Source organism: Bradyrhizobium sp. NBAIM01, assembly GCF_020194115.1.
GTDB lineage: Bacteria > Pseudomonadota > Alphaproteobacteria > Rhizobiales > Xanthobacteraceae > Bradyrhizobium > Bradyrhizobium yuanmingense.
The window spans coordinates 340035-396310 of sequence record NZ_JADYVU010000004.1 but is presented as its reverse complement, the minus strand read 5'-3'; the positions used below and the strand labels follow the sequence as shown (position 1 = coordinate 396310).

At 63.5% G+C, this 56276-nt stretch carries 53 protein-coding genes and 1 tRNA gene (2 of these 54 cut by a window edge); 26 read left to right on the top strand and 28 right to left on the bottom strand.

Annotated features, from left to right (window positions below):
* The 4 genes from I6F31_RS17070 to trxB form a co-directional block, all read right to left on the bottom strand.
* Nucleotides 1-1557 carry the 5' portion of a toll/interleukin-1 receptor domain-containing protein gene (locus tag I6F31_RS17070; RefSeq protein WP_225185764.1) on the bottom strand. The gene continues 1131 nt to the left of window position 1, outside the view, so the window shows 1557 of its 2688 coding nt (coding positions 1-1557); its start codon is at nt 1555-1557; its stop codon lies beyond the left edge, outside the window.
* A gap of 278 nt (nt 1558-1835) precedes the next feature.
* Nucleotides 1836-2744 (bottom strand): 4-hydroxy-tetrahydrodipicolinate synthase, encoded by a 909-nt coding sequence (gene dapA / locus I6F31_RS17065; protein ID WP_225185763.1) that lies wholly within the window; start codon nt 2742-2744, stop codon nt 1836-1838.
* A 447-nt stretch (nt 2745-3191) separates the two neighbouring features.
* On the bottom strand, nt 3192-4115 hold the full coding sequence (locus I6F31_RS17060; RefSeq protein WP_025032176.1) for a LysR family transcriptional regulator: 924 nt from the start codon (nt 4113-4115) through the stop codon (nt 3192-3194).
* 4 nt (nt 4116-4119) lie between these two features.
* Nucleotides 4120-5085: a thioredoxin-disulfide reductase gene (trxB, locus tag I6F31_RS17055; protein WP_036009535.1), complete on the bottom strand. Its 966-nt coding sequence runs from the start codon at nt 5083-5085 to the stop codon at nt 4120-4122.
* Between the two features lie 265 nt (nt 5086-5350).
* Between trxB and I6F31_RS17050 the strand changes: the two genes are divergently transcribed.
* A complete protein-coding gene (locus tag I6F31_RS17050) occupies nt 5351-5830 on the top strand; it encodes an Lrp/AsnC family transcriptional regulator (RefSeq protein WP_008135853.1) in 480 nt (159 codons plus the stop codon).
* A gap of 239 nt (nt 5831-6069) precedes the next feature.
* Here I6F31_RS17050 and greA read toward each other — a convergent pair whose 3' ends face one another.
* From greA to I6F31_RS17035, 3 genes are all read right to left on the bottom strand, one after another.
* On the bottom strand, nt 6070-6543 hold the full coding sequence (gene greA, locus I6F31_RS17045) for a transcription elongation factor GreA (RefSeq protein WP_036009537.1): 474 nt from the start codon (nt 6541-6543) through the stop codon (nt 6070-6072).
* Between the two features lie 213 nt (nt 6544-6756).
* A complete protein-coding gene (carB, locus tag I6F31_RS17040; protein ID WP_225185762.1) occupies nt 6757-10221 on the bottom strand; it encodes a carbamoyl-phosphate synthase large subunit in 3465 nt (1154 codons plus the stop codon).
* A 433-nt stretch (nt 10222-10654) separates the two neighbouring features.
* Nucleotides 10655-11356: a class I SAM-dependent methyltransferase gene (locus I6F31_RS17035; protein WP_225185761.1), complete on the bottom strand. Its 702-nt coding sequence runs from the start codon at nt 11354-11356 to the stop codon at nt 10655-10657.
* Between the two features lie 105 nt (nt 11357-11461).
* Here I6F31_RS17035 and I6F31_RS17030 point away from each other — a divergent pair, with 105 nt between their 5' ends.
* Nucleotides 11462-11986 (top strand): DNA starvation/stationary phase protection protein, encoded by a 525-nt coding sequence (locus I6F31_RS17030; protein WP_036009542.1) that lies wholly within the window; start codon nt 11462-11464, stop codon nt 11984-11986.
* Nucleotides 11987-12128: 142 nt separating this feature from the next.
* On the opposite strand, the gene I6F31_RS17025 is transcribed toward I6F31_RS17030, so the two are convergent.
* Together I6F31_RS17025 and carA are read right to left on the bottom strand one after the other, a co-directional pair.
* Nucleotides 12129-12650 (bottom strand): cupin domain-containing protein, encoded by a 522-nt coding sequence (locus I6F31_RS17025; RefSeq protein WP_225185760.1) that lies wholly within the window; start codon nt 12648-12650, stop codon nt 12129-12131.
* A gap of 248 nt (nt 12651-12898) precedes the next feature.
* Nucleotides 12899-14089 (bottom strand): glutamine-hydrolyzing carbamoyl-phosphate synthase small subunit, encoded by a 1191-nt coding sequence (gene carA, locus I6F31_RS17020; RefSeq protein ID WP_225185759.1) that lies wholly within the window; start codon nt 14087-14089, stop codon nt 12899-12901.
* A 146-nt stretch (nt 14090-14235) separates the two neighbouring features.
* On the opposite strand from carA, the gene I6F31_RS17015 reads away from it, so the two are divergent.
* From I6F31_RS17015 to I6F31_RS16985, 7 genes are all read left to right on the top strand, one after another.
* Nucleotides 14236-14964, top strand: a complete 729-nt coding sequence (locus tag I6F31_RS17015) for an alpha/beta hydrolase (protein WP_225185758.1) — start codon at nt 14236-14238, stop codon at nt 14962-14964.
* 31 nt (nt 14965-14995) lie between these two features.
* Nucleotides 14996-15451, top strand: a complete 456-nt coding sequence (locus I6F31_RS17010) for a GatB/YqeY domain-containing protein (protein WP_225185835.1) — start codon at nt 14996-14998, stop codon at nt 15449-15451.
* A 227-nt stretch (nt 15452-15678) separates the two neighbouring features.
* Complete coding sequence (locus tag I6F31_RS17005; protein WP_225185757.1) at nt 15679-16815, top strand: epoxide hydrolase family protein; 1137 nt, start codon at nt 15679-15681, stop codon at nt 16813-16815.
* A 186-nt stretch (nt 16816-17001) separates the two neighbouring features.
* Nucleotides 17002-18612: an acyl-CoA synthetase gene (locus tag I6F31_RS17000; protein WP_225185756.1), complete on the top strand. Its 1611-nt coding sequence runs from the start codon at nt 17002-17004 to the stop codon at nt 18610-18612.
* Between the two features lie 26 nt (nt 18613-18638).
* Complete coding sequence (locus tag I6F31_RS16995; protein WP_225185755.1) at nt 18639-19106, top strand: MarR family transcriptional regulator; 468 nt, start codon at nt 18639-18641, stop codon at nt 19104-19106.
* 84 nt (nt 19107-19190) lie between these two features.
* Nucleotides 19191-19559, top strand: coding sequence for a nuclear transport factor 2 family protein (locus I6F31_RS16990; RefSeq protein WP_225185754.1), 369 nt, complete (start codon nt 19191-19193; stop codon nt 19557-19559).
* Between the two features lie 2 nt (nt 19560-19561).
* A complete protein-coding gene (locus I6F31_RS16985; RefSeq protein WP_225185753.1) occupies nt 19562-20005 on the top strand; it encodes a hypothetical protein in 444 nt (147 codons plus the stop codon).
* A gap of 1 nt (nt 20006) precedes the next feature.
* Here I6F31_RS16985 and I6F31_RS16980 read toward each other — a convergent pair whose 3' ends face one another.
* The gene (locus tag I6F31_RS16980; protein WP_225185752.1) at nt 20007-22229 is read right to left on the bottom strand and encodes an ATP-binding protein; all 2223 of its coding nucleotides are present in this window, start codon (nt 22227-22229) and stop codon (nt 20007-20009) included.
* A gap of 240 nt (nt 22230-22469) precedes the next feature.
* On the opposite strand from I6F31_RS16980, the gene I6F31_RS16975 reads away from it, so the two are divergent.
* Complete coding sequence (locus tag I6F31_RS16975) at nt 22470-23240, top strand: DUF2189 domain-containing protein (protein WP_225185751.1); 771 nt, start codon at nt 22470-22472, stop codon at nt 23238-23240.
* A gap of 172 nt (nt 23241-23412) precedes the next feature.
* Here the strand turns inward: I6F31_RS16975 and I6F31_RS16970 are convergent, their stop codons facing one another.
* Together I6F31_RS16970 and I6F31_RS16965 are read right to left on the bottom strand one after the other, a co-directional pair.
* Nucleotides 23413-23925: an SRPBCC family protein gene (locus I6F31_RS16970; RefSeq protein ID WP_036009564.1), complete on the bottom strand. Its 513-nt coding sequence runs from the start codon at nt 23923-23925 to the stop codon at nt 23413-23415.
* A 28-nt stretch (nt 23926-23953) separates the two neighbouring features.
* Nucleotides 23954-24268, bottom strand: a complete 315-nt coding sequence (locus tag I6F31_RS16965; RefSeq protein WP_036040181.1) for a helix-turn-helix domain-containing protein — start codon at nt 24266-24268, stop codon at nt 23954-23956.
* Nucleotides 24269-24393: 125 nt separating this feature from the next.
* Here I6F31_RS16965 and I6F31_RS16960 point away from each other — a divergent pair, with 125 nt between their 5' ends.
* Complete coding sequence (locus I6F31_RS16960; protein ID WP_081494564.1) at nt 24394-25014, top strand: LysE family translocator; 621 nt, start codon at nt 24394-24396, stop codon at nt 25012-25014.
* 4 nt (nt 25015-25018) lie between these two features.
* On the opposite strand, the gene I6F31_RS16955 is transcribed toward I6F31_RS16960, so the two are convergent.
* On the bottom strand, nt 25019-25822 hold the full coding sequence (locus I6F31_RS16955; protein WP_225185750.1) for an N-formylglutamate amidohydrolase: 804 nt from the start codon (nt 25820-25822) through the stop codon (nt 25019-25021).
* Nucleotides 25823-25898: 76 nt separating this feature from the next.
* Between I6F31_RS16955 and I6F31_RS16950 the strand changes: the two genes are divergently transcribed.
* Nucleotides 25899-26297 carry a gamma-glutamylcyclotransferase family protein gene (locus I6F31_RS16950; RefSeq protein WP_225148054.1) on the top strand — a complete coding sequence of 133 codons (399 nt, stop codon included), beginning with the start codon at nt 25899-25901 and terminating at the stop codon, nt 26295-26297.
* 56 nt (nt 26298-26353) lie between these two features.
* Here the strand turns inward: I6F31_RS16950 and I6F31_RS16945 are convergent, their stop codons facing one another.
* Nucleotides 26354-26917 (bottom strand): chlorite dismutase family protein, encoded by a 564-nt coding sequence (locus I6F31_RS16945; protein ID WP_057027835.1) that lies wholly within the window; start codon nt 26915-26917, stop codon nt 26354-26356.
* A 253-nt stretch (nt 26918-27170) separates the two neighbouring features.
* Between I6F31_RS16945 and dnaG the strand changes: the two genes are divergently transcribed.
* The gene (dnaG, locus tag I6F31_RS16940) at nt 27171-29171 is read left to right on the top strand and encodes a DNA primase (protein ID WP_225148052.1); all 2001 of its coding nucleotides are present in this window, start codon (nt 27171-27173) and stop codon (nt 29169-29171) included.
* A 375-nt stretch (nt 29172-29546) separates the two neighbouring features.
* Nucleotides 29547-31682, top strand: coding sequence for an RNA polymerase sigma factor RpoD (gene rpoD, locus I6F31_RS16935; RefSeq protein WP_036009578.1), 2136 nt, complete (start codon nt 29547-29549; stop codon nt 31680-31682).
* Between the two features lie 398 nt (nt 31683-32080).
* On the opposite strand, the gene I6F31_RS16930 is transcribed toward rpoD, so the two are convergent.
* The 4 genes from I6F31_RS16930 to I6F31_RS36380 form a co-directional block, all read right to left on the bottom strand.
* Complete coding sequence (locus I6F31_RS16930; protein WP_225144326.1) at nt 32081-33082, bottom strand: transporter; 1002 nt, start codon at nt 33080-33082, stop codon at nt 32081-32083.
* Between the two features lie 236 nt (nt 33083-33318).
* Nucleotides 33319-34749, bottom strand: a complete 1431-nt coding sequence (locus I6F31_RS16925; RefSeq protein ID WP_036030373.1) for a DUF1254 domain-containing protein — start codon at nt 34747-34749, stop codon at nt 33319-33321.
* A gap of 81 nt (nt 34750-34830) precedes the next feature.
* Nucleotides 34831-35499, bottom strand: a complete 669-nt coding sequence (locus tag I6F31_RS16920) for a hypothetical protein (RefSeq protein ID WP_225144267.1) — start codon at nt 35497-35499, stop codon at nt 34831-34833.
* Between the two features lie 145 nt (nt 35500-35644).
* Entirely contained in the window at nt 35645-35902 is a 258-nt protein-coding gene (locus I6F31_RS36380) for an AraC family transcriptional regulator (RefSeq protein ID WP_244429400.1), read from the bottom strand.
* Between the two features lie 424 nt (nt 35903-36326).
* Here I6F31_RS36380 and I6F31_RS16910 point away from each other — a divergent pair, with 424 nt between their 5' ends.
* A complete protein-coding gene (locus tag I6F31_RS16910) occupies nt 36327-37328 on the top strand; it encodes an AraC family transcriptional regulator (protein ID WP_074448034.1) in 1002 nt (333 codons plus the stop codon).
* 393 nt (nt 37329-37721) lie between these two features.
* Nucleotides 37722-38099 carry a DCC1-like thiol-disulfide oxidoreductase family protein gene (locus I6F31_RS16905; protein ID WP_225148051.1) on the top strand — a complete coding sequence of 126 codons (378 nt, stop codon included), beginning with the start codon at nt 37722-37724 and terminating at the stop codon, nt 38097-38099.
* Nucleotides 38100-38117: 18 nt separating this feature from the next.
* Here the strand turns inward: I6F31_RS16905 and I6F31_RS16900 are convergent, their stop codons facing one another.
* From I6F31_RS16900 to I6F31_RS16890, 3 genes are all read right to left on the bottom strand, one after another.
* Nucleotides 38118-38354, bottom strand: coding sequence for a hypothetical protein (locus I6F31_RS16900; protein ID WP_036009587.1), 237 nt, complete (start codon nt 38352-38354; stop codon nt 38118-38120).
* A 512-nt stretch (nt 38355-38866) separates the two neighbouring features.
* Entirely contained in the window at nt 38867-39205 is a 339-nt protein-coding gene (locus I6F31_RS16895; protein WP_225148050.1) for a hypothetical protein, read from the bottom strand.
* 16 nt (nt 39206-39221) lie between these two features.
* The gene (locus I6F31_RS16890; RefSeq protein ID WP_036009591.1) at nt 39222-39728 is read right to left on the bottom strand and encodes a hypothetical protein; all 507 of its coding nucleotides are present in this window, start codon (nt 39726-39728) and stop codon (nt 39222-39224) included.
* Nucleotides 39729-39874: 146 nt separating this feature from the next.
* Here I6F31_RS16890 and I6F31_RS16885 point away from each other — a divergent pair, with 146 nt between their 5' ends.
* The gene (locus I6F31_RS16885) at nt 39875-40681 is read left to right on the top strand and encodes a lytic murein transglycosylase (RefSeq protein ID WP_225114062.1); all 807 of its coding nucleotides are present in this window, start codon (nt 39875-39877) and stop codon (nt 40679-40681) included.
* Nucleotides 40682-40827: 146 nt separating this feature from the next.
* Here the strand turns inward: I6F31_RS16885 and I6F31_RS16880 are convergent, their stop codons facing one another.
* Nucleotides 40828-41664: an SDR family NAD(P)-dependent oxidoreductase gene (locus I6F31_RS16880; protein WP_225185749.1), complete on the bottom strand. Its 837-nt coding sequence runs from the start codon at nt 41662-41664 to the stop codon at nt 40828-40830.
* A gap of 121 nt (nt 41665-41785) precedes the next feature.
* Between I6F31_RS16880 and I6F31_RS16875 the strand changes: the two genes are divergently transcribed.
* The 4 genes from I6F31_RS16875 to I6F31_RS16860 all read left to right on the top strand — a co-directional run bounded on the left by I6F31_RS16875 (nt 41786) and on the right by I6F31_RS16860 (nt 45323).
* Nucleotides 41786-42160, top strand: a complete 375-nt coding sequence (locus tag I6F31_RS16875; protein WP_036044151.1) for a response regulator — start codon at nt 41786-41788, stop codon at nt 42158-42160.
* A gap of 44 nt (nt 42161-42204) precedes the next feature.
* Nucleotides 42205-42816, top strand: coding sequence for a LysE family translocator (locus I6F31_RS16870; RefSeq protein ID WP_025032144.1), 612 nt, complete (start codon nt 42205-42207; stop codon nt 42814-42816).
* 647 nt (nt 42817-43463) lie between these two features.
* Nucleotides 43464-44663, top strand: coding sequence for a GGDEF domain-containing protein (locus tag I6F31_RS16865; RefSeq protein ID WP_036009598.1), 1200 nt, complete (start codon nt 43464-43466; stop codon nt 44661-44663).
* Nucleotides 44664-44696: 33 nt separating this feature from the next.
* The gene (locus I6F31_RS16860; RefSeq protein ID WP_036009600.1) at nt 44697-45323 is read left to right on the top strand and encodes an N-acetylmuramoyl-L-alanine amidase; all 627 of its coding nucleotides are present in this window, start codon (nt 44697-44699) and stop codon (nt 45321-45323) included.
* A gap of 121 nt (nt 45324-45444) precedes the next feature.
* Here I6F31_RS16860 and rpoH read toward each other — a convergent pair whose 3' ends face one another.
* Both rpoH and I6F31_RS16850 read right to left on the bottom strand, forming a co-directional pair.
* Entirely contained in the window at nt 45445-46344 is a 900-nt protein-coding gene (rpoH, locus tag I6F31_RS16855) for an RNA polymerase sigma factor RpoH (protein WP_036009602.1), read from the bottom strand.
* 218 nt (nt 46345-46562) lie between these two features.
* Nucleotides 46563-47570 (bottom strand): RluA family pseudouridine synthase, encoded by a 1008-nt coding sequence (locus I6F31_RS16850; RefSeq protein ID WP_036009604.1) that lies wholly within the window; start codon nt 47568-47570, stop codon nt 46563-46565.
* Here I6F31_RS16850 and I6F31_RS16845 point away from each other — a divergent pair.
* From I6F31_RS16845 to I6F31_RS16835, 3 genes are all read left to right on the top strand, one after another.
* Entirely contained in the window at nt 47569-47913 is a 345-nt protein-coding gene (locus I6F31_RS16845) for a hypothetical protein (protein ID WP_036009606.1), read from the top strand. The genes I6F31_RS16850 and I6F31_RS16845 overlap by 2 nt on opposite strands.
* 57 nt (nt 47914-47970) lie before the next feature.
* A tRNA-Glu gene (locus I6F31_RS16840) sits at nt 47971-48045 on the top strand.
* A gap of 117 nt (nt 48046-48162) precedes the next feature.
* On the top strand, nt 48163-49980 hold the full coding sequence (locus I6F31_RS16835; RefSeq protein ID WP_051056987.1) for an NERD domain-containing protein/DEAD/DEAH box helicase: 1818 nt from the start codon (nt 48163-48165) through the stop codon (nt 49978-49980).
* A 321-nt stretch (nt 49981-50301) separates the two neighbouring features.
* On the opposite strand, the gene I6F31_RS16830 is transcribed toward I6F31_RS16835, so the two are convergent.
* The 4 genes from I6F31_RS16830 to I6F31_RS16815 form a co-directional block, all read right to left on the bottom strand.
* Entirely contained in the window at nt 50302-50721 is a 420-nt protein-coding gene (locus tag I6F31_RS16830; RefSeq protein WP_036009620.1) for a CBS domain-containing protein, read from the bottom strand.
* 182 nt (nt 50722-50903) lie between these two features.
* Nucleotides 50904-51374: a YbaK/EbsC family protein gene (locus I6F31_RS16825; protein WP_036009608.1), complete on the bottom strand. Its 471-nt coding sequence runs from the start codon at nt 51372-51374 to the stop codon at nt 50904-50906.
* Nucleotides 51375-51563: 189 nt separating this feature from the next.
* Nucleotides 51564-52547 (bottom strand): alpha/beta fold hydrolase, encoded by a 984-nt coding sequence (locus I6F31_RS16820; RefSeq protein ID WP_051056989.1) that lies wholly within the window; start codon nt 52545-52547, stop codon nt 51564-51566.
* Between the two features lie 32 nt (nt 52548-52579).
* The gene (locus I6F31_RS16815; RefSeq protein WP_051056991.1) at nt 52580-52972 is read right to left on the bottom strand and encodes a hypothetical protein; all 393 of its coding nucleotides are present in this window, start codon (nt 52970-52972) and stop codon (nt 52580-52582) included.
* Between the two features lie 911 nt (nt 52973-53883).
* Between I6F31_RS16815 and I6F31_RS16810 the strand changes: the two genes are divergently transcribed.
* Both I6F31_RS16810 and I6F31_RS16805 read left to right on the top strand, forming a co-directional pair.
* Nucleotides 53884-55374 (top strand): amidohydrolase family protein, encoded by a 1491-nt coding sequence (locus tag I6F31_RS16810; protein WP_036009609.1) that lies wholly within the window; start codon nt 53884-53886, stop codon nt 55372-55374.
* Nucleotides 55375-55377: 3 nt separating this feature from the next.
* Nucleotides 55378-56276: the 5' portion of a GTP-binding protein gene (locus tag I6F31_RS16805; protein ID WP_036009611.1), read on the top strand. It continues 31 nt past the right edge of the window; the window shows 899 of its 930 coding nt (coding positions 1-899); the start codon lies at nt 55378-55380; its stop codon lies beyond the right edge, outside the window.

Genomic DNA, 56276 nt, shown 5'->3' with positions numbered 1-56276 from the left:
CAGAAATTTAACCACATAACGAGCGCACAAGAAGAACCACAAATACTCCTCTCGAAACCGGAGTTGGTTGCCCTCTTGCTGGAGAAACAGGCCCACCGTGTTCTTTCGGAGCGCATCGGGAGCAGACAAGTACTGCGTCTCGAAAACAGTTAGGCAATCGATAAACGAGGCACTCGATAGGCACGGAGACTCGGTTTCCGCGTAGGCTTTGTACGCGACGAGCGAAAGGAAATTGCGGATCTCGTCGAATGATTTCACGCTCACGCCGGCTTGACCAAGCCTGTTCCCGATCAAGATGTCGTAGCATGCGGCGAAAGAGGAGAAACTTATGTCTGATGCCGACAGAGAGTCGATGAACTGCAGAAAGGTTGCAGCTGTGTGTGGCGCCTTCTCCAGGCCCGTTTGCTCGAATACAAGCTGGATTTTTTCAAAGACTGAAAGCACGTGATTGTCAGCAGGACTCTGATGATCCGGCAATCCGATGGATTCCCATTTCTCCACAAGCTGGAGCAATTTCGCATCTGTAATTGGATTTATTAGAAGAACTACCGGATTTGGCAGTGCATTTGACGTGAATAAAACGCTAGGAGCGTTAGAGAAGGATACAATTACGCAACTGTGGTACTTGTCGCAAATTGTCTTGACGATTTGTTCTTTAATGCGATCGGGGAGTGTGCAGTCGTCAAAATCATCTATGAAGATTCGAAATTTGTTGAGCGGGAATGGCGCTGCTTCGAATTGCTCGTTTCGGGCGAGGTTGATTAGCCTTTCGATGTCGCGGTTTCTAATTTGCTTTCCACTAAGGAGGATGGCTGGGTTTGCAGTCTCAGCAAGCAGCACGTGCAACTGCTTCAGGATTACACTCTTCCCAGAGCGGTCTATTCCCGTAAGGAGCACGGCCTTTTCAGTGGCGCAGATCTCAGCTAAGCGCGTGAAGGTTGAGACCTGCTCTTTATTGGTTTCAGAGTAAACATCGGGATCGACCAGGATCTTTCGCTCGTCAAACTTTGCCAGCGACGGATGGCGAACAAAATCCACGAGGAAGAGATTGTCATGATACCCCAAGACTACCTTAGGGGGCTCGAGTTTTTTTTTAAGCTCACGGATCACCGCCTTGATTCCGTCGATCACCTGAAGCCAGGCTCTGTCACGTTGTTGAACATCGGCGCGCGAAACAGCGCCCTCGGTCACCGGAATGCCGTCCCGTGGTAGCGCATTGAACTTACGGAGTCCGCCCACGTCCCAGTCGCACGCCCGCACAATAACCGGAATGATCTCGGCATCTCCTGCAGCGCGACGGTTTACTGCCGCTTGGTATTCCTTCTGAAAACAGTAGTCCGACTGGATGAAATGAGGGCTAATCAAGAATACGAACAAGTCGGCGGAATGCAGATTCTCATCGATCTCGTCATCCAGCAGTCCTCCAGCAGGAATGCGCCGGTCGTGCCACACGTCGACATGACCGCCCCGCTTTAAGGCCGAAAAGTGAGTGATAAGTTCGTCCTTTAACCATTCATCGGCATGGCTGTACGACAGAAAAATCTTCAACGCGGTCATTTCGTTCTCTATGGAGGGATTGGACGGCGATCCCACAACCAGAGGGTCCGGAATAACCGACTCAGACAACCTGTAGAGTATACCGAAGCTTATTCCCCACGTGGACTCGCGTGTAGTCTTATGCACCGTTGTAGCGCAGGGGAGAGTGGAGGAAATAACCTCGCTAGATAGGACACTGCCGGGACATCGAAATGTCATGTGATTGATTTTACAGAAAAAATGCATATTCACCTTCTCCCACAAGGGGAGAAGGAAGAGCAGCGTGCACGGAGAGAAAACTACGCCGCGATCGTCATCCGTCGCTCGATCTCGCGATCGATCGTTGCCGCGAGTTCGCTGCTCACTTCCACCATCGGCAGGCGCACCTCCGGGCTGTCGATCAGGCCGGATCGCCACAGCCAGTACTTCGCCGGCGCGGGGCTCGGCTCGGCGAACAACAGCCGCGTCAGCTCGGCGACCTCGTGCCAGCGCGCCAGCGCCGCATCGTGGTTGCCGCGCTTGTGCTCGCTATAGATTGCCGCAAACGTTGCGGTCTCGACATGGGCAGAGAGCACGATGCCGCCGTCAGCGCCGTCACTGAGCGCCTCGAAATAATTGGCGTCCTCGCCGGTGAGCACGCGAAAGCCCTTCGGCCGGTCGCGCAAGAGCGCGATCGATTGCTCACGGCTCGCGCCGCAATCCTTCAGGCCGACGATGTTCTTGTGCTCGGCAAGGCGCAGCATGGTCTGGTTGGTGATGTTGACGGCGCAGCGATAGGGAATGTTGTAGAGCGCGATCGGCCATGCGGCGTGGTCGGCGAGCGTCTCGAAATGCGCCAGCAGGCCGCGCTGCGACGGCCGCACATAATAGGGACTGGCGATCAGGTAACCGTCGATCGGCCAGTCCGCGGTCTCGTCGAGGCGCTCTTGCAGACGCGAGGTGTCCGCGCCCGACAGTCCGAGGCAGATCGGCAAGTTGCGGCCGGCGGTCGCCATCTCCTCGCGCACCACGGCGACGAGACGTTCGAGCTCGGCCGCGCGCAGTGTCATGCCTTCACCGGAGGTCGCGCCCAGGATGAGGCCGTCGATGCCGTGCGCGCAATAGTGCCGGGTCAGCCGCCGCAGCGACCTCTCGTCCAGCGCGCCGTCCTGGAACGGCGTCACCAGCGGCAACCACAGCCCGTGCAATTGGTCTCGTAGTCCGGTCATGTTTCCATCTCCTTCTCGGGAAAAATGCCTGAGACGGAGGGCACATGAAAAAAACCCCGTCCAGGCGGCGGGGTTTTCGGGATTGGCTCGCGATGACGAAGTCAGCTTAGCGCGCGCAATATTCCGAGGCCCCGGGATGGGGGCCTTTTTTCGAAACGATTGCGCACGACTTCGTGATCATGGGCGAATGATGCGGGGTATGCGCGGAACTGTCAACACACGCGGAGAGCGAAGCACATTTTGACGAAAAAAAGCCGGACCCGAGGGCCCGGCTTAGGTATTGGCCACGTGAGGCCGACACAATCACCTTCCAAGAGGGATTACTGAACTCCCGCGCCACTGGAGGAGGGGGACAAATGCGCAACGCGAAGGCTCAGCGTGCAAACATTATGGGCTTGCCGAGTGCCTTGCAGCAACAGCCGAGGCCGCATGTCAGTCATGCGGAAATCAGGACGGCCAGCGTTGCGCCTTGCTCACCACGAAGTCACGGAACACCTGCACGCGCGCGACCGTCTTCAACTCCTCGGGATAGACGAAGTAGGTGTCGAGCTGGATCGAGTCCGACTCGCCGAACAGCTGCACGAGCTTGCTCTGCTCTTCGACCAGGTAATCGGGCAGGGCGGCGATGCCGAGGCCCTGCGCGCAGGCGCGCACGAGACCGAGGATGTTGTTGACCTTGAAATAGGCTTCGCGCGGACCCGAGCCGTTGCGCCCGGCTTCGATCAGCCAGTTGCGGTTTTGCAGGTGCGGCGCGAAGTTGCCGTCCGAGAGCGTGATGATGCGGTGGGAGTCGAGCTCCTCCAGCGTGCGCGGCGTGCCGAAGCGCTTGATGTATTCCGGCGAGCAATAGGCGTGGAAGCCCATCGCGAACAGCTTGCGCTGGATGAGATCCGGCTGCGTCGGCTTGCGGGTGCGGATCGCGACGTCAGCCTCGCGCATCGACAGATCGAGCTCCTCGTCGGTGACGATCAGCGAGATGCGGATCTCCGGATAGAGCGCGGTGAACTCGCCGAGCCGCGGGATCAGCCAGTTGATGCCGACGCCGGGCGTGGTGGTGATCTTGAGATCGCCGCTCGGCCGCTCGCGGCTGTCGGTCAGCTTGGCGCGCGCCGCCTGCAGCTGCATGAACACGTCATGCGCCGTGCGGAACAACAGGTCGCCCTGCTCGGTAAGGATCAGGCCGCGGGCGTGGCGGTGGAACAGCGAGACCGAGAGCTCCTGCTCCAGCGCCGAGACCTGGCGCGACACCGCCGATTGCGACAGGCCGAGCTGCTCGCCCGCATGCGTGAAGCTGCCCGCTTCCGCCGCGGCGTGAAACACCTTCAGCTTGTCCCAGTCCATATCCGTAAATCCGTCGCGTGTTCGGGGCATGATTCTATTCCGCTGCCGCGCGCTCGCTGGCGCGAAGGGCCAAGAAACGTTCGGCTTCGAGTGCGGCCATGCAGCCGAGGCCGGCGGCCGTCACGGCCTGGCGATAGGTTTCGTCGGCGACGTCGCCGGCGGCGAATAGGCCGGGCACCGAGGTCGCGGTCGAGTTCGGGGCGACCTCGATATAGCCGGAGGGTTTCAGCTTGACCTGATCCTTGACCAGCTCGGTCGCGGGCGCATGCCCGATGGCGATGAAGATGCCGTCGGCCTTGACGTCCGTGAGCGCGCCGGTCTTGACGTTCTTGAGCCGGACATGGGTGACCTTGTTGGGGTTCTCGGTGCCGCAGATCTCGTCGACGGCGGCGTCCCAGATCACCTTGATCTTCGGGTGCTTGAACAGGCGCTCCTGCAGGATGCGCTCGGCCCGGAAATGATCGCGACGATGTACGATCGTGACCTGCGAGGCATGGTTGGTGAGGTACAGTGCTTCCTCGACCGCGGTGTTACCGCCGCCGACCACGATCACCTCCTTGCCACGGTAGAAGAAGCCGTCGCAGGTGGCGCAGGCCGACACGCCGCCGCCCTGGAACTTGGCTTCCGACGGCAGCCCGAGCCAGCGCGCCTGCGCGCCGGTGGCCAGGATCACGGTCTCGGCGAGATAGACGTCGCCAGAATCGCAGGTGAGGCGGAACGGCCGCTGCGCCGTCTCCAGCTTGGTCACCAGGTCGGAGACGATCTTGGTGCCGACATGGACCGCCTGCTTCTCCATCTGCTCCATCAGCCAGGGGCCCTGGATCACGTCGGCGAAGCCTGGATAGTTCTCGACGTCGGTCGTGATGGTGAGCTGGCCGCCGGGCTGGATGCCTTGGATCAGGATCGGCTCAAGCATCGCGCGCGCGGCGTAGATCGCGGCGGTGTAGCCAGCCGGGCCGGAGCCGATGATGACGACCTTTGCATGAACAGGAGCGGACATTTCGATGGACGCCTTTCACGGGGGATTTGCAGCGCGGGCGCGGAATGTGCCGGGAGGCCTAGCGGAGGCGCTGAAATATCAGAGCTAATCTAAGCAATCTGGCGAGCCATGCAAGAATTGCATTCCCTATCGGCGGATTTTTCCAACAGGGAACAAAAGTCGATTGCGCTGCACGCGCAATAAAATTGCGCCGGCGGTGCGTATTGGGCTATGAGGATTTCGACAAATCACCCATACCGCCGCAAAGGCCAGGAGTTCCAATCACGTGTCGCGGAACCTAGACGAGATCGACCTGAAAATTCTCACCGAGATTCAGGCCGACGGTCGAATCACCAATGTCGAGCTGGCCAAGCGCGTCGGCATCTCGCCGCCCCCCTGTCTGCGCCGCGTCCGGGCGCTGGAGGAGGAGGGTTACATCCACGGCTATCGCGGCCTCCTGGACGCACGCAAGCTGGGCTTCGACGTCACCGTTTTCGCCGCCGTGCACCTGTCCAGCCAGGCCGAAGCGGATTTGCGCGCGTTCGAGGAGTTCGTCCGCGCCGAGCCCCTGGTGCGGGAATGCTGGATGCTGTCCGGCGAGGTCGATTTCATCCTGAAATGCGTCGCACCCGACATGGCGACTTTCCAGGATTTCGTCACGCATCTGACGGCGGCACCGCATGTCCGCAACGTGCGCACGTCATTGGTGCTGCACAATTCGAAGTACGAGGCGGCCGTGCCGCTCGAGGTGAAGGGACGACGGTAGGGTCTTCTCCCTCTCCCCGTTCTTACGGGGAGAGGTGAAGACCAGTCCACGGTCCTCTCCGTCATTGCGAGCGGAGCGAAGCAATCCAGTGTCTTTCCGCAGAGGCAGTCTGGATTGCTTCGCTCCGCTCGCAATGACGTGTGGTGAGAACGTGTGTCCGCCACAACTCCAGCAACACGCCAAAAAGGCCGCGCACTGCGCGGCCTTTTCGAAACGTCAGCAGACGCAGCGGCAAGTCCTTACCGCCACTCCACCTTGGTGATCTCATACGCCTTGGCGCCGCCCGGCGTGTTGACCTCGACCGTGGCGCCCTTCTTCTTGCCGATCAATGCGCGCGCGAGCGGCGAGGTGATCGAGATCCGTCCCTTCTTGGCGTCCGCCTCGACCTCGCCGACGATCTGCCACACCGTCTTCTTCTCGGTGTCCTCATCGACCAGCGTCACGGTGGCGCCGAACTTGATGGTATCGCCGGAGAGCTTGGAGATGTCGATGATGTCGGCGCGCGCGAGCTTGTCCTCGAGCTCGGCGATGCGACCCTCATTGTGCGACTGCTCTTCCTTCGCGGCATGATATTCCGCGTTCTCCGACAGGTCTCCGTGCGAGCGCGCCTCCGCGATATGCTCGATGATCCGCGGACGGTCCACGGACTGGCGCTGCTTCAATTCTTCCCCGAGCGCGACAAAGCCGGCCTGGGTCATCGGAACCTTTTCCATCGTCTCTCTCGTCCTTCGATCGTGCGCCCCAGAATGCGGATGGGCGCCGCAACCTTGATTCGTCAGTCCTCCAGAGCCCAAAGATGGGCTGCCGGACCTTGACAGATATGGGCTTTAGCGCCGGAACAGAACCAACACCTGGCCGGATCGGTTCCTCCGGCCATTGTGGCTTCATTGCCAACCACTTAGCGGAAGCTTCGCTGCCGCTAGCGATCAGGTTTCCGAAAAGTAGCTCTGCAGGGTACGAACCTCAAGGTCCCCACCCAAATAGGCGCGGATGCCCTGCGCGGCCGCCACGGCCCCGGAAAGAGTGGTGTAATATGGCACTTTATGCAAGAGGGCCGCGCGCCGCAGCGAGCGGCTGTCGGCCAGCGCCTGCGGGCCTTCGGTGGTGTTGAAGACGAGCTGGACGTCGCCATTGGTGATGGCATCGACGATGTGCGGCCGCCCTTCCAGCACCTTGTTCACCTTCTCGGTCGGGATGCCTTGATCGGTCAGGAAGCGCGCCGTGCCCGAGGTCGCCAGCACCTTGAAGCCGAGCGAATGCAATTCGCGCACGGCATCCGCGATGCGCGTCTTGTCGCTTTCGCGCACCGAGACGAACACAGTGCCCTTACGCGGCACCCGCGTGCCGCCGCCGAGCTGACTCTTGGCGAAGGCGACCGCAAACGAGCGGTCGATTCCCATGACCTCGCCGGTCGAGCGCATCTCGGGGCCGAGCACAGTGTCGACGCCGGGGAAGCGTGCGAACGGGAAGACCGATTCCTTGACGCCGACGTGCTTGAGCGCCGCCTTCTTCAGCTTGAAATCGGCAAGCTTCTCGCCGGCCATGATGCGCGCGGCGATCTTGGCGACCGGCGTCCCGACCACCTTGGCGACGAACGGCACGGTGCGCGAGGCACGCGGATTGACCTCGAGCACGTAGATCTCGCCGTCCTTGATGGCGTATTGCACGTTCATCAGGCCAATGACGTCGAGGCCGAGCGCGAGCTCGCGGGTCTGCCGCTCCAGCTCCTCGATCATTTCCGCATCGAGCGAGTGCGGCGGCAGCGAGCAGGCGCTGTCGCCGGAATGGATGCCGGCTTCCTCGATGTGCTCCATGATGCCGACGATGAAGGTGTCCTTGCCGTCGCACAGGCAGTCGACGTCGATTTCCGTGGCATCCGACAGATAGCGGTCGAACAGCAGCGGGTTCTTGCCGAGCACGGTGTTGATCTGGCCGGTCTTGTCGTTCGGATAGCGCGCCTTGACGTCGGCCGGCACCAGCTCCGGCAGCGTGCCGAGCAGATAATCATTGAGCTGGTTCTCCTCGCGGATGATCTGCATCGCGCGGCCGCCGAGCACGTAGGACGGGCGCACCACCAGCGGCAGGCCGAGATCGGCGGAGACGAGGCGGGCCTGCTCGACCGAATAGGCGATGCCGTTCTTCGGTTGCTTGAGGCGCAGCTTGTCGAGCACGCGCTTGAAGCGGTCGCGGTCCTCGGCGAGGTCGATGGCGTCGGGTGAGGTGCCGAGAATCGGCACTTCGGCGGCTTCCAGCGCACGCGCCAGCTTCAGCGGGGTCTGGCCGCCGAACTGCACGATCACGCCGTGCAGGGTGCCGTTGCTGCGCTCCTTGGCGATGATCTCCAGCACGTCCTCGGCGGTGAGCGGCTCGAAATAGAGCCGGTCGGCGGTGTCGTAGTCGGTCGACACCGTCTCCGGATTGCAGTTGACCATGATGGATTCGTAGCCGGCGTCATGCAGCGCGAAGCAGGCGTGACAGCAGCAATAGTCGAACTCGATGCCCTGGCCGATGCGATTGGGACCGCCGCCGAGAATGATGACCTTCTTTTTGTCGGACGGCGCGCTCTCGTCCGCGGGCAGGCCGGCGAACGGCGCCTCATAGGTCGAGTACATGTAGGCGGTCGGCGAGGCGAACTCGGCCGCGCAGGTGTCGATGCGCTTGTACACCGGGTGGACGCCGAGCGCGTGGCGCTTCGCCTTGACTTCGGCCTCCGTCGTCTCGGCCAGCACGGCGAGCCGCGCGTCGGAGAAGCCCATGGCCTTCAGCGTGCGCATGCCGAAGGCGTTGCCAGGCAGGCCGTTCTTCCTGACCTTCTCCTCCATCTCGACGATGCCACGCATCTCGGCGAGGAACCACGGATCGATCTTGCAGGAGTTGAAGATGTCCTCGTTCGACCAGCCGAGCCGCATGGCCTGGGCGACCTGGAGGATGCGGTTCGGCGTCGGAGTGCCGAGCGCGGCGCGGATCGCGTTCTTGTCGTCGTCGCGGCCGAGGCCCTCGATCTCGATCTCGTCGAGGCCGGTCAATCCCGTCTCGAGCCCGCGCAGCGCCTTTTGCAGGCTTTCCTGGAAGGTGCGGCCGATCGCCATGACCTCGCCGACCGATTTCATCGAGGTGGTCAGCGTGGTCGAGGCGCCCGGGAATTTCTCGAAGGCAAAACGCGGCACCTTGGTGACGACGTAGTCGATGGTCGGCTCGAATGACGCCGGCGTGGCACCGCCGGTGATGTCATTGGCGATCTCGTCGAGCGTGTAGCCGACCGCGAGCTTGGCGGCGACCTTGGCGATCGGAAAGCCGGTGGCTTTCGAGGCCAGCGCGGAGGAGCGCGACACGCGCGGATTCATCTCGATGACGACCATGCGGCCGTCTTCGGGATTGACGCCGAACTGAACGTTGGAGCCGCCGGTCTCGACCCCGATCTCGCGCAGCACCGCCAGCGAGGCGTCGCGCATGATCTGGTATTCCTTGTCGGTCAGCGTCAGCGCCGGCGCGACCGTGATGGAATCGCCGGTGTGCACGCCCATCGGATCGAGGTTCTCGATCGAGCAGACGATGATGCAATTGTCTTTCTTGTCGCGCACCACCTCCATCTCGTACTCTTTCCAGCCGAGCACGGACTCCTCGATCAGCACTTCGTTGGTGGGAGACGCGTCAAGGCCGCGCTCGATGATGTCGAGGAACTCTTCCTTGTTGTAGGCGATGCCGCCGCCGGTCCCACCCATCGTGAAGGAGGGGCGGATGATCGCGGGCAGGCCGATCTCGGACAGCGCCATCATGGCCTGGCCGAAGGCGTATTCCTGGTAGCGCTTGCGACGCTCGCTCTCGCCGAGCGTCCATTGCCGGTCGAGCTCTTCGAGCGCGGCGCCCGACAGCTTCTCGCGTTCGGCCTGGTACTTCTCGCGGAACGACTTCTTCAGCTCGGAGGCGTTGGCGAGCCGAGACTTCGGCGTCTCGAGCCCGATCTTGGTCATGGCCTCGCGGAAGAGCTGGCGGTCTTCCGCCTTGTCGATGGCATCGGCGGTGGCGCCGATCATCTCGACGTCGAACTTCTCCAGCGTGCCCTGGCGGCGCAGCGACAGCGCGCAGTTCAGCGCGGTCTGGCCGCCCATGGTCGGCAGCAGCGCGAAGCCGCCGGGGACGACTTGACGTTCCTTCTCGATGATCTTGGCGACGATCTCGGGCGTGATCGGCTCGATATAGGTCGCATCCGCCAATTCCGGGTCGGTCATGATGGTGGCCGGGTTGGAATTGACGAGGACGATGCGATAGCCCTCTTCCTTCAGCGTCTTCACCGCCTGCGTGCCCGAATAGTCGAACTCGCAGGCCTGGCCGATCACGATGGGACCGGCGCCGATGATCAGGATGGTCGAGATGTCGGTTCGTTTGGGCATCACCGCTCACGGGCTGGGATCTGGGCACAAAAAAAGGGCGCGCTTGCCGCGCGTCCCCATTTGGCGAGAGCGCGGGGTCTCCCTCGCGCGCGGGTGGGTCTTAAACCAGTTTTTGGAGCGGCGAAACCCCGAAAAACGCCCATCAACCGCCAATTTTCAGGGGTTTGGGGAGGGGGCAGCTGCCGCGATCGTCGGGGCAGGCAGTCCGTCTACGCTTCCTCTACGCTCCAGCTACGCCGGACACGCTTCGCCCCTACGGGTCTTGCGTGGCTGCGCCACGCGTAGCCCCACAGGAGCGAAGCGTGGAGACCCGGCCTGGATTTGAACCAGGATGAAGAGCGATGCACCGCCCCCGCGTAGACATTTCCGCCACCGGGCCATCAGGATTATTCCCGATCGGCGTGCGCCAGGCCACCTCAGCTGATCGTTATGCTTAACGGACCAGAGGCGGCCTCGCGATGAAGGTCATGCGCCAGCGGTTGTGCCCGATATTGCTGTGGGCGCGCTGGACCGCGAAGCCCGCCGCCTTCAGCTTGGCCGTGATCTCGTCCTCGCTGTAGCGCTGCAGTCCGATCTTCGAGCGCAGCTGGCGATAATCCGACAGCGCGGTGCTGATCAGCCCGATCAGCGCGTCCTTCAGAAATCCGTGACGCAGGCCGAACCCGAGCAGCGCCATCACATCCCTGACCATGCCGGCATTGGGCTGTAGAATGTCGCCCAGCACCAGCTTGCCGGAGGGTTTCAGGATGCGGCGGGTGTTCAATAGCGCCGCATCGAGCTCGTCCGGCGTCATGTATTGTGCGACCGAGTTCATCACGACGAGATCGATCGACTGATCCTGCATCTTGCGGACGTCCTCGAGCGAGCGGACGCGGATCTTGGTGTTTGGGGCAAACCGCGCGATCAGCCGGCCGCGCACGCCCGGCGCGGGCTCGGCCAGGATCAGCATGCCGCAGGCGGCCGCCACCTGGCTCGCCGACAGCGCTTCGCCGCAGGCATAGTCCAGCACCGTCGCATCGGGCGAGGGGATGTAGCCGATGATGTCCCGCGCAATGATCTGGAAGTGCAAGTCGCGATGCAGCTTGCTGACATAGATCGTATGCGTTGAGTCGTAATAATCGATCCAATCGTCCATTGGTATCCCGCCCAGGGGTTCCTATCTAGGAACCGCGCTGCCCACCTTGCGTTAGGGGTGCGGCGGCGCGCCGTCAATGTCCGCGTCCTAACAGGAAGGTCTCCCGTGAGCAAAACCAACAACAAGGTCTCGCCCGAACTCGATACCCCCACGGATCTGTCGCCCGACGGGGTCAAGAAAGTCTCTGAGGCGCTCAACGTGCTTCTGGCCGACGCGTTCGCGCTTTATCTGAAGACCAAGAATTTCCACTGGCACATCAGCGGGCGCCACTTCCGCGATTACCATCTGCTGCTCGACGAGCAGTCCGACCAGATCTTCGCCACCACCGACCAGCTCGCCGAGCGCGTCCGCAAGATCGGCGGCACCACGCTGAAGTCGATCGGCCAGGTCGCAAAGCTCCAGACCATCAAGGACAACAACGAGGACTACGTTCCGCCGCGCGAGATGCTGCGCGAGCTGATGCAGGACAACAAGCACGTCGCAGCCGCGATGCGCAAGGCGCACGACGTCTGCGACGAGGCCGGCGACGTCGCCAGCGCCAGCATTTTGGAGAACTTCATCGACGAGACCGAGCGGCGGACCTGGTTCCTGTTTGAAGCGACGAGGCAGGAGGGCGGCAACGAGGCGTAACGGGATGCGTAGGGTGGGTTAGCCTCGCAGAAGCGCGAAGCGCATCTGCAAGGCGTAACCCACCACCACTGTCTCTGTCCGCGGAAACAGAAGAGGTGGGTTACGCCTTTGGCTAACCCACCCAACTGCACGACGCGTGTGGCTACCGCCACAGCCGAATCAGCGCGCCGTCCTTCCCCGTCACGGGATCAGCCGGCGGCAGCGCCACTTGCGGAATCGTCTTCAGCGCTTTCGCATGGTTCTCCGGCGTTGCGCGCGTGATCTCCATTTTTGCGCCTGGCGGATAGGCGCCGATCACGCAAAAATCATCGCTCGCCTTGATGCATTGATGTCCGGTGCCGGCGGGCAGGATCGCAACGTCGCCGGCCTTGATCTGAAGCTCCTGGCCGTGATCGCCGCCGAAACGCACGCGGGCGCTGCCGCGCGCGACGCCGAGCACCTCATGCACCGTCGCATGATAGTGCAGATAATCGTAGACGCCGTTGCGCCACGTCCCGCCCCAGCCGTTCGCTTCGAACAGATTCTCGATGGTCTCTTCCGGGCGCTTTGGGTCGAGCTTCACCGCGCCCTGGTAGACCAGGAACGGAAGGATGTTGTTCGGCACGAGCCCGTCATCCTCGAACACGATGGCGAGCGGCTCGGCCTTGTCGCGGACGACGGACATGGCATTGCTCCTGCACGAGAATAGCAGGCATCAACCAAGCGCGTGCGGCGACGTTCCTCGTTCCACCGTCATTCCGGGGCGACGCGTAGCGTCGAGCTATGATGCGCAATTGCGCATCAGAGAATCCATCGCGCTGCAGAGTCTGTTGCCAGATGGATTCCGGGTTCGCGCTATGCGCGCCCCGGAATGACGAAAAAGCCCGGGCTCGCCCAGGCTTTTGTCGTGAGGTATTCGGGGGAGACTGCGCCTTACGCCCGCTTCCTCTGCCGCATCAGATCGGCAAAGCGCTGGAACAGGTAGTGCGAGTCGCGCGGGCCGGGTGAGGCTTCGGGGTGATATTGCACCGAGAACACCGGCTTGCCGTCGAGCTGGATGCCGCAGTTGGACCCATCAAACAAGGAAATGTGGGTCTGCGTCGCGCCCTTCGGCAGCGTCGTCTCGTCCACCGCAAAGCCGTGGTTCATCGAGGTGATCTCGACCTTCCCGGTGGTCTCGTCCTTCACCGGGTGATTGGCCCCGTGATGACCTTGATGCATCTTCTTCGTCTTGGCGCCGACGGCAAGGCCCAGCATCTGGTGGCCGAGGCAGATGCCGAAGGTCGGCGTGCCCGACTTGATCACGTCGCGGATCACGGGCACGGCATATTTGCCGGTCGCAGCCGGATCGCCGGGGCCGTTGGACAGGAACACGCCGTCCGGCTTCAGCGCCAGGATGTCTTCGGACGAGGTCGTCGCCGGCACCACCGTCACCTTGCAGCCGACGCCGGCGAGCAGGCGCAGGATGTTGCGCTTGATGCCGTAGTCGATGGCGACGACGTTGAACTCGGGCTTGTCCTGGCGACCGAAGCCCTTCTCCCAGGCCCAGGGTGTCTCGTCCCAGGTGAAGCGTTGGCCGCTCGTCACCATCGGCACGAGGTCCATGCCTTCGAGCCCCGGCCACTCGCGCGCCTCCTCCTTGAGGCCGTGCAGGTCGAACTCGCCAGACTTCGCGTGCGCGATCACGGCGTTGGGCATGCCCTTGGAGCGGATCAGCGCCGTCAGCGCGCGGGTGTCGATGCCGGAGAGACCGATGATGCCGCGCGCCTTGAGCCAGGCGTCGAGATGCTTGGTGGCGCGATAGTTCGAGGGATCGGTGATCGCGGTGCGCAGGATCACGCCGCGCGCGCCGGGCGTCGCGGCCATGTTCACCGTCTCGATGTCGTCCTCGTTGGTGCCGACATTGCCGATATGCGGGAAGGTGAAGGTGATGAGCTGGCCGGCATAGGAGGGATCGGTCAGGATTTCCTCGTAGCCGGTCATCGCGGTGTTGAAGCAGACCTCGCCGACGGCGTGGCCCTCGGCGCCGAGACCAAAGCCCTCCAGCACCGTGCCGTCGGCAAGCACGAGGAGCGCGGTCGGTTTGTGGTCCGGCCAGGCGGGATCGTTGTCATGTTGTGTCATGAGCCCGCTTCATAAGCCCCCCGCGTCTGCGCGTCAAAGCGGGAGAGGGCCGATTCACATGCGTTTTTGCATATTTGACAGGCCTCCTCGCACCCTTAAGCTCCGCCGCACAATTTCCGGCAATTTCCTGGGCTTGCGAGGCAATAATGGACCAGACCACCCCCATTGTGCTGGTTCCGGGGCTGGCGTCCTCGGCGCGGATCTATGCGCCCGTGATCCCTGCGCTCTGGCGTTTCGGCCCGGTGACGGTCGCCAACCATATCCGCGACGACAGCATGGCGGCGATCGCCCGCCGCATCCTCGCCGAGGCGCCGCCGCGCTTCGCCCTCGCCGGCCATTCCATGGGTGGCTACATCGCCTTCGAGATCATGCGCCAGGCCAACGAGCGCGTGACAAAGCTCGCGCTGATCAACACGCAGGCGCGGCCCGACACGCCGGAGGCCACCGCGCGTCGCCGTGCCCAGATGGAGCGCGCCAGGCGCGGCGAGCTGCGCGCCGTGCGCGAGGAGAGTTTTCCGGAGCTCGTGCATCAGTCGCGGCGCGACGATGCCGGGATTCTCGAGCTCGTGCATGCGCAGGACGAGGACGTCGGCGTCGAAGGGTATCTGCGGCAGCAGACCGCGATCATCGCACGAGCGGATTCGCGCCCCTTGCTGGCGACGATCACATGCCCGACGCTGGTGCTGACGGGCGATGCCGACAACACCATCCCCAACGCCTTCTCCAAGGAGATGGCCGAGGGGATCGCCGGCGCGAAGCTCGTGATCCTCGATCGCTGTGGGCATCTGCCGCAAGCCGAACAGCCGGAGGCGACGGTGCGGGCGCTCACCGAATGGCTGGAGAGCCAGGTTGTGCGACGGCCGCAAAGGGCCTAGATCAAGCCTCTATATCGAAGGGATCACGATCATGCTGCGCGACGACATCAACAATGCGGTCAAGGAGGCCATGAAGGCCAAGGACGAGCGCAAGCTGTCCACGCTGCGCATGGTCAACTCCACCATCAAGAACGCCGACATCGACGCGCGCGGCAGCGGCAAGCCACCGCTGTCGGACGCCGACATCCTCGCGGTGCTGCAGAAGATGATCAAGCAGCGTCAGGAGGCGGTCGAGCTCTACGACAAGGGCGGCCGCGCCGAGCTTGCCGCGCAGGAGCGCGAGGAGATCGCGGTGATCTCGGCGTATCTGCCGAAGCAGATGTCCGAGGACGACGTGAAGAAGGCGATTGCGGATGCGATCGCCGAGACGGGTGCGGGCGGCATGAAGGACATGGGCAAGGTGATCGCCGTGCTGCGCGCGAAATACGCGGGGCAAATGGATTTTGGTAAGGCCAGCGGTTTGGTGAAGGCCGCGCTGTCGGGCTAGGGTCCTTACCCTCCCCTGGAGGGGGAGGGTCGATCGCGCGTAGCGCGAGCGGGGTGGGGTGATCTCTCCACTTGGGCACCGTTTCCGCGGAAACACTGTCACCCCACCTCGGTTCGCATGCCGCTTCGCTCTATGCGAACCGATCCTCCCCCTCCAGGGGAGGATGGGCACCTTTGATGCGGCATCAGTTCGGTCTACTCTGCCCACAAGAAGAACAAGGGGGCACGATGACCGCCATCAATCCATTTCGCATCGCCATCGGCGACGACGTCCTCGCCGACCTGAAGTCACGCCTCGCCCGCACGCGCTGGCCCGATGCCGAACTGGTCGACGACTGGAGCCAGGGCGCGCCGCTGAAATGGATCCAGGAGATCTGCACCTATTGGGCCAACGAGTATGACTGGCGCTCGCGCGAGGCAAAACTCAATCGCTTCGCGCAGTTCAGCACGGAGATCGACGGGCTCGACATCCACTTCATTCATGCGCGCGCGAAGGAGCCGTCGGCGCTTCCGTTGATCATCACCCACGGCTGGCCCGGCTCCATCGTCGAGTTCCAGAAGGTGATCGCGCCGCTCACCGATCCCGCCGCGCATGGCGGCAATCCCGCCGACGCCTTTCACGTGATCTGCCCCTCGCTGCCGGGCTTCGGCTTCTCGGGCAAGCCAGGGACCACCGGCTGGGGCGTCGATCGCATCGCCGCGACCTGGGCCAAGCTGATGGACCGTCTCGGCTACGCGCGCTACGGCACCCAAGGCGGCGACTGGGGCTCGGCGGTGACGACCTCGCTCGGCGCGCAGGACGCTCAGCATTGCGCCGGCATCCACATCACGCTCGCCTTCAACGCGGCGCCGAAGGTGGAGGGTGAGCCGACGGCAGAGGAGAAGCGGGCACTCGCTGGCCTCAAGCATTATGTCGATTTCGATTCCGGCTATTCCAAGCAGCAATCGACGCGGCCGCAGACGCTTGGCTATGGCCTGACGGATTCGCCGAGCGGGCAGGCGGCCTGGATCCTGGAAAAGTTCTGGGCCTGGACGGACTGCAACGGCCACCCCGAGAACATCTTCAGCAGGGACGAGCTGCTCGACAATGTCATGCTCTATTGGGCGACCCAGACGGCGACCTCGTCGGCGCGGCTCTATTGGGAGAGCTTTGGCAAGCGCCGCACCACGCCGGTGGTGAAGGTGCCGACGGGCGTCGCGGTGTTTCCGAAGGAGATCATCACGCCGGTGCGGCGCTGGATGGAGCCGAACTTCCATGCCATCACGCATTGGAGCGAGATGGAGAAGGGCGGCCACTTCGCGGCCTTCGAGCAGCCGGAGCTGTTCGTGCAGGATGTCAGGAAGTTCTTCGCGACGGTGCGGTGAGCGGCTGTCATTCCGAGGCGAGGCGTCAGCGTCGAACCCGGAATCCATCAGGCGGCGTTTCCTGGGGCCCGATGGATTCCGGGCTCGCCCTGCGGGCGCCCCGGAATGACGTCGCGGGGCTTGTCCCGTGCGTGCGCCGCCCTAGACTGCACAAGAACAACAAGACCTCCGGGAAACGCCAAGCCCATGCTGACCGAAGCCGCAACCTACGACGAACTCGTCCGCAATTTCCGTTGGGACATCCCTGCGCGCTTCAACATCGCGGAGGCGTGCTGCGATCGCCATGCCGACGGCACCGGCCGGCTGGCGCTGATCTATGTCGACGACATCGGCGCCACCAGCCGCACCACCTTCGACGAGATCGCGGAGATGTCGCGCCGTTTCGCCAATGTGCTGAAGGTGGACGGGCTGGTGCGGGGCGACCGAGTGGCGGTGTTCCTGTCGCAGTCGCTGGAATTGCCGATCGTGCATATGGCGGCGTTTCGCTCGGGCCTGATCTCGATCCCGCTGTTCGCCCTGTTCGGCGAGGACGCGCTGGAATTCCGTCTGTCGAATTCGCAAGCCAGGGCGATCGTCACCGACGAAGCCGGCTGGGAAAAGCTGGCGAAGATTCGCGACCGCCTGCCGGAGCTGAGGGCCGTCTACATCGTTGGCGCGCGCGTGCCCGCCGGCACCAAATCGTTCTGGGATGCGGTGAAAGCCGCTTCGCCGGACTTCGCGCGCGCGGACACTTCAGCCGACGATCCCGCCCTGATCATCTACACCTCGGGCACGACGGGTAACCCGAAGGGCGCGCTGCATGCGCATCGCGTCGTGCTCGGCCATCTGCCCAATGTGGAGATGTGTCACAATTTCCTACCCAGGCCCGGCGATCTCATGTGGACGCCGGCGGATTGGGCCTGGATCGGCGGGCTCATCAACGGCTTGCTCGCGTTCTGGTACCACGGCATTCCCCTGGTCGGCCATCGCGCGCGAAAATTCGAGCCGCAAGCGGCGATGCATATGATGGCCGATCTTTCCGTTCGCAACGTCTTCCTGCCGCCGACGGCCCTGAAGCTGATGCGGCAGGCCGGCGTGAAGCATTCCGGCGTCAAGCTGCGCAGCATCTTCACCGGCGGCGAATCGCTCGGCGGTGAATTGCTCGGCTGGGTGCGCGAGACGTTTGGTGTCGACGCGCATGAGGTGTTCGGCCAGACCGAGTGCAATCTCGTGATCGGCAGCAACGCGAACCTGTTTCCGATCCGCCCGGGTGCGATGGGCAAGGCGACGCCGGGCTTCGATGTCCGCATCGTCAACGACAAGGGCGAGGAATTGCCGCGGGGTCAGCGCGGCATCATCGGTGTGCGCCAGCCGTGCCCCGTCACCATGCTCGAATATTGGCGCAATCCGGAGGCGACCGCTAAGAAATATGCCGGCGAATTCCTGCTCACCGGCGATCTCGGCGTGCAGGACGAGGACGGCTATTTCTGGTACGTCAGTCGTGAGGACGACGTCATCACCACCGCCGGCTATCGCGTCGGCCCATCCGAGATCGAGCACACGCTGATGAAACATCCGTCGGTGGCCATGGCCGCCGTGGTCGGCATTCCCGATCCGATCCGCACTGAATCGATCAAGGCCTGGATCGTGCTGCGTCCGGGCTTTACCGGCAACGACGCGCTGGCGCGCGAGATCCAGGACTTCGTCAAGGTGCAGCTCGCCGCGCACGAATATCCGCGCTTCGTCGAATTCACGGAGACGCTGCCGATGACGGCGACGGGCAAGGTGCTGCGCCGCGAGCTGCGGGCCAAGGGCTGACTTCTTACAAGGGCTGGCTTCCGACCATGGCAAAGACGTCTCAAGCCGCGGGGCTTCACCGCGCCTCGCTTGCAAAGCTGCACGAGCTCGATACGGCGCTGGAACTCATGTACTACGGCTGGCGCGGCATGACGCTTGAGGCCGACGCTTATCTGGCCAAGCAGGGCCTGTCGCGTCCGCACCATCGCATCCTCTACGTGGTGGCACGCCGGCCCGACATCGCCATCGGCGCGCTGATCGAGATACTCGGCATTTCGAAGCAGGCCCTCAACCGTCCGCTCAATCTGCTGCTGCAGCGCAAGCTCCTGACCTCAAAGCGCGCGCCGGAGCAGCACCGCTCGAAATTGCTGCGCCTGACGGAAGCGGGGCGGCGCATCGAGCAACGCGCCTCGGACCACGAGCGCCAGGTCCTGCGCGAGGCGTTCGCGCGCGCCGGGGCGAGCGGTGCAGCGGGATGGATCGGCGTGATGGAGGCGATCGCCGACAACAACTGACCGAAATCTCAAGTCAACATAGTTGACATGAGGAGCGCGCTTTGCCACCTTCCTGGCTCACAAGCCGAAGGGAGGATCCGTGTCGTGAGCGGACAGGCAATGGACCGCGCGGCCGCCGCAAGCTTCGTCGCGGCATGGTGCGCGAACTGGTGCAAAGTGGACATCGACGCGGTCGTCGCCCATTTCGCCGACGATGCGCAGATGCGCAGCCCTCTCGCGCTCACCCTGACGGGGTCTCCGACCGTTACCGGCGCCGAGGACATTCGCGCCTACTGGCGGAAAGCCTACGGCCACATCGAAAGCGCCGACCTAAAGATCCTGGACTGGAGCTGGGACGAGGCGATCGCGCGACTGACGGTGTGGTGGCAATTGGGCGATACGCGCGCCAGCGAATTCATGGACTTCGACGATGCGGGCCGTGTGGTGCGCAGCGAAGCCTTCTACGGGAAATGACCATGCGATTTTCGGATATCGTCCTGCTTCTCAACACGCTCTGGTTCGTCGGGGCGTTCATCCAGTTCAGCATCGCGCAAACCAACACGTTGAAGATCCTGCTGCCGCGCGAGGAGCGCAGCAATCCGATCGCGCCGACCCTTGCGGCGAGCGTTGCGTTCCTCGGCGGCATGAATCTGCCGATCGGGCTCTTGTCGCTCTATCTTCTGGCCGCCCGTCCGTCCTTCTTCCAGCCGGTCGAAGCGCAGCTCGCGCTGTTCCTGTTCTTTGCCGCCTGCCATTTCAGCCAGTTCGCCTATAACGTCCCGGTGCTGATGCGCGGCGGCCGCGTCGGGGTGGCCTATTGGCCGGTGTTGAAGGGCCCGATGCTCCGGATCTTCGTCATCGACGCGGCTCTGTTCGCGGCCAATCTCGCAGTGGCGCTGCAGCTCACCACCGCGTCCTGATCTAGCGCGGCAGCTCCGAGAGGGCCGCGCGCAGCATCGCGGCGAGCTCCTTGCGCCGGAACGGCTTGGTCAGAATGCGGGCGTCGATGCCGTCGGGTGTCTTGACCGGATCCTGACTGTAGCCGGACGTGAAGAGCACCTTGAGGCCGGGCCGCAGTTGAACAGCCTGCCTCGCCAGCTCCGGTCCGAACATGCCGCCGGGCATCACGACGTCGGTGAACAGCAGCTGAATGTCCGCGGACTGGCGCAGCACGTCCAGCGCCGCGGGTCCGTTTGCCGTCGTGATGACGCGGTAGCCGAGCGCCTTCAGCTCGTTTTCGACATAGGCGCGCACCATGTCGTCGTCCTCGACGACGAGGATCGTTTCGTGTCCCTCGGGCGCGGCGACACGCGCTGCCGGTGACGGCTCCTCGCTCGACGACGTCGCGAGGCGAGGAAAGAACAGCCTGACCACGCTGCCTTGACCCGGTTCGGACTGCATCTGCACGAGTCCGCCGGATTGCTGCGCAAACCCGTAGACCATGCTGAGGCCAAGACCGGTGCCCTTGCCGACCTCCTTGGTGGTGAAGAACGGCTCGAACGCGCGCTGCAATACCTCGCTGCTCATGCCGGACCCGGTATCCTTCACAGAAAGCATGACGTAGTCGCCGGGCCGCGGCTCGCCATTGACGTCGAGGTCGGATTCGCCGAGCGATGTGTTGCGCACCTCGACCGTCAGCTTGCCGCCGTCAGGCATCGCATCGCGCGCGTTGAGCACGAGGTTGAGCACGGCCGTCGCCAATTGGCCGGGATCGACGCTGGCGAGCCAGAGATCCGGCGCGAACGTGAAGCTGGATTCGATGTGCTCGCCCAGGGTCCGCTGCAGAAGCTGCTTCATGCCGGTCACCTGCTCGGCGATGTCGAGCTCGCGAGGCCGCAGCGGCTGCTTCCGCGCGAAGGCGAGCAGGCTCCGCGTCAGGTCGGAGCCGCGCTCGGCCGCGGTGGCAATGTCGTCGGCGATCCCCTGCAATTCTTCGTTGCCCGCAAGCCTGTCGGCGAGGTGCTCGGAATTGCCGAGAATGACGGTCAGGAGATTGTTGAAATCGTGCGCCACGCCGCCCGTGAGTTGGCCCATGGCTTCCATCTTCTGCGACTGGCTGAGCTTGTGGCTGAGATCGGCGATGGCGGCGCGCTGCTGCTCGAGCGATTCAGCCGTGCTGTTGAGCAGGGTCATCAATCCGCCGAGTTCGCCGCCCGGGTGAGGCTCCGGAATGCGCGCGCCGAGATCGCCGCGGCCGAGGCTCTTCGCCATGGCGGCGAGCCGTCCGACCTGCCGTCCGATGCTCACGCTCGTGAGAATCCAGAGGCCGGCGAGAAGCAGCAGCGAGGCCACCGCCAGGATCGCCATGTCCTCGTAAAGCCGGCGGTTCGCTGCCGCGATCAGTCCGTCCTTGGACCGCCCCACCAAAATATAGAGTCCGGCCTTGCGGATCGCGGGCGAGCGGGCAACGCCCCAGATCTGCGTGCGGCCCCCATCGGTGATCTCCCGAAATGGCTCGCCATCGGGCGCTGCCGCGAAGCGGAACAGGTCGGAGCCCGCAATGGAGCCGCCGACGGGTACGCTCCAGCCGCTCTTGGGGGCAGCCAGGACCGTGCCCTTGGCGTCGACGAACAGGATGTCCTTCTCGGCAAGCAGCCGCTTGTGGTGAAACTCCACGAATTTGTTCAGGTTGAAGGACGCCAGCAGCACGAACTTCAGCGCGCCCGTATCCGATCGCACCGGATAGGCGATCTGCAGCACCGACAGTCCGGTGAGGCGGCCGAACACCGGTTCCACCGCGACGACGCCGTGAAGAGTCTTGACCTCTTTGAAGTAGCCGCGGTCGTTCAGGTCGAGCGTGCGGTTGGTCCGCAGCGAATCGCAGAACAGTTTCCCGTCGGGATCGATGGTCAGGATACCCGTGAACTGCGGATATTCCTCGCGGACATCGGACAGAAATGCCGAGCATGCCGTCTTGTCGCGCGTGTCGAGGTCGCGGGCACGGGCGAGCCCGTAATGCAGCTGAGCAGTCCCCTGGATCTTCTCGCCGAGATCGCTCGCGATGTCGTCGGCAGATGCGGCGAGATTAGCCAGCGCCGCGTCGATCTCGCTGGCCCGGTTCTGCACGAAGCGCAGTCCGACCAGAATCGCCGGCACGAGTATGGCCGCGATGACGAGGATAAGTAATCGGGTACGCAGGCTCATCGGTGGGCGATCGGCTCTCGGGCGACGGTATTCCGAGGTGCAATTTGCGGTACGATCATCTGCCCCGTCCATAGCCGCGGGTGCAAAAATCGCGCGAAAGGCTAAAGATTTCGGAGCGAGTGCAGTGCTGCGTCGCTGCTCCTCATTGCGCCGGCTGACCTCGAGTTGCGCCGCCGCGCGGCAGCGCTAATATCGCGGCATGCGCGCGACGAAGATCGCGCCGATCTGCGGAGGAAGCTGATGTCCATCTCGGGCAAGGTCGATCCGGTGGTGCGTCCCGTGGCGGCGGCCGACATCGCCGAGGCGCTGGCCCTGGGCCTGCGCGATTTTCAGGCGCTGCCGCTCTACGGTCTCTGCTTCGGAGCGCTCTACGCCGCCGGCGGCATCGTCATCATGCTCTGTCTCACCGCCTTCGGCATGGTCTACCTGGTCTATCCCCTCGCTGCCGGTTTTGCGCTGATCGGACCATTCGTTGCGATCGGCCTCTACGAAGTCAGCCGGCGCCGCGAGCGCGGCGAGCCGGTCTCGTTCGGCGCGATCTGGTCCGCGATCCGCTCGCGCAGCGAGATCGGCTGGATGGCCTTCGTGACGTTGTTCGTCTTCGTGGTCTGGATGTACCAGGTGCGGCTCCTGATCGCGCTGCTGCTCGGCCTCAACGCCTCGTTCTCGAGCTTGCAGGAGTTCATGACGGTGGTGCTGACGACCAGCGAGGGCCTCTTGTTCCTGGCCATCGGCAATGCGGTCGGGGCCGTGCTGTCGCTGATCCTGTTCTCGCTGACCGTGGTGTCGTTCCCGCTGCTGCTCGATCGCGAGGTCGATTTCGTCACGGCCATGGTGACGAGCGTGCGCGCGGTGGTGACGAGCCCGCTGCCGATGATCGGTTGGGCCGCATTGATCGTGATGCTGCTGATCGTCTCGGCGCTGCCCTATTTTCTCGGGCTGGTGGTCACGCTGCCGGTGCTCGGGCATGCGACATGGCATCTGTACCGCCGGTTGGTGGCGCCGGTGTAGGCCGTCGCCCCCGCCTAGTGCGCGGCTGCGCACGGGGGCGGGGGCCCATAACCCCAGGGAGAAGTTGGGGCGCGAAGTCGTAACCACGAGTCTTCGCCAAACTTCATCCTGTGGTTATGGGTCCCGGGCTCGCGCTTCGCGCGCCCCGGGACGACAGCGGAGATTGCCTCGCTCAAGGCACCTTGATCCCCATCGCCTTCAGCGCCTCCAGCAACCGCACCGGCGGGGACATCTCGATATGCGGCGCCTTGCCGGTCTCCAGCAGGCTCTTCAATCCGGAGAGGATCGCGGGCCAGCCGGTGCGGCCGCCGGAAAGGATGTCGTCGCTGAGCTCGCGGTCGTGGCGTTGGCTCAGGGTGAGGCGGACGGCTTCGCCGGCCTGCTCGATCTCGTAGGTGACGATGGTGGTGCCGAGCTTTTCCACGAGGTCCGGCCAATTGACGTTCCAGCTCACCGTGAGCCTCCTCGGCGGATCGTATTCGAACACTTCGCCGCGGATGTGCTCGGAGCCGTCGGGCGCGTGCACGACGAAACTGCCGCCGAGCTTCGGCTCCATCTCCACCGCAAAGCCGGAAAAATATTTCCGGCTGAACTCGGCGGACGTCAGCGCCTCCCACACCTTCTCGGGCGTCGAGGCGATGTAGATGGTGTAGACGGTCAGCGGCTTGAATTGATCGAGGTTCATCGTGCATCAAATCCTTCGTTGAGCGGACTCACTCGTCGCCGTTCTCCAACTGACGTTTCAGCTCGTTGAGCGCGGCGAGCTTGCTGCGCTCGAACTTCCTGATCCAGCGTTCGCCGATCTGATGGATCGGCATCGGGTTGAGGTAGTGCAGCTTCTCGCGTCCATGCCTGATGGTGGTGATGAGGTTCGCTTCCTCCAGGATGGCAAGGTGCTTGGTGACGGCCTGTCGCGTCATCGCAAGCCCCTCGCAGAGCTCGTTCAGTGTCTGGCCGTTTCTGGCGTGAAGCCTGTCGAGCAGCGAACGTCGCGAGCTATCCGCGAGCGCCTTGAAGACCTCATCCATGGCGGCGATAATAGGCAACTAAATGGTTGCATGTCAAGGGATCGGCTTGGAGCGACTGACGCGTCTTCCGTTCCAGCGCTCGCCATGCATTAATGCGGCGAAACCGCCTTCAGCGAGTCCCTCCCATGATGTCCATGCAAGCCTACCTCGCCTTCGTTGCCGCCTGCATTGCGCTGGCGCTGTTGCCGGGGCCGATCGTCACCCTCGTCATCGCCAATGGCCTGCGCCACGGCACGCGTGCGGCGCTCATTAACGTGGCCGGCGCGCAGGCCGGGCTTGCCATCGTCATCGGCATCGTTGCGATCGGCCTGACCTCGCTGATGGCGACCATGGGCTATTGGTTCGACTGGGTGCGCTTTGCCGGCGCCGCATATCTGATCTGGCTCGGCATCAAGCTGATCTGGGAGCCGGTCGAAGGCGTCGATGTCGACGCGCCGCCTCCGCCGCCGCGCGGCGGCTTCTTCCTGCAGGGATTCCTGGTGTTGCTGTCGAACCCCAAGGTGCTGGTGTTCTTCGGCGCTTTCATCCCGCAATTCATGGACATGAGCCAACCGCATTTCCCGCAGGTCGCGCTGCTGGGTGCCACCTTCATGGTGACGGCGGTGATGACCGATGCGCTCTACGCGATTGCCGCCGGGCGCGCCCGAAAATTCTTCTCGGCGCGGCGCACGCGGATGGTGTCGCGCATCTCAGGCGGCTTCATGATCGGCGGCGGCATCTGGCTGGCACTGACGCGGGCGAAGTGACCGCTTAACTCATTCCCTGCTCGCGCAGCGCGGCCTCGATCTCGCGCAGGATCCGGGCCAGCCGCTCGGCCCATTGCTGCTGGCCGCTCTCGTCGGCGATCAGATCCTGGCGGATCTCGATGCCGGTGTTGACGAGCCCGCGCGCCTCGCCGTGGACTGGAATCGTGTAGTCGGTGATGTCGCTCACCGCATAAGGCTGGTTGTCGCCGACGACGAGCGCGCTCTCGGCCCGCAAATGCTGCAGCATCAGCCGCGGCAGCACCGTGTCGCGGTGATAGAGCGTGCCGATGTGCCAGGGCCGCGGCTCGCCGTAAAAGACCGGCGTGAAGCTGTGCAGCGCCACCAGCACCGTCGGCCTGCCCGCCCTGATGCGCGCATCGATCGCCGCGCCAATCCGGCGGTGATAGGGATCGAAGATCTCGCGCCGGCGCATTTCCTTGGCCGCGGCCGAGAGCTCCTCATTGCCGGGGATGGCGGTCGCCTCGGAGATCACGGGAATCGAGCTTGCGACGCCCGGCGGGCGGTTGCAGTCGATCACCAGGCGCGAATAGCGCTGCGCGATCAGATGCGCATCGAGCATCGCGGCGAGCCGCTCGGCGACGCCGGCGATGCCGATATCCCAGGCGATGTGCCTGACGAGATCGGTGTCCGCGACGCCGAGATCGCCGAGCGCGCGCGGCAGCACCCGTCCGTAATGGTCCGCGGTGAGCAGGAACGGCGATGTCCCTGCCGTATTCACCTCATGCACGGGCGGAATGTCGCGCTCGCCGAGCAGCTGGTCGGTTGCGTCGGCTATATCCAAAGCCATCCTGATTTGCCTATGGAATGACAAACTGTGTAAACGGAGTAGCGGTATCGCACCGATGCCGCAACGTTGGAACGGCATGAGCTCGGATAGACTTTTCGTTTACGGCACCCTGATGCGCGGCTTCGACCACCCCATGGCGCGGCTGCTCGCGGCCCATGCGGAATTCATCAGTGAAGCCACCTGCCGCGGCCGGCTCGTTCTGGTGAAGCACTATCCGGGATTGCTGCTCTCCGAGGCGCCGTCGGACATCGTCCATGGCGAGTTGTTTCAGCTGCGCGTGTCGGACGAACTCTTGCGCGAGCTCGACATGTACGAGGCCTGCGGCGAGGGCTTTCCGGAGCCGACGGAATATCTGCGGCAGATGATCGAGGTGACGCTGCCCGACGGCACCACCGGGAAGGCCTGGACCTACGTCTACAATTGGCCGGTTACCGATCTGCCGCGCATCGAGTCCGGGCGCTTCCTTGATCGCTAGATATTCTCGAGCGTGATCTTCTCGGAAAACCGCTGCGCACTTTTCCGGATCATGCTCTATGCCGACAGCACTTCCTTCACCACGCGCACGTCGACCTCGCGCTCGACATAGCTCCACTCCTCGGTCCGCCGCAGCATCGCCACCAGCTCCTCGAACAGCGAGGCGTGCACGGGGGCGAATTCGAACCAGGTCAGGAAATCGAAGGGGCCGCCGAGATCGCGGCAATGATAGAGCTGGCGCGCGATCGCGGGCAGAAAACGAAGACTGCTGGCAATGTGGTGCGACTTGTCCTCAAAAATCTTGCGGCGCTCTTCCTGGGTCAGCTCCCACCAGGCCTGCGATTTGCGGATCGGGATCAGTGCCGCGCTGGTGGCCTCCAGCCGGCCGAGGCCGGCCTGCACGGCGACGAGCTGCTGCTTCTCGGCCCGCTCGGTGTAGCGCAGGCTGCTGGCAACGCCGACCAGCCGCCAGGCATTGCGCGAGGGCACCAGCGGCAACGAGACGGCCTCGCTGTCGGTCACCGACAGCGCCGGCACGAAGGGCAGGGACTCGCCCGTCACAGGCGAGAGCGAGGTCACCCGCCAACCCCCGGTCTGGCCGCCCCGAAAGGTCCTGAACATGGCGGTATGGAAGCGTGGAACCGGGCGCGGTTCAAGTGGCTCGTCATTCCGGGGCGCGCGCAGCGCGAGCCCGGAATCCATTTCTCCCAGCATTCCAGTGGCTCGATGGATTCCGGGCTCGCCCCTTCGGGGCGCCCCGAATGACGGAGGGCTGTGAACAGCGCGGATAAGCCCGACAAACCTGGCCTTTGACCGGGCCGTCCCTATATCCCTGATCCTTCGCCCGACTCAAACGCTCGGCTAAACTCGCCCCATGCGCTTCACGCCCCAGTTCCTCGACGAGCTTCGTGCCCGGCTTTCGGTCTCCGAAGTCGTGGGCAAGCGCGTCAAGCTGAAGAAGGCCGGGCGCGAGTGGAAGGGGCTGTCGCCGTTCCAGCAGGAGAAGACGCCGTCCTTCTACGTCAACGACCAGAAGGGTTTTTATCACGACTTCTCCTCGGGCAAGCACGGCGACATCATCACCTTCGTGATGGAGACCGACGGCCTGCCGTTCGCGGAAGCCGTGGAGCGGCTCGCCAATATGGCGGGCCTGCCGCTGCCGGCGGTGACGCCCAACGCCGCGCGCGAGGAGCAGCGGCGGCGCTCGCTGCATGACGTGATGGATCTCGCGGCGAAATTCTTCGCCGAGACGCTGGCCTCGCGCGTGGGCGCGAAAGCGCGCGGCTATCTCGCCGATCGCGCCATTTCGCCGGCGACGCAATTGCAGTTCCGCCTCGGCTATGCGCCGGGTGAAAAATTCGCACTGAAGGAGCATCTCGGCAAGCTCGGCATCTCCGTCGAGGACATGGTCGAGACCGGTCTGTTGATCGGCGGCGACGACATCCCCGTTCCCTACGATCGCTTCCGCGATCGCGTGATGTTTCCGATCACCGATCTGCGCGGCCGCGTCATCGCCTTCGGCGGGCGCGCGCTGGAGAAGGACGTTCCGGCCAAATACCTGAATTCGCCGGAGACGCCGCTCTTCCACAAGGGCGACAATCTCTACAACCACCAGACCGCGCGCAAAGCCACCCATGACGGCAGTCCGCTGATCGTGGTCGAAGGCTATGTCGACGTCATCGCCATGGTCACCGCGGGCTTTGCCGGCAGCGTCGCGCCGCTCGGCACCGCGCTCACCGAGAGCCAGCTCGCGCTGCTCTGGAAGATGGCGGACGAGCCGATCCTCTGCTTCGACGGCGACCGCGCCGGACAGAAGGCGGCCTATCGTGCTGCGGACCTTGCCTTGCCGTTCCTCGCGCCCGGCAAGAGTCTTCGCTTTGCGCTGCTGCCGGAAGGGCAGGACCCCGATGATCTCGTGCGCTCGGGCGGGCGCGGCGCGATCGAGGAGGTCATCGCCGCCGCCCGTCCGCTCGCCGACATGATCTGGTCGCGCGAGCTCGAGGGCGGCAATTTCGCCACGCCCGAGCGGCGCGCCGCGCTGGAGGCGCGCATCAGGGAGCTCACGAACGGCATCCGCGATGAGGTGGTGCGGCGCTATTATCGCGACGAATTCGTCGAGCGGCTGCAGCGCGCCTTCGCGCCCGAAGGCGGCCGCGGCTTTGGCGGCCGGGGCAATTTCCGCCCCGGTGGCGGCCGCCCGTTCCAGCCGCGAGGCGGGGCGAATCGATTCGGTGGACAAGGCTTCGGCGGCGGTCGCCGCGGCGCCCCGGGTCCGACCCCGCTACCGTCCGGCCCCTACCAGGCGGCGAGCCCGCAGCTGGCGGCAAGCCCGATCCTGCGAGGCCAGCGCAGCGCCATCTCCCGCCGGGAGGCGCTGATCCTGCAATGCCTGATCAACCACCCCTGGCTGCTGCACGAGCATCTGGAGGAGGTCGCCGCCCTGGAGCTGGCCCATCCCGAGGCCCACAAGCTCAGGGCCGGCATCATCGCCGCCTTCGCCAACGACCATCACCACTCGCCGGACCCCGGCGAGCAGGCAGAAAAGATGCGCGGCGACCTCGCAAAGGGCGGATTTTCTCAAACTCTTCAAAGGGTTGAGAATGTCATCACGACCCAGGCGGTGTGGGCCGCCCGCGAGGGCGCGGCGAGGGACGACGTTCTTGCCACCTGGCACCAGCTGGTTGCCTTGCATCGGCAATGGCATTCACTACTTAGAGAGCTGAAAGACGCCGAGCTGGCCTTGGGGGAGGATCCCAGCGAGGCCAATTTGGCGTGGCTGCGTGACGTCAAGGCTCGGATAGGTGAAGTCGACGGTACCGAGGCCCTGATCGAGGGTTTTGGCGAGCTGTCGGGCCGGCTCCAGAAGAGCATGTGATGAAAGAAACATGCGGACGGCCACGGCTGGAACCGCTAAAAGACTCGCCAAATCCTAGGTTTGGCGGCAAAAACAGGGTTAATCGAGGCTTAACGGTCTTGTAGCACTTTGGCCCAGAGGCGGCCGCAGGCATAACAGACGCGTCAGGAATGAATCCGCGCAATCGCTGTTGGCACTACACCTGCATCCGCCGCGACAAAGAGGCTGACGAAGCGTTAGGCAATTCCGGCGAGAGAGAGTTGGGGGTGGCGAGAGGTTTGTGCGCCGCCCTTTCCGTGTCGAGAGCTGCCGAAGCGAGAGCGTCGAGCAACAGGTTCATGTGAATTCACGCGAAGGCGCGGCGCGTCTCGCATGAAGCGCGTTTAGGAGCAATGGATGGCCACCAAGGCAAAGACGCTGCAGGCGAAGGACAAGGAAAAAGACGACAAGGCAGCGGATGCGCCGGAGAAGGATTCCCAGGACGCGCCCTCGCCCTTGCTCGACCTGTCCGACGCCGCCGTGAAGAAGATGATCAAGCAGGCCAAGAAGCGCGGCTTCGTGACCTTCGATCAGCTCAACGAAGTCTTGCCGTCCGACCAGACCTCGCCCGAACAGATCGAGGACATCATGTCGATGCTCTCGGACATGGGCATCAACGTCACCGAAGCCGACGACACCGAAGGCGAGGAAGAGAAGGACGAGGGCGACGACGAGACGGATAACGAGCTCGTCGAGGTCACTCAGAAGGCCGTCACCGAGGTCAAGAAGAGCGAGCCGGGCGAGCGCACCGACGATCCCGTGCGCATGTATCTGCGCGAGATGGGCACGGTCGAGCTGCTCTCGCGCGAGGGCGAAATCGCGATTGCGAAGCGCATCGAGGCCGGCCGCGAGGCGATGATCGCGGGCCTCTGCGAAAGCCCGCTGACCTTCCAGGCCATCATCATCTGGCGCGACGAGCTCAACGAGGGCAAGATCTTCCTCCGCGACATCATCGATCTCGAAGCCACCTATGCCGGCCCGGATGCCAAGGGCGGCATGAACGCCGCGATGATCGCAGGACCCAATGGCGAGGGCGGCGAAGCCTCGGCCGAGGGCGGCGAAGCCACCGCGTCCGCCGCTGCGCCCGCGCATGTCGCGCCGCCTGCCGCGCCCCCGTCGCCGACGCCGTTCCGCGCCGCGCCTGCGGCTGCCCCCGAGGGCGAGGAGAAGGATCCGGGCGAGGCCGCCGCCGAGTCCGACATGGACGACGACGAGTTCGAGAACCAGATGTCGCTCGCGGCGATCGAGGCCGAGCTCAAGCCGAAGGTGGTCGAGATCTTCGATCGCATCGCCGACAGCTACAAGAAGCTGCGCAAGCTTCAGGAGCAGGACATCCAGAACCAGCTCCAGAACGAGTCGCTCTCGCCGCATCAGGAGCGCAAGTACAAGAAGCTGAAGGACGAGATCATCGTCGAGGTGAAGTCGCTGCGCCTCAACCAGGCGCGCATCGATAGCCTCGTCGAGCAGCTCTACGACATCAACAAGCGCCTCGTCTCGCATGAGGGCCGCCTGATGCGCCTTGCCGACAGCCACGGTGTCGCCCGCGAGGATTTTCTGCGCAACTACACCGGCTCGGAGCTCGATCCGCGCTGGCTCAACCGCGTCTCGAAGCTGTCGGCCAAGGGCTGGAAGAACTTCGTCCACCACGAGAAGGACCGCATCAAGGACCTCCGCCACGAGGTCCATCAGCTCGCCGCGCTGACCGGCCTCGAGATCGTCGAGTTCCGCAAGATCGTGCACTCCGTGCAGAAGGGCGAGCGCGAGGCACGCCAGGCCAAGAAGGAGATGGTGGAAGCCAACCTCCGCCTCGTGATCTCGATCGCCAAGAAGTACACCAACCGCGGCCTGCAGTTCCTCGACCTGATCCAGGAAGGCAACATCGGCCTGATGAAGGCGGTCGACAAGTTCGAGTACCGCCGCGGCTACAAGTTCTCGACCTACGCCACCTGGTGGATCCGGCAGGCGATCACCCGCTCGATCGCCGACCAGGCCCGCACCATCCGCATCCCCGTGCACATGATCGAGACGATCAACAAGATCGTGCGCACCTCCCGCCAGATGCTCAACGAGATCGGCCGCGAGCCGACCCCGGAGGAGCTCGCCGAAAAGCTCGGCATGCCCTTGGAGAAGGTCCGCAAGGTCCTCAAGATCGCCAAGGAGCCGCTCTCGCTTGAGACGCCGGTCGGTGACGAGGAGGATTCGCATCTCGGCGATTTCATCGAGGACAAGAACGCGATCCTCCCCATCGACGCCGCGATCCAGTCCAACCTGCGCGAGACCACCACGCGCGTCCTCGCCTCTCTCACCCCGCGCGAAGAGCGCGTGCTGCGCATGCGCTTCGGCATCGGCATGAACACCGATCACACGCTGGAAGAGGTGGGTCAGCAGTTCTCGGTGACGCGCGAGCGTATCCGCCAGATCGAAGCGAAGGCGCTGCGGAAGCTGAAGCATCCGTCAAGGAGCCGGAAGCTGCGGAGCTTTTTGGATAATTGATCCGATTTCAATCAGAACGAAAACGGCGGGCCAACAGCCCGCCGTTTTTCTTTGACTCGGCTCTCGCCCCGTCATTGCGAGGAGCGCTTGCGACGAAGCAATCCACCAGGCGATTGCCCTACCCATGTCCGATTCCATTCCAACAGCAACAAAAGTGCGGACGGTGCCCGACTTCCGAGATGGGCCGAAAGCGGAAGTGCGGGTCCGGGGGGCGACTTTCCTTCTTCAAAGTGCGGGATTTCGATGCAGGTAGATCTTCTCGACTACCTTCACGCCAGCTTTGTTCAGCAGGTGGAAGGTTCGAGGCTACGCAGATAACCAGCTCAGTTCGATATGTTCACGTGAGACGTTCGACCGACCCATGGTGTGTCGGCGAGATCGGCTAAGCGGCCACGCTGCTATTTTGTGATCCGCCGGGTTGATGCGACAGTTCTGGTCGGCGCTATCGGCGATATTGAGAACGTCAGCCAAGTGTTCCAGCCAGCCGGCCGATTCTCCGCAGCGAACTCGCCATATCCCTTCAGATTCAAATACCCCTGCATATCGCCTACCGGAAATAGAAAGCCAATCTGCGGACCAACTGCGAAGACTCGGGACCGAAAGCCGCCTAGGGCGGGATGCTGGCCAACGTCATCAGTTATCTGCTGATAGGCATAACCAACGAGGCCGACGAAAGTTTGCTTTGACAGAAACTGCGAGGCTCCCCAGTCAACGTGAAGATCGATGCCGTTCTGGTACTGCGTATCCGGATTCTTGAAATTGTAGGTGAGGCCCGCCACCGCGGAAAACTCGTGGCCAGTTTGCGGATTGAAGTAGGTGTAGCCGGCGCCGCCGTCGATGGCGCCATGCCCGATGCCGAGATTGGCGAGACGGGACGAACTGTAAGCGCCGACGGGAACATCTCCGGTTACGTAGGTCATGAAGTTATGGACGCCTGCATTCCACTTGAGCGTCGCCTGCGGGTAGAGATCCCCGACTGACGTGATCGAGTCGCCGAACCTGCCCGTGCGCGTCACGGCCAGGGGGCCGACAGTTGCGGTGAGCGTTCCTGCTAGATCAGCGCTCGATCGTCCGAACAGTCCTGTCACTCCGATGGCCAGTTGCCCGCCCAGCACGGGGGTTGCGAACGTGTATGTAGGATTGAGCAGGACGAGATCCCCCCGCCCATTCAGACGCAAGTTCAGATCGACGTTTACTGTTGCGGGGATTCTGCCGACGTGAATTTCCCTTGCGGCAGCCGCGGTGCCGAATGCACTTACGCTGGTGTGGTAGTAGACCGCTGCCATTGACCAGCCGGGGGCTTGAGGGGTGGCGGCAAGGCTGCTGAAGCGGCCAGGGAGCCAGTAGGAAACGCCACCTTCGTCGGCGTAAGCCGTGGCAGCAGGCACCGACAGCGTCATGACTGCCGAGGCAATGGCTGCATTCCTGAACGCAGAAGAGAGAGACGGCTTTGTCGCGCTCCTTCCAACGCGCTGTTTTCCTTTTCCAAGGTGAAGTGCCGACATCATGGCCTCCTGCATCGCGAATACCGTGTCATTCGCCCCAGAAAACCCAAAGCGAGTACAGCGTGCTGTGGGGCATCTGGGAGCGGCCTAGCAATCATGCCGGCGCATGCGCGCCGGCATGATTGCCTGCTCTAGGCTCCGACTTTTCTGGCGGCCGGGACCGTCCATGTGCCGTTGATGATCGAGGGGTCCGTCTCCTGGGGCCAGTACATACGCAACATGAGGATGAAATCTCCCTCAGGCGCAGGTAGCCAGTTCGACTCCTTCTCTTTGCCGGGAGAGTCCTTCTGGATGTACAGATCAGTTGATCCGTCCGGATTCTCCTTCAAGTCTTCCCGAGCGCTGACGGAGTACCTGTTGAGCGGGTTCTTCACGAAGAAATAGCCGCTGTCGTACATCGTAAGCGACCAGAATCCCTCCGCTGGAGGCAAGTGACCTTTCGGAAATCGCATCACGTACTTGTTCGCGCCGCTGTACTTGTGACCGTCGGCGTCTTTTTGCGAGGTCGGATAGACGGCATCCTGCGGCCGGTTGGCACCAAGCCCGATCGCGGTTACCAAAGCCCGCATCAAATAGTCGGTGCCGTAGATGCCGGTCTTGGTCGTGAACGCGAACCCATTCTCGTCTTTGATGGCCTTGTTGATTTTGAACTGCAGCATGATCCGGTCGAACGACACCTCCGGCAGGCGCCTCAGAAAGTCTGCCTTCAGCTTACTCTCATCAAAATCCTGCCCTGGGACGATGCCGATGCGGGCAAACTTCGCAAGTTGAGGCGCGTCCGCGGCGTATGGCGGATTAGTCTTCATCAACTCGCAAAGCAGCTTGAAGTATGAGACCGCGTCCATGCGATTGACCTGCTCGCGGACCGCCGCCTTCATATCGATTGTTGGATCCACCTTCCCGGGGGCGGGCGTGTAGGCTTTGCCATAAGCGCTGAGCGGAACGAGCTTGCATTCGTCTTGCAACTTGTGCACCGCAGCGTAATCGTCCGCCGTGCCGGTGCAATAGATGCGGCCGAGCAGCCACACGATATTGGTGGCAGACTTGTACTCCTTGACACCCGCCGGCAGCGTGCCCTTCCAACCCGGCCCCGTGATCGCGTAGGTCTGCGCCCCGGTGCCGGTGGTGCGCTTACCTGGCACGTGAAACACGGTGGTCCAGCCGTCCAGCATCGGCATCAGGAAATAGCGGCCCTTCATGTCCGGAATGCTGAGTATCCACGGCTCCTTTCCGACGTCGAAGAAGGATGTCGTGTACAAGGTGTCGGCATTCGGTGCCGTCACATCCCTGAAGGAGGCATCGGGATACTGGCGCAGCTTGATGATGTGTCCCATCGGACCGCGCGTGCCGACGGGCTCGGCGACATTCGTGATGATCCGCCGGGTCATCTCCATCGTCACCAGCGGGTAGCCAAAGATGTAGGCGTCGCTGGCCAGCCAGAAATCCTCCAGGCCTTGTCCCACTCCGAAAAATGAATCCTGGGCAAGAGCCGGTCGTGTGGCGGCGGCTCCCGCGAGCAGCCCCATTCCGCCAAATGCAAGGGATCGACGGGTGATGTTCATCGCTAATCTCCTTCCTATAGAAAACCAGTCACGTGGATTCGCAGTTCACGCCTTTGTAACGGAGCCACTCGGGCGAACGGTTCAATAGCAGGGCGGATAGGGGTAGTAGCCGCAGCGCGGTGAGTAATAGGGATACGCCGCAGCCCCGGCCACAGCAGCGGCTCCTGCCACGGCAGCGCCGCGGTAGAACGCTCCGCGCCAGGCGGTGCGGCGAGCGACGCCGGCGAAAGACAACGGCGTCAACGGACGGCCAATGATATCGATAAAGACAGATGCCGGCCCGTCCGCCCCGGCGAGATCACCTTCGAGGAGATCGACGTCGAACGTCAGCTTATCACCCTCAAGCTTGGGGGATTTCAACACGACGACGGCATCCAACACCGACGATCCGTCTTTCTTGAATCCTGACACCGTGGCGTTGGGCGGGTCTTTAGCGAAGTTGTCGCTGCCATTGCCCCAGTCCTCGATAATCCGGGAGGTCAGATCATGCCCGGCGGCACGAACCGGCCGGTCGGCAAACACGATCGCATTCGGAGAAATTGCACTCAGCACCAGCTTACCCTCCTTCAGGCTCACCCCGCGTGAGTTGAGTACAAAAAGCGATGGGACCACTTCCGGCTTGGCCTGACCAATCGATTTCTCAAGCGGAATGTGCGGCTTGGGTTCGGCCTGAGATTGAGCAAGAAGCTTGTGCGGAATTGCAACTAAGCCAGCGGCGCAGACCGCAATCAAGGCAACGCGGATTGTCATGATGATCCTCTCCTTTGCAGGCTGGTCGTTCTTCCTCGAACAGCACGTGAGCAATTCGGAAGCGACAAGAGCGTCGCTAGTGGCGGCGGCATCTCTGCATTTCGCGCCAAATCACGCGGCGCGTCTTGCCATTTCGCGCCAATCGTCAGGAATCATTCAACGGGTTGGTGGGGTGAGAACGTCGGCGGACGAGCGACCGATCATGCTTGCGGCCGCGTTGCTGCCGCCGATAAACGATGGGTTGAATTTTCATCAAACGCACGAAAGCGCGGCTGAAGCTGCTGGCGTTCGTGTATCCTAGAAATTCTGCAATATCCGACAAGCGCTTACTCGTATCGGCCAGCAGGCGGCACGCAATCTCCAATCGGACTTCGTCGAGGATCTTGCTGTGGCTTGTGCCCATGCGTTCTAGATGACGCTGTAATGTGCGCCCGCTAATTCTGAGCGCATGCGCTGTGCTATCGAGGGTTGCGTCACCGTGCCGCAGTGATGCAACGATGGCGGTGCGGACCGCCGTGGATGAAGGCAAGCGGACGGCTCTCATCGTTTGACGTCAGGCCTGAAGCCTATGCTCCTACAGCGGAAAATCGATCCATAGGATTAGGGAAGCTGAGAGGCGCATCTGGCCATTGGGCGCCAAAATGTTCGTCGAATGGAATGAGCTGAGACTGCGATCCTCTGGAGGCATAGCCAGGCGACAAAAAGCACGCAAAGAGCCTTGCAGTCCTGATAATCTAAGCGTGTGACAGGCGTCGGCGCTCCCTGTTTAGGGAGTTGTCGTCCTGCGACGCCGCTCGTGCGCTGAATTAAGTGATCGAGACGCACCAATGCCAAAGATTCATTTGACGCGTTGTCAGCACCTCAGTCCCTTCGCTGACATTCTGGATAATCTCGGCGCGCCAACCGCTTCTTTACTGGAAAAGTATCTGCTGCCCGCTTCTCTGGAGGAAAAAGCCGATCATTACGTCCCGATTTTGCCTGCTATCGAATTTGCGGAGTTTGCCAGCCGGTCGCAAGGTATTGAAGATTTTGGATTCCACGCTGCTAAGTCGCTCAATTTCGGACACCTTAGTGAGAAGACCAGGTATCTAATCAGTCATTCTCCGACTTTGCTCGTCGCGCTGCACCAGGCCTGTAGATTAGCTTCGCTCGAAGATTCAAACTTGAGCAACTGGGTCGAGCGCCACGGCGACCATGTTCGCTATTGCAGCAAGCTAGCCGGCACTGCCGGACTTCAGCATCTCGAGCATTCACAATGGCTTCAGAACGTTTTCCCGATTTACATCGTCCGCCAATTCGCCGGACCGGACTGGGCTCCGGCAACTATCGCCTTTGAGGCGCGGTACACGCCGGGTCCGGCATGTCGGTCTTTCTGGCCGACGTCTCAATTCCTGTCTGGTCAAGAAGCTTCGTGGATCGACGTACCTGTTTCATTGCTGGGCCTTCCTAACAGATTGAAGCAAGCTCCTTCTCATCCGAAGAGCGACTTTGTCGAACATTCGAACTTTGACTTTATCCACGCACTTAAGCTGATGCTGCCATCCTACATGGACGAGCGGCCTCCGGCGCTGGCGGAAGTCGCGGAGATGGCGGGGGTCAGCGCACGCAGCCTTCAACGCAAGCTATCTCGCGCCGGGATGACATATTCGCGGCTGTTGGATACCGTGAGGTTTGAAAATGCCAGAAAGCTTTTGCGAGATACGGATTCCAAGATCATCGAGATTGCGTTTGCTTCGGGCTACGCAGATCCCGCCCATTTTACCCGTGCATTCCGCCGGGTTGCAGGCGTGACGCCCGGGCAATTCCGCGAGCAATGGAGGGCTCGATAGTCGAGTTGTCATTCGCTGCATCATGTCCGCTTCGGGGGCACAATGCGAAGAACTCAAGTTGAGCAAATCAGGTCTGCTCTGCCGCCCATCCCCACAGACGCATCTCTGGATTGCTTCGCTGCGCTCGCAATGACGGGGATAGGGCCGAACCCTGCTTCTTCTTCGCCTCCTTTCAATCCGCTCGATCTCCAGCGCCGACCTCCCACTCTTTTACGCGACTCTCGATGCTGCTCCCAATGAGGTTGCGCGCGGCTCGCCGCCGTCGAGGCTGCCGCGCAATTCGGCGGGCCGAGGTCGGGTCGTCCTTCTTTGTGCCTTTGTATCGGCAGCTTCAGCCGAAGGCGTTTATCTGGCTTTCTCTCGGACTATAATTCCGACGAGAAAGGCTCATTGATGCCACCCCACCTCACCGTCTACTACAACACCCGCTGCCCCGTCTGCGACGCCGGCATTGACTGGCAGCGCAACAAGCTGCTGGCGCTGGTGCGCGCGGGCACCGTCGAGTTCAGGGACATCAACGAGCAGCCTGATGCACTGGCGCACTTTGGCGCTTCGCTCGACGACATCAGGCGGCGCCTACACGCGACGGATGAGGCCGGGCGGCTCGTCGTCGGCGCTGATGTCGCGATTGCGCTGTGGCGGTTGACGCCGGGGCAGGGGTGGCTTGCGGTGCTATCAGGCAATCGCGTGGCGCTGCCGATCACGCGGTTTGCCTATGACCGGTTTGCCGATCTGCTATTTGCCTCGAATAAATGGAGCGGGCGCTGGTGAACGCCCCGCTGTGCCCGCCTACTTCTTCTTCGCTCCCACCCGCTCGATCCGCTTGATCTCCAGCGCCGGGCGGCCGCTCTTTTCCGCGATCTCGCGGTCCTGTTCCATGATGAAGTTGCGGGCGGGTTCGTCGCCGTCGAGGCCGCCGAGCAGTTCGGAAGGGACGCGGCGGTTGGAGCGTTGGGAATCGTCTTCGTAGACGACGTTGAAGAAGGCGAATTCGCCTTTGGGGTTGGTTCCGGGTTTTTTGGCCATGGCGGCTTGTCCTCGATCAGGACGCCGCAGTCAAATGACTTTCGGGATTGTGACCTTCGCGATCGTCGCCACGCCCTTCAATAAACGGCGGGCCGAAGCCCGCCGTTTATCTTTTCAGCGTCGCCCGGGGCTGGCAGGGCGACAACCTAAAATAGAAGGCTATAGAAGGCGCGCCGCGATGGCAAGGTAAATCGTCGCGCGACGATGTCGCAGCAGGCGCATCAGATATGCAGCTGATGGATATCGCGATTTCCCACAATCTCGAAAATCAGATGCTTTGGATCCTCGAAGTACTTTGTTCATCTTGCTGCGCTCTCGGAACGCAACGAGAGCGCGCGGGCGTCAGCGTCTGGAGTCTTGCGATGTTGGTAGAATACCACTGTTTCGCCCGACGGTCAACGTTGATTCGGAAAAATAGCAAAGATCATAGCTATCGCTTGACTCCTACTGTGCATGGGGTTGTTTTGCGGTTTTTGTTTAGGCGCCAACGCGCAGGCTTCGCGCTGCGCGCCTCAATCTCGCCGCCGCTGCGCCACCTCCTGCACGGCGAGGCGCGAGCCGTGTCCGCCGCCTTTGTCGCCAGGCTCTTTGCGTCCCTGCGCCATGATCGCGCTGCCCATTGCGGCCGAGCCGAAGGTGATGAGGAAGGAAGCGAGCAGCAGCACGAGCGCAATGCCAGGTGCGCGGTCGGCGAAGATCAGCTCGCGCAAATGCCCGGGATTGAGCCAGAGCAGGCCGCCGACCAATAGCACGGCGGCGCAGGCGCCGATCGCGAGATTGATGGCGAGCAGGCGAAACAGCGGGATGCGGAGGAGGGAGCGGGCTGATTGCGGCTGCTGGCGATTGGGCATGGCGATGACGTTCCCCTCACGCCGCCGGCGCGGCGCGCGCGGCCTGCTGTCGCTCCATCATGGTCTGCCACAACGTCGCGATGCTCTGTTGCGTCTGCGGCGCGATCAGGCAATGGCCCTCATTGTCGAAGCCGCAGAACCGCACGGAAGCGTCCTTCTTCACCTCGGTTAGCGCCTGGTTGATCATCTCGAGACACGTCATGACCTCGCTGACGTCCGAGAGGCGCGTGTGATGCAGGAGGTCCATCAGGCGGAACGTCATCACCGCGGGGCGGCCGAAGCTGATGCCGGGGCGGCCGAGCTCGAACAGCACGTTCACGGCCGGAAGCACGCCGCGGATGTGCTCGAGCACGCCGGCCATGTCTTCCACGCTGCAGGCGACGAGGTGGGGGACTTGCGGCGGCGCGGCCGCCGGCGTCCGTGGCGCAAGGCCGAGCGCGGCGATCACCTCCTGCTCGATCCATTGCCGCACTGGTGCTGGCGCATTGCGGATCTGCTCGGCGCTCAAGGTTATTCCGGTCATGTGTGGTTCTCCTGCTCGGCTCAGTCTAGAAAGCACGGCGTGAGACGGTTTGATGCGGATCAAGCCTTGTGCTTTGACGCTCACGGCGTTCCCGGGCATGATCCGCGCGCTGCTTCGCACTGGAATTCTCTGGGGGATTGCTCCACATGCCGAGACTGCTTCTCGCTGCCGCCTTCGTCTTGTCTTTGGCCGGCGGATCGGCGCAGGCCGCCCGCTGCGGCGGCGACTTCAACGGCTTCATCGCCAGCATGGCGCAGGAGGCTCAGGCCGCCGGCGTCTCGGCGAGCGTGACCAATGCGGCGCTCGGCGGCGTTGCGCCCGACCCTGCGGTTCTCGCCTTCGACCGGCGCCAGCGCTACACCTTCAACAAGACCTTCGAGCAGTACGTCTCGACCCGGGTCGGCCCCGGCCGCATCAATGGCGGGCGCGCGATGCTGCAGCGGCATGCCGCGCTGCTCTCGCGCGTCGAGCAGAAGTTCGGCGTGCCCCGTTATATCCTGGTCGCGATCTGGGGGCTGGAGAGCGATTTCGGCAAGGGCGACACCGGCAAGCTGCCGGTGGTCCGCACGCTGGCGACGCTCGCGCATGATTGCCGCCGCACCGATCTGTTCCAGGGCGAGCTGCTCGCGGCGCTCAAGATCGTGCAGCGCGGCGACCTGCAGCTGCGCGACATGATCGGCGCCTATGCCGGCGAGATCGGCCAGACCCAGTTCCTGCCATCGTCCTACATCAAGTACGGCGTCGATTTCGACGGCGACGGCCATGTCGACCTCCGCCACAGCATCCCCGACGTGCTCGCCTCGACCGCGAACCTCTTGCACACGAGCGGCTTCAAGATGGGCCAGCCCTATGGCGAGGGAACGCCGAACTTCGAGGCGATGCGCGAGTGGAACAGGGCGGTGGTGTACCGCAAGACCATCGGCTATTTCGCCGATCGGCTGATGGGGCAGTGACCACATCATCGGTGTCATCACCCGCGAAGGCGGGTGATCCAGTATTCCAGAGACGGCGCGGCTAGAGCCGAGAAGCCACGGCGTACTGGATTCCCCGCCTTCGCGGGGAATGACAGCGGTGGGTGTGGAGGCCGTTGCGCTCCTGGCTACTTTTCTATCCCCTTCGCCATCTTCTCCAGCCGCCGCTGCAGCGGCGCCCAATACGTGCCCGGGCGGAAGCGCTGCAGCAGGTCCATGAAGCGAGCGTCGTTGCCGATCAGGATGCGCGGCTCGTTGCGCTCGATGCCCCTGATGATGCGCAGTGCCGCGTCCTTCGGCGAGGTCTTCGCCGCGTTCTCGAACCGTTCGATCGATTGCGCGCGCCGGGCATTGTCGGTGACGCCGACGCCGGTGCGGGCGTTGCGCGCGATCGCGGTGGCGATGCCGCCGGGATGCACGACCGACAGCTTCACCGGGCTGCCCGCGACGCTGAGCTCGTGCCGCACGCTCTCCGAGAAGCCGCGCACCGCGAACTTCGCCGCGGCATAGGCCGATTGGCCCGGCGGGGCGATGATGCCGAAGATCGAGGAGAGGTTGACGATGTGGGCCTCGCTCATCGTCTTCAGGTGCGGCAGGAAGGCGCGTGTGCCGTGCACCACGCCCCAAAAATTGATGTCGAACAGCCAGTCCATCTGGGCCTGGTCGATCTCCTCGAACGTGCCCATCAGCGCAACGCCGGCATTGTTGACGACGATGCCGAGGGAAGGATGCGCGGCGACCGCCTCGCTTGCGAACTGCGCGATGTCGCTCGGCTGGCCGACGTCGACGCGATGCAGGCTGACCTTGCGCGCTGTTCCGATCTCCGCCGCGAGTGCCTTCAATCCGCCCTCGTCGCGATCGGCCAGCGCGAGGTCGCAGCCGCGCTGGGCGAACTCGATCGCCAGCGCCCGGCCGATGCCGCTCGCGGCTCCCGTGATCGCGGCAGCGTCGCGAATCGTAGTCATGATGTTCCCCTCAAGCCCCTGATGCGGGAACTATGCTTTACATTTTTTCAGAATGGAACCGAACCGTAGCCGGCCTCGGTTTTTAACATTCGTTATGGAGAGCATGCATTGGGAGCCGCCGATGGGACAAGCGACGCCATTACGCGCGACAGCGCTGATCGTTGAAGATGACGCCATGCAGCGGGAGATGCTTTGCGTCCTGCTGGAAGAGAGCGGCTACCAGGTCATCCAGTGCGAAAGCGCCGAGGCCGCCGAGCGCGTGCTCGACAAGAACGCCGGTGCGCTCTGTCTGATGCTGACCGACGTCCAGCTGGCCGGCCGCATGAACGGCGTCGAGCTCGCGCATGTGGCCAAGCACCGCAATCCCAAGCTCGACGTCGTCGTCACCTCGGGCCGGCCCTTGAAGCAGGCTCTGCCCGACGGCGCCAAGTTCTGGGCCAAGCCCTGGGCGCCGCTTGACGTGCTGCGCGAGGCCGAGATCGCTCAGCTGTCCTGACGCGCCCGCTTTCTCGCAGCGCGCTGCGGTGATAAGGTCGGCCCATGACCTGGTCCTTCCTGCTCACCTCGCTCATCGTCGTCGCTTCCCCCGGCACCGGCGTGCTCTACACGCTGGCCGCGGCGCTGACCCGCGGTTCGCGCGCCAGCGTGGCGGCCGCCTTCGGCTGCACGCTCGGCATCGTGCCGCACATGGCGGCGGCGATGCTCGGTCTTGCCGCCGTGCTCCACACCAGCGCGCTCGCCTTCGCCGCGCTGAAATGGTGCGGCGTCGCCTATCTGCTCTACATGTCCTGGCAGGCTCTGCGCGAGACCGGGGCGCTGGCGGTTGGGGGCGAGATCAGGGAAAGATCGAGCAGCCGCGTCATCGTCACCGGCTTCCTGATCAACATCCTCAACCCAAAACTGTCGATCTTCTTTCTCGCCTTCCTGCCGCAATTCATCGCGGCGGACGAGGCCCATGTGCTGGCGCGCATGCTGGAATTGAGCGGCGCCTTCATGGCGATGACGTTCGCGGTGTTCGTCCTCTACGGCTTCTGCGCCGCCGCGGTGCGCGAGCGCGTCATCTCCCGCCCGGCCGTCATGGCCTGGCTGCGCCGCTCCTTTGCCGCCGGCTTCGCCGCGCTCGGCGCCAAGCTGGCGTTGTCGGAAAGGTAGGTCTTCGTCACCTCTCGAAAGGTCTCGTCATGCCGGGACAAGCCCGGCCATGACGCTGTTAGAGCGGGTACACTTCGAACTCTCGCACAATAAAAAAGCGGGCCTTGCGCCCGCCACCTTCGATCGACCCGACGCCCGGGCGGAGCTCACTCCACCCGGGCAAAGAAGCAGAAGCCTCGTTACTTCTTCTTCGCCTTCTTGGCCTTTTTCGCCTTCTTCTTCGCCGCCTTCTTCGCTTTCTTAGCCATAGTATCCTCTCAAGGGTTAATGGTGGAACGCGACACGAGGGTGCTCGGCGGAGGGCCAGCCTCGCAACATCCTCGACGACAAACTCAGCAGATTCGGAGCCGGCTGCCCCGCGTCGTCACATCCGTGTCATCCTGTTATCCACAGCTCAGATGCACTTTCGGGTGATTTTTGGCGCGAATCCGCTCCACGCGTCAGGCCATCGGGCGCGACAGCCTTAACGATCCGGCAATAGCCGCGTGCCGTTCATGAATCCAAAACCAAGGGCGCGTTTTCGCGAGCCGCAGTGAGACTCCATTAAGCGCAACCATCGCATTGTCTTCCGCAAGAAAACGGGGATGGGTCATGGACGGACGGCTGCCGGGATCGGGGGGCGGGACGCTGCGCGTGCTGTACGCGTCATGCTGAACGTACCGACATTGTGGACGGTCTTCGTCGTCAACTTCCTGGCGCTCGGCGTGATCTGGGCCTACGTGACGCGTTCCTATCCGAATTTCGCGGCTGCGCGGTTCTGGATGGCATCGGCCTTCGTCGGTGCCGCCGGCGCGATGACGGCCTTGATCCGTCTGTTCGTCGCCTCTCCCCTGCCGCTGCTGCTCGGCGCCGGCGGTGTCATCGCTGCGAGCTGCCTTGCCGCCATGGGAATTCAGCGCTTCTACGACCGGCCGGTCTCGTGGCGCCTGATGACCGCGACAGGATGCTTGAGCCTTGTCGGCGTCGTGCTCTTCATGGTTGGATTCGAGCACATGCAATTGCGCATGCTGAGCTACACGCTCGGTCAGGCCCTGCCGCTGGTGCTGGCGCTGCGTCTGTTGTTGTCGCCGGAAGGCCGCGTCAGTCCGGGCGCCAAGCTGTCCGGCATCGTCATCCTCAGCATTATTGCGATTCTGCTCGCGCGCACCGCGGGCAATCTGCTTGGCTATGATCTCTCGGCGCGCGCCGGCGGCCAGGCCCATGCGATCATGGTGCTCGGGCTGCTGTTCCTGTCGATGACCCTTAATTTCGGCTTCCTGCTGATGGCGATGGACCGGTTGCGGGGCGAGGTTGCCGACCTCGCGTTGCTCGACGATCTCACTGGCGTTGCCAACCGGCGGCATCTCTTGCAGCGCCTGACCGAGGAATGCGCCCGTTCGGGGCGCAGCGGTGAGCCGTTCTCGCTGCTGCTGATCGACCTCGACGGCTTCAAGACCATCAACGACACCCATGGCCATGCCGCCGGCGATGCCTGCCTCAAGCACTTCACCCTGATGGCGCAGACGCGCCTGCGGCCCGGCGACATGCTCGCCCGCACCGGTGGCGACGAGTTCTGCATCGTGCTGCCGTCCTCGTCGCTGCGCGAGGCGGCCGCGATCGCCCGCCGCGTGCTCGAGGTCTGCCGTCGGGATGCCGCCAGCTGCAGCGGCCGCGACATTCCGATCGCGATCTCGATCGGGGTTGCCGAGTGGGACCGCGGCATCGGGCAATTCCCGGACCGCCTGATGGCCAATGCCGACCACGCCCTCTATGCCGCCAAGAAGAACGGCAAGAACGATTTTGCGGTCTATGACCCCGCCCCGCCGCTATCGCCCGAGTCTGTCGGGACGGTGAGGACATTCGCGTAAAGCCTGTTAGGCTTGGGTCGCATTGGACCCCGCATGATGATATTTCGCCTGCTCGCGGCCGCGTTGGCCGCTCTCCTTCCGATCGTCCCCGCCGCTGCTGCGGATGCCGAACTCGCCAGGCTCGCGCGCGCCTCCGGCACGCCCGACATCCCCGGCTTGAAGATCGTCTGGCTGGCGCCGTGGGGCGAGGTCCGCAACGCAAAACCCTGGCGCAACATCATCGTGCACCAGACCGAGGGACCGGCGGGGTCGGCCCGCGGCGGCGCGCAGGCGCAGGCGAAGAACCCGACGCGGCGCGGCGTCACGGTCTGGGTCGAGACCGACGGCACGGTCTATTGGGCGGTCGCCGAGAACCTCGTGCCGACCCACGGCGACGGCGCCAACCGCAACGACAACAAGTACATCGACAACCGTCAGACCTACCGCCAGGTGGTGCGCGACAATTCGATCGGCGTCGAGTTCGCCGGCAATTATCCCGACGTGACGGCGGGGCCGACCGAGGCACAGGTCGCGGCGTGGAAGATCCTCGTGAAAGTGCTGCGCGCGCGCTACGACATCCCGCTCGAGCGGGTCTACGCGCACAACTGGATCGACTACAAGGACGCCCGCTATTGCGAAGGCTGCACGCTCGCGACGATGGCAAGGCAATGGGGGGAGTAGGCGGTGTGCCCACACGCACCGCTATCGGGCGCAGTTCGCATCACACCAACAAAAAAGCCGGCGTTGCCGCCGGCTTTTCGTCTCTTTCGATCCGCCAATCTCTGGCGCTGAGCTGCCGCGCTTAATGCGCGGCTTCCAGCGCGGCCTGTTCGGCCTTTGCGATCGTGCCCTTGACCGCGGACTGCACCTTCTCGAAGGCGCGGACCTCGATCTGGCGGACGCGCTCGCGCGACACGCCGAACTCGGCAGCAAGGTCTTCCAGCGTCATCGGCTCATCGGCGAGGCGGCGGGCCTCGAAGATGCGGCGTTCGCGCGGGTTGAGCACGCCCATGGCGCCGTTCAGCGCGTCACGGCGGTGATCATACTCCTCGTGCTCCGCCATCATGGCTTCCTGGTTGGGCGTGTTGTCGACCAGCCAGTCCTGCCATTCGCCGGCTTCGCCATCGTCGCGGATCGGTGCGTTGAGCGACGCATCGCCGCCGAGGCGGCGGTTCATGTCGATCACGTCCTGATCGGTGACGCCGAGGCGCTTGGCGATCAACTTGACTTGGTCGGGGCGGAGATCGCCTTCGTCCAGCGCGTTGATCTTGCTCTTCGCCTTGCGCAGGTTGAAGAACAGCTTCTTCTGGTTCGCGGTGGTGCCCATCTTCACGAGCGACCACGAACGGAGGATGTACTCTTGAATCGACGCCTTGATCCACCACATGGCGTAGGTGGCGAGACGGAATCCCTTCTCGGGTTCGAATCGCTTCACCGCCTGCATCAGGCCGACATTGCCTTCCGAGACGACCTCGGAGATCGGCAGGCCGTAGCCGCGATAGCCCATGGCGATCTTGGCCACGAGGCGGAGATGGCTGGTGACGAGTTGGTGTGCCGCGTCGCGATCGTCATGCTCACGCCAACGCTTGGCGAGCATGTACTCCTCCTGCGGTTCCAGCATCGGGAATTTGCGGATCTCGGCGAGGTAGCGAGAAAGGCCGGATTCTCCATTGAGGACCGGCAAAGCAGCGGTACGGGCCATAGTGCGCCCTCCAAAAGGTTCAGGCCCCCGATAGCGGCGGGCCAGGCAGACGACCGCTGTGTTAAAGCCGGCCGTAGCTGCGATGTTCCGCGTTGGTCATTTCAACGCAGACGCAATATACCCCATCGGGGGTCAAAAAGGGAAGGATTGCTGACGTCACGTCCCCGTGTGGCAGCTATAACTTTTTGTAATGTAAAGGCTTTCTGAAGCGGCCTGCGTCATAGCGCCGCCTTGAGCGCACGTTCCAGGAGAAGCAAATCCTCCGGCAAAGGCGCCTCCCAGTGCAGTAATTCTCCCGTCCTCGGGTGCTCCAATACCAGCAGGTAAGCATGTAAGGCCTGCCGCCCCAGCGCCGCCAAAGCTGCCTGCGACTCGGGGCCGAGCTGGTTGGCCTTGGTCTTGAAATGCGGGCCATAGACGGCATCGCCCATCAGCGGGTGGCCGATATGGGCGAGATGAACGCGGATCTGATGGGTGCGGCCGGTCTCGAGCTCGCAGGCGAGCAGGGCGGCGACGCCCTTGCCGTCGCGTCCATGAAAGCTCTCCAGGATTTCCCAATGCGTCACCGCCTCGCGGCCACCCTGGCGCACGGCCATCTTCTCGCGTGCATGCGGATGCCGGTCGATCGGCGCATCGACGGTGCCGCGGTGCCGGTTCGGCACGCCCCAGGCGAATGCCATGTAGCCGCGCCGCATCGCGCCGGTGCGGCCGTGATCGGCGAATTGCGCCGTCAATGAAGCGTGGGCGAGATCGTTCTTGGCAACCACCATCAGCCCCGTCGTGTCCTTGTCGAGCCGGTGCACGATCCCGGGCCGGCGCACTCCGCCGATGCCGGAGAGCGAGGCGCCGCAATGGGCGATCAGCGCATTCACCAAGGTGCCGGTCTCGTGGCCGGCCGCGGGGTGCACGACGAGGCCCTTGGGCTTGTTGAGGACGACGATGTCGTCGTCCTCGAACACGATATCGAGGGCGATGTCCTCCCCCTTGGGCTCGGCGGGCGCCGCTTCCGGCACGTCGATTATGATCGTATCGCCGGATGCGACGTGATAAGCGGGGTCGCGGACCGCGGAGGCCTTCAGGTGCACTGCGCCCGCCAGGATCAGGGCTTTCAGCCTCGATCGCGACAGCTCCGGCAGGCGCGCCGCCAGCACGCGGTCGAGCCGGGCCGAGCCCTCGGAGCCTTCGACCACAACCTCCAACCTTTGCGCTGACCCAGGGCTTTCCATGACGACGTCTGATACCGCTGTTCCCGAACCGACCCCCGAGCAGGCCGCGCTGTTCGCGCGGGTGCGGCGGATGATGCTGATCGCGGGGTTGACCACGGCGCTGGCGTTCTGCGCCGTGCTGATCGCGGTGGGCTACCGCCTTTTCAAGTCTGAGGGAAGGGCGGTCGAAGCGGCAAGCGATGTCACTGCCACCCTGCCCAAGGGCGCCAGAATCGTCTCGACCGGGGTCGCCGGCGACCGCCTCGTAGTGACGCTGGATCTCGGCGGAATCATCGAGATCCGCACCTTCGATGCCCATACCCTGAAGTCGGCCGGACGGCTGAAATTCGCCAATGAGCCGTAAAACGCCCCTCGGGGTCCTTGCGGCGGACAAATTTCGAGGCTATTGGCTAGCCCTCACGCTCCCTTCGTCTAGCGGTTAGGACGCGGCCCTCTCAAGGCTGAAACAGGGGTTCGATTCCCCTAGGGAGCGCCAGCTGATCCTAAGCCATTGAAAACCTGCACACTCTAGGCGACCATGTCAGCCTGGAGAGACCGCCCTGTTGCACTTTGCCTCACAAGGTGGTCCGCAAATGGTGCTCGCGGTCGTGACATGGCTATCCTGATCCCGAGTCTCGGCTTCGCGCGCTTCGACAGCCGTGGTGAGCTACGACTGGCGGAACGATTGAAGGACTTCCTCGAGGAGAACGCCGTCGTTTGGCACAACCTGCCTGTCGGGCCTCGCAACCGGCATCCGGACTTCATCATCATTCATCCCGCGAACGGCCTGCTCGTGCTCGAGGTGAAGGATTGGCGCCTGGAGACGATCGTGTCGGCCGACAAGACGAAGGTCGAACTGCTGACAAGTCGTGGTGTGGTGCGGGAAAGCAATCCGCTGGAGCAGGCTCGCAAATATACATTCGAGGTCGTGCGCACGCTGGAGCGCGACGGGCAATTGTTGTTTCCGCCGGGACATCGCCTCGCGGGCCGGTCCATCGTTCCGTTCGGCTTCGGGGCCGTGTTCACTAACATCACCCGCAAGCAGTTCGATCAGACTGATCTCAAGGAGGTGTTCTCCGAGCATCTCTGCCTGTTCAAGGACGAGATGACCGAGGGCGCGGACCCCGAGGAATTCCGGTCGAAATTGTGGCGCATGGTTCATCCGCGTCTCGAAGAGCCGCTGTCCATGCCGCAATTCGACCGCCTGCGCGCGCTGCTGTTTCCGGAGGTTCGGATACGACAGATTGCCCTGCCTTTGGACGATGCGCCTCGCGCCGATTCTTCGGATCGGACGCTCGCGGTCATGGACCTTCATCAGGAGCAGTTCGCGCGCAGCCTGGGCGAGGGGCATCGCATCATTCGCGGCGTCGCCGGATCGGGCAAGACCCTGATCCTCGCTTTTCGCGCCGAGTATCTGGCACGTGCGGCGGCAAAGCCGGTGCTGATCCTGTGTTACGCCAACGGCATCGCCGGCCGGCTTGAAGATGCCATGCAGAGCAGGGGTGTCGAGGACCGCGTTCAGGTTCTCACCTTCCACTCGTGGTGCTACCGGATGCTGCGGACGTACGGGATTACCGCCCCATCCGAGCGAGACTATCCGGACTACGCGGAGCGCCTGGCTGCGAGCGTTTCAGAGGTCGTGAAGGCGGTCGATCACGGCCATATCCCGGCGGAGCAGTACGACGCGGTCCTGATCGACGAGGCGCACGACTTCGAACCGCAATGGCTCGCGCTTGCGGCCAAGATGGTGAACCCGCGCACCAAGGCGCTGATGGTCGTCTACGACGATATCCAGGCTATCTATAAGGGGCGTGAACGGCCGGTCTGGAGCCAGCTCGGCATTGAAGCAAAGGGCAGAACGACCGTACTGAAGGTGAACTATCGCAACACCGCCCAAATCGTTGCCTTCGCGAGACGCTTCGCCGCGGACGTCATCGGCGCTCCCGGCATCACGGCCGACGACGAGCACGCCATCCTGCTGCCCGAAGATGCGGGTCGGCAGGGACTGGAGCCGGATGTGCGGCGGTGCGTGAGCATCGAGGCGGAAGCTCACTGCGTTGCCGAGTGGTTTCTCGACCGTAAGAAAGCCGGCTACGAGTGGTCGCAGATGGCGTGTCTCTACCCGGAGCACTGGATCGGCGGACGGGTTGCGCAGATTCTCGCCGGGCATGGTGCGCCGATCGACATCGCCAAGGACAATCGCAACCGGGTTTCGGTCAAGCGGGTCGCCGTGCGATTCCTGAGCATGCACAGCGCGAAAGGGCTGGAGTTTCCCTGCGTCGCCATCGCCGGCTTGGGCCTGCTCGGCCGCCACGGCGAGACCGTCGAGGAATGTGTCCGGCTGACCTATGTCGGGGTGACCCGGGCAACTCACGAGGCGCTCCTGACGTATTCGAGCGAGTCGGCATTGGTGCAGCGCTTGATCGCGTAGCCCGACGCCGCGCAGGCGCTCTTTCACGCGGTAGTGCAGTCGATCGAGCGGAGGATCGCCCGCTGCACGTCCGCATTCGAAAGAAACACATCGTGGTAGGTTGCGCGTCGCATCGTCATCGATGATGACGTGATCGAGTGAACGGGCCTTGCATCCATTCCGGCGCAACTTGCATTCACTCCGGCGCAAAATGAGCCGCATCGCGTCGTCGCTTCTGCGCCGCGCGATGGTTGCACCACGAGCGCATGACTCGGGCGCCCCCTCAACCCTATTCGGGGGGATCGCGAGAGGAGCCGTGGCCATACGTTTTGGCGGTAAACTTCAGTGATGCGCCGAAACGCTTCTGACGGTCTCGGTGAGCATGTCACCCGATGAGGAATGGCTGACGTCACCCAGGCTGATGATGCCGACCATCCGCTTGCTCTTGTTGATCACCGGCAGCCTGCGGACCTGCAGCTTCTCCATATGATGCATCGCCTTGGCGAGGTCATCGTCCTCGCGGCAGCAATGGATGCCCTCGGTCATCACGTCACGTGCCGTCGCGCGGCCGGCATCGAAGCTGTGGCTCGCGAGTCCTTTGCAGACGATGTCGCGGTCGGTCACCATTCCGACCAGCTTGTCATCCTCGCCAATCGGAATGCAGCCGATGTCATGTGCCCGCATCAGTTTGGCAATCTCGGTGATTGGGGTGTCGGGGCTGACCCAGTCGACACCCTTGTGCATCACGTCTTTGACTTTCATGGCGAGCCTCCGTTCGTGGGTTTCAAGTGCGTTGATGCAATGCAGCGGCACCCCCATCTTCCGAACTCCGACCAGACAAAGCGCAGACACTTTCGCCGCCACCCTGCGGAACGGTATGACGGCGAACTTGCGGCTAGAGTTCCCGCCCAGGGCCGCAAGGACAATGGGCGGCGCACAGGTCCTCAGTCATGCGCGCTGAAGCGGCCGTGCGGTGCGTTGGCCGTCAGGCGCGCAAACTGCGCGTGACCCATGTGAAGCAGCGTCTCATGATCGCCGGCTTCCATATAGATGTCCGGCTGTGCCTCGAGGCTGTCGTCGACGATGATATCCAATCCGTAGCATTTGCCGACGGCAGGAACTGCACCGTGTGCACAGTCGCTGAACAGCCGATTGATCTCGGTTTCATTGGCCATGTGGACATTGTCGCCGAGGCTTGTCCTCAGGTCCGACAGGCGGAGGTGATGCGATGCGGGCAAGACGGCCAGCATGTATCCGCCGTCGCGCCGCAACACGATGCCCTTGGCGAGGCGATCGCCGGAGATATGGCATGCCTGCGCCGTTCGGGCGGACGTCATGCTGAGTTCGTGCGGGATCACCTCGTACTGGATGTTCTCAGCGGCGAGGTATTTCTGGAGGGTGGGAGCAATGGCCATAACATCACCTCCGATGCGGAATGGAAACCATCCACCGTGAGGCGATCCTGCAGACTCTCGCCATTCGATGGGCGGCTGCCTGACTAGCTCCCCAACATAGGTCTTCCATCCGCAAGCTGCAATGCAATTCCCCTCGGAGCCGCAACGGGTGTGGGCAGGAGCAGGCTTTTCGCGTGGCTCGGCGCTCTCCTACGCCGTCGTGCCGTCGATCGAGCGGCGGATCACCCGCTGCACTTCCGTATTCGACAGGAACAAATCGTGGTTGATGATGCCCCAGCCTTCCTGGGAGGCATCGACCACGCGCACACCGAGCCCTGCGATGGCGGCCTTCTCGGCCGCGCCGACGCGGGTCATGCCGCCGGCGAGCTGCCCCGACAGCGCCAGTGCACGATCGTTGGTCGAGGCGATCACCGTGATCTTGCCGGCGAGAGGGCCGATGCGCTGGATCGCCGACGAGAACACGTCCATGTCGATGTCGGGCGCGGCAAACACCACCGCGCCAATCTTGCTCGTCACCGTGTCGCCGTATCTCCCATGGAGCTGGCGCAGGCTTTCGAGGGTCAGCATGGTTCCCATGCTGTGGGCGACGATGTGCACGCGCCCCGCCCCCGGCGCCGACACCAGCGCAGAGAGCACGCGCTCGAAATTGTCGCGCGACCACATCGCGCTGTCGCGGTCATAGGCGTAGTCGAACAGTCCTGCCTTGGAAGGCCAGGAGAACGCCATGGTCCGGCCGCGGAACTTGATCCCATCGGAAAGGTGGGCTGCATCCAGCACCGCCGTCTCGAATGTCTGCTTGAAACCGTGCACATAGATCAGCACGTCCCCGCCGCCGGCCTGCGCAGCGAGATCGCCGGCGTCGGCCGGGACCGGCTCGATCCGGTCGAGACGCCAGTTCTCGAGTCCGACCGAGGCGAGGGAAAGCCGGCTCTCGTCCGGCGCCGTCAGCTTCGCCCGCGCGACCGTCATGCTCGTCGCACGCTCCGGCCCGAACCAGGGTTTTGCGCGGCCGCCGTTCACGGGCTTGCGTGTGGTGACGACAAGCAACGTCGGATCGACGGAGAGCGAGGAGGCGTCGAAGCGCGCGCCGGTCGCACCGAGGCCAGCGCATCCGCCAAGCGCCAGCGCGCTACCCGTCGACAGGAGACCGCCGATGAGAGCGCGGCGCGACATGGAATGATTTGTTTGGAGAAGACGTCGACCTATCACTGGGAACCCATGGGAACTTTGCCCCCGACAGCCGCCCCATCTGCTCTCTGAATGACAATGGGGGCGAGATCGCGGCGGAGCCGCCTCGCGCCGCGTTTGCTGAAAATATAGCGAACGTCGTCCAGATCGTTCGGCAGGAACTCGCGGACGAAGGCAATCACGAGAGGCTTGCCGAGGTCGAGGTCTCGTGAGTTCGGGATCTGCAAGTATTTGGTCTCGTCCTCGATATCGTCAGGCAGTTCGTCGCCCTCGAGCTCCTGGAGGTCGTCCTGATCGAACTGGTAGTAGATCTTTCCTGTCTGCCTGCAGACGAAGGTGCGGCACTCCACAACGCCGCTGATGTCGGCGAACTCAAAAGCCTGGAGGATGTCTCCGAATTTCACGCGCATTGGACACCTTGCCAATGGACCGACGCCGCAATGTCTGCAATCGGCCCGAACAGTATAAGGGGATCGTCCTTCGAGGCAATGAACCCTCGCCGTGTCCAGAAGGCAACTGCCCCGGCATCGACGGCAGAACACACCGATCCGCTGTCAACCCCTCCCGCCAAAAATATTCCACTTTACCGAAATTCGGATTTGTCGTATGTGTCGGCCATTCCAGCCCACCAAGGGGCGGTCGTACGTCGTTTCGAGCGCGGGCTGGAAGTTGCGGTGGACGCGGGCGGCGTTAAAGGCGGAGCTTGCGCGTGCAGGGCGAGATGAACCTCGTGAGCATGCGGGACCCGCGAAGACGAACGGCGCCCCTGCGTACGGCGAAACGGTGTGGTCCTGGCCGTCGTTGCTACGGTCAAGCCTTGGCGAAGACGTCATCGCGTCAACCGGCGCGGTGCCGTGACTTTTGCGGAGGCGAGGGAGGCCAGAAGGAACTCGGCTCCCGGGAGAGCGCGGCATAGGCCCTCAAACCATCGCGCAGGGAAGGCCTGGTTTCGGCTGCCCTGTGTCTCCCCTGTGCACTGCGTGTGCATTCGTTCAGCGCAGGGGTCTTATGGGTGCCAGCTGGCGCCCGGTCTTCCCTGCGCCCTTTCCTTGAGGGGTGTGTGAAGCGGAGCATAGCTCGGGCGGATCAAGCCGCGAGAACGCGAGGGTATGCCGATTGGATCGGCGGATTGACGCAGCGGCATTGTTGGGCTCCGGTCCGATACACTTCCTGCGTTCACCGGCCTCACTTGCAAGCATGCTGCATCGGCATCAGTGGTGGTGGTCGTTCTCACGAGAATATGCACTATGCGCGCCGATGCGCCTCCGAAGCTGCTGCCGGGCCTTCGGAAATTCTGGCAATTGCTTTTCGGAGTGACGAGATGAGCGGTTTGGTGATCTCTGGCGGCCGGGTGGTGGATCCCGCGAGCGGGATGGACGCCGTTGGGGATGTGGCGGTGGTGGACGGCAGGGTCGCCGCCGTCGGCACGGGCCTCGGCAGCGCCGAACGGGTGATCGACGCAACTGGGCTCGTGGTGGCGCCGGGCTTCATCGATCTGCACGCCCATGGCCAGTCGATCCCGGCTGACCGCATGCAGGCGTTCGACGGCGTCACGACCACCCTCGATCTCGAGGCCGGCGTGCTGCCGGTCGGGTCCTGGTATGAGCGCCAGGCGCGAAAGGGCCGCGTGCTGAATTATGGCGCGGCCACCAACTGGGCCTTTGCCCGCATCGGCGCGATGACGGGCTCCAACGCGGAGAGCTCGCTGGAAGCATTCGGCAACGCCATGCGCGACCGTCGCTGGATGGACAACGTCGCAACCGATGCGGAGGTGTCGGGCATTCTCGAGCGTCTGGCCCGCGGCCTCAACGAGGGCGGTATCGGCATCGGCATCCTCAACGCCTATGCGCCCGGCGCCGGCGTGCAGGAGCTGACCGCAGTGTGCCAGCTGGCCGCGAAGCAGGACGTCCCCACCTTCACCCATGTCGCCTTCATGTCGCGCATCGATCCCGAGAGCGCAGTGGAAGCCTATATCCGCCTGATCGGCTATGCCGGCGCCACCGGCGCGCACATGCACATCTGCCATTTCAACTCGTCGAGCAAGACCGACGTCGAGCGTTGCCGCGTGCTGATCGAGAAGGCGCAAGGACAGGGCCTGCCGATCACGGTCGAGGCTTATCCTTACGGCACCGGCTCGACCGTGCTGGCCGCGGCCTTCTTCAGTGATCCCCAGTTCGTCGAGCGCAACGGCACCGGTTACGATTCCGTGCAGCGCGTCACCGACGGCTACCGCTTCCACGACCGCGAGGAGCTCTTGAAGGCGCAGGCCGAGGAGCCGTCCTCGCTGGTGCTCTGGCACATTCTCGACACCGAGAACAATGCGCACCACCGCGACCTGCTCGATATGTCGGTGCTGTATCCCGGCGGCGCGATCGCCTCCGACGCGATGCCGTGGACGCTGTCGGACGGCTCAACCTACACCGGTGATGCCTGGCCGCTGCCGGATGATGCGACCTCGCATCCGCGCTCGGCCGGCTGCTTCACGAAGTTCATCCGTGAATGGGTGCGCGAGCGCAAAGCCGTGTCGTTGCTGGAAGGCGTGCGCAAATGCGCGCTGATCCCGGCGGAGATCCTCTCGCAGAGCACGCCGGCGATGCGGAGCAAGGGCCGGCTGGCGAAGGACGCGGATGCCGATATCGTCGTGTTCGACTACGAGAAGCTTTCGGACCGAGCGACTTTCACGGCGATGAACCGGCCCTCTGAGGGTGTACGGCATCTGGTCGTCAGCGGTCAGGTGCTGATCAGCGACGGCATGCTCGATGTGACCGCGCGGCCGGGCAGGCCCGTGCGGCGGCCTGTGGTCGAGGGCTGACCCATGCCGGTCCCCATTCTCCTGGTGACGGGCTTTTTGGGGGCGGGCAAGACCACGGTCGTCAACCATCTGCTGGCGCATGCGGAGGGGCGGCGGATCGCTGCCGTCGTCAACGATTTCGGCGCCATCAACATCGATGCGGAGCTGATCGCGGGCGCGAGCGACGGCGTGGTCAGCCTTGCCAATGGCTGCATCTGCTGCTCGCTCGAGGGCGATCTGCTCCGCACGCTTTCGACGCTGCTGCGGCGTGATCCCAAGCCCGATTGTATCGTCATCGAGACCAGTGGCGTTGCCGATCCCGCCGACATCGTGCGCAACCTAATGGACCCCGTGATCCTGCGCGAGGCGCAGCTGGAGACGGTGCTTTGCGTGTTGGACGCAGGGACACCGCCTTCGGCTCTGGACGACGCGCTGATGCGGTCGCAGCTGCGCGTCGCCGATATCGTGGCATTGAGCAAGCTGGATCTGGCGGGCGCGGGCGCGGGGGTGCGGATGCGTGACGCCATCCGCGCCCAGCGCGTGCCCGCGGTGGTGGTCGAGGCACAGCACGGCGAGATTCCCCCCGCGCTGCTGTTTCCCGCCGGTGCCGACCGCGCTCCGGCGCCGCGCGAGGTGGGACCGAAACGGCCGGCGGAGGAGCGCTTCGAGGCACTGAGCTGGACCTCGGATAAGCCGGTCTCGTTGCCGCGCCTGCAGCAGGCCATCAGCCGCCTTGCACCGAAGCTGGCGCGCGCCAAGGGCCTGTTCGAGACGCTCGAGCAGCCCGGCCGCACGATGGTGTTTCAGTTCGCCGCCGGCCGCGCGACCCTGGCGCCTGGCGATGCGCCGACACCGGGCGCGGCGCGGACGCGCATCGTCTTCATTGCCGAGCTTGGCATGCTCTCGAAGGCGGAGCTCGATGA

Bases quoted from the DNA above. Each gene is read 5' to 3' on its own strand.
- I6F31_RS16850 (WP_036009604.1), bottom strand. From the start codon at position 47,570: ATGGAAAGCCCTGGGTCAGCGCAAAGGTTGGAGGTTGTGGTCGAAGGC.
- I6F31_RS17015 (WP_225185758.1), top strand. From the start codon at position 14,236: ATGGACCAGACCACCCCCATTGTGCTGGTTCCGGGGCTGGCGTCCTCG.
- carB (WP_225185762.1), bottom strand. From the start codon at position 10,221: ATGCCCAAACGAACCGACATCTCGACCATCCTGATCATCGGCGCCGGT.
- trxB (WP_036009535.1), bottom strand. From the start codon at position 5,085: ATGTCCGCTCCTGTTCATGCAAAGGTCGTCATCATCGGCTCCGGCCCG.
- I6F31_RS16830 (WP_036009620.1), bottom strand. From the start codon at position 50,721: ATGAAAGTCAAAGACGTGATGCACAAGGGTGTCGACTGGGTCAGCCCC.
- I6F31_RS16810 (WP_036009609.1), top strand. From the start codon at position 53,884: ATGAGCGGTTTGGTGATCTCTGGCGGCCGGGTGGTGGATCCCGCGAGC.
- I6F31_RS16875 (WP_036044151.1), top strand. From the start codon at position 41,786: ATGGGACAAGCGACGCCATTACGCGCGACAGCGCTGATCGTTGAAGAT.
- I6F31_RS17035 (WP_225185761.1), bottom strand. From the start codon at position 11,356: ATGGACGATTGGATCGATTATTACGACTCAACGCATACGATCTATGTC.
- I6F31_RS36380 (WP_244429400.1), bottom strand. From the start codon at position 35,902: ATGGGCACAAGCCACAGCAAGATCCTCGACGAAGTCCGATTGGAGATT.
- I6F31_RS16870 (WP_025032144.1), top strand. From the start codon at position 42,205: ATGACCTGGTCCTTCCTGCTCACCTCGCTCATCGTCGTCGCTTCCCCC.
- I6F31_RS16825 (WP_036009608.1), bottom strand. From the start codon at position 51,374: ATGGCCATTGCTCCCACCCTCCAGAAATACCTCGCCGCTGAGAACATC.
- I6F31_RS16985 (WP_225185753.1), top strand. From the start codon at position 19,562: ATGCGATTTTCGGATATCGTCCTGCTTCTCAACACGCTCTGGTTCGTC.
- greA (WP_036009537.1), bottom strand. From the start codon at position 6,543: ATGGAAAAGGTTCCGATGACCCAGGCCGGCTTTGTCGCGCTCGGGGAA.
- I6F31_RS17000 (WP_225185756.1), top strand. From the start codon at position 17,002: ATGCTGACCGAAGCCGCAACCTACGACGAACTCGTCCGCAATTTCCGT.
- I6F31_RS16965 (WP_036040181.1), bottom strand. From the start codon at position 24,268: ATGGATGAGGTCTTCAAGGCGCTCGCGGATAGCTCGCGACGTTCGCTG.
- I6F31_RS16895 (WP_225148050.1), bottom strand. From the start codon at position 39,205: ATGCCCAATCGCCAGCAGCCGCAATCAGCCCGCTCCCTCCTCCGCATC.
- I6F31_RS17010 (WP_225185835.1), top strand. From the start codon at position 14,996: ATGCTGCGCGACGACATCAACAATGCGGTCAAGGAGGCCATGAAGGCC.
- I6F31_RS16835 (WP_051056987.1), top strand. From the start codon at position 48,163: ATGGCTATCCTGATCCCGAGTCTCGGCTTCGCGCGCTTCGACAGCCGT.
- I6F31_RS16980 (WP_225185752.1), bottom strand. From the start codon at position 22,229: ATGAGCCTGCGTACCCGATTACTTATCCTCGTCATCGCGGCCATACTC.
- I6F31_RS16920 (WP_225144267.1), bottom strand. From the start codon at position 35,499: ATGACAATCCGCGTTGCCTTGATTGCGGTCTGCGCCGCTGGCTTAGTT.
- I6F31_RS16900 (WP_036009587.1), bottom strand. From the start codon at position 38,354: ATGGCCAAAAAACCCGGAACCAACCCCAAAGGCGAATTCGCCTTCTTC.
- I6F31_RS16970 (WP_036009564.1), bottom strand. From the start codon at position 23,925: ATGAACCTCGATCAATTCAAGCCGCTGACCGTCTACACCATCTACATC.
- I6F31_RS16860 (WP_036009600.1), top strand. From the start codon at position 44,697: ATGATGATATTTCGCCTGCTCGCGGCCGCGTTGGCCGCTCTCCTTCCG.
- I6F31_RS16820 (WP_051056989.1), bottom strand. From the start codon at position 52,547: ATGTCGCGCCGCGCTCTCATCGGCGGTCTCCTGTCGACGGGTAGCGCG.
- I6F31_RS16945 (WP_057027835.1), bottom strand. From the start codon at position 26,917: ATGTTCAGGACCTTTCGGGGCGGCCAGACCGGGGGTTGGCGGGTGACC.
- carA (WP_225185759.1), bottom strand. From the start codon at position 14,089: ATGACACAACATGACAACGATCCCGCCTGGCCGGACCACAAACCGACC.
- I6F31_RS16910 (WP_074448034.1), top strand. From the start codon at position 36,327: ATGCCAAAGATTCATTTGACGCGTTGTCAGCACCTCAGTCCCTTCGCT.
- I6F31_RS16880 (WP_225185749.1), bottom strand. From the start codon at position 41,664: ATGACTACGATTCGCGACGCTGCCGCGATCACGGGAGCCGCGAGCGGC.
- I6F31_RS16885 (WP_225114062.1), top strand. From the start codon at position 39,875: ATGCCGAGACTGCTTCTCGCTGCCGCCTTCGTCTTGTCTTTGGCCGGC.
- dapA (WP_225185763.1), bottom strand. From the start codon at position 2,744: ATGACCGGACTACGAGACCAATTGCACGGGCTGTGGTTGCCGCTGGTG.
- I6F31_RS16955 (WP_225185750.1), bottom strand. From the start codon at position 25,822: ATGGCTTTGGATATAGCCGACGCAACCGACCAGCTGCTCGGCGAGCGC.
- I6F31_RS17060 (WP_025032176.1), bottom strand. From the start codon at position 4,115: ATGCCCCGAACACGCGACGGATTTACGGATATGGACTGGGACAAGCTG.
- rpoD (WP_036009578.1), top strand. From the start codon at position 29,547: ATGGCCACCAAGGCAAAGACGCTGCAGGCGAAGGACAAGGAAAAAGAC.
- I6F31_RS17005 (WP_225185757.1), top strand. From the start codon at position 15,679: ATGACCGCCATCAATCCATTTCGCATCGCCATCGGCGACGACGTCCTC.
- I6F31_RS16960 (WP_081494564.1), top strand. From the start codon at position 24,394: ATGATGTCCATGCAAGCCTACCTCGCCTTCGTTGCCGCCTGCATTGCG.
- I6F31_RS16930 (WP_225144326.1), bottom strand. From the start codon at position 33,082: ATGACGCTGTCGGTGCCTGCTGCCACGGCTTACGCCGACGAAGGTGGC.
- I6F31_RS16950 (WP_225148054.1), top strand. From the start codon at position 25,899: ATGAGCTCGGATAGACTTTTCGTTTACGGCACCCTGATGCGCGGCTTC.
- I6F31_RS16995 (WP_225185755.1), top strand. From the start codon at position 18,639: ATGGCAAAGACGTCTCAAGCCGCGGGGCTTCACCGCGCCTCGCTTGCA.
- I6F31_RS16925 (WP_036030373.1), bottom strand. From the start codon at position 34,749: ATGAACATCACCCGTCGATCCCTTGCATTTGGCGGAATGGGGCTGCTC.
- I6F31_RS17025 (WP_225185760.1), bottom strand. From the start codon at position 12,650: ATGTCCGTCGTCCGCGACAAGGCCGAGCCGCTCGCCATCGTGTTCGAG.
- dnaG (WP_225148052.1), top strand. From the start codon at position 27,171: ATGCGCTTCACGCCCCAGTTCCTCGACGAGCTTCGTGCCCGGCTTTCG.
- I6F31_RS16890 (WP_036009591.1), bottom strand. From the start codon at position 39,728: ATGACCGGAATAACCTTGAGCGCCGAGCAGATCCGCAATGCGCCAGCA.
- I6F31_RS16975 (WP_225185751.1), top strand. From the start codon at position 22,470: ATGTCCATCTCGGGCAAGGTCGATCCGGTGGTGCGTCCCGTGGCGGCG.
- I6F31_RS16845 (WP_036009606.1), top strand. From the start codon at position 47,569: ATGACGACGTCTGATACCGCTGTTCCCGAACCGACCCCCGAGCAGGCC.
- I6F31_RS16815 (WP_051056991.1), bottom strand. From the start codon at position 52,972: ATGCGCGTGAAATTCGGAGACATCCTCCAGGCTTTTGAGTTCGCCGAC.
- I6F31_RS16865 (WP_036009598.1), top strand. From the start codon at position 43,464: ATGCTGAACGTACCGACATTGTGGACGGTCTTCGTCGTCAACTTCCTG.
- I6F31_RS16905 (WP_225148051.1), top strand. From the start codon at position 37,722: ATGCCACCCCACCTCACCGTCTACTACAACACCCGCTGCCCCGTCTGC.
- rpoH (WP_036009602.1), bottom strand. From the start codon at position 46,344: ATGGCCCGTACCGCTGCTTTGCCGGTCCTCAATGGAGAATCCGGCCTT.